Below are 45,614 nucleotides of genomic sequence, written 5' to 3'. Positions count from 1 at the left end.
CCCGCCAGTCGATCTTCCCGGCGGCGTCGGCCCGGGCGACCAGGGCCGCCTCGATGCGCTCCCACACCCCGTTCAGCTGCCAGGCGCGGTACAGGGCGCGCGCCCTCCACCAGGGCCCGTAGCGGGCCGGCACGTCGCGCCAGGGCGCCCCGACCCGGGTGCGCCACCGCACGGCGTCGATCATGGCGCGCAGCGGGCGGCGGCGGGGCCTGCCCCGCACCGGAGGGGCGGGCAGCAGGGGCTCGAGCAGCGCCCACCGGGCATCGGTCAGATCATGGCGGGCGGATGCGTCTATACTCGCCATCCGAGGCCTTCGCCGGTATCGCGATTCGATTTCACACCACCCGTGATACCCCGAGGGCCTCGCCCCGCCCGGCACGCCACGCCGCCCCCACCCGACTTACGCAACACACCCTAGAATTTTCCTAATGGGAAAGACTCACCGATGAACTCCTCCTACCACACCCTCAAACGCGAAGAGACGCATTGAGACCCTCTGGGTCGGTTTCCTCGTGCGCTTCGGTCACATCAGGGAGCACCACGCACTTGTAAGTGTATCGAGACAGGCGAACGCCATTCTTGTGGACCTCAATCCACGTGCCGATGCTCCAAGTGCAGACGAGTAATCTCCCGCGCCCCTAATCCAGAAGACAAAAGCTGCCCCGACCGCGACAATACGTCGGTTTGCGCGACAGGCTGATTTGGTCGTAAGGCGCTACGGACTCCCCCGCCATCGGGAGGATGCGGAGGCGCGGAATACCAACGATTCTCTTTCAGCGCTCCGGCTCGATCGGGGTCTTTGAAACAGATTCGGATATGCGGCGCCGCGGGCCCCTCGAAGGAGGAACCCGCGGCGCCTTCAAATTGACTTCACCGCGTCGGGGGCGCTCCCCCGCCGTCTCGCGGATCGGTCTCCGGCCGCCGGACGAGGCGGGCGCCCAGCGGCTCCAGCCGCACGGGATCGCTGCGCCCCCCCGTCGTCGTAGTCGATGCTCACCTCGACGGGCTCGTCGTGCTGGGAGAGCACGATGGTGTACTGGGCGCCGTCGGCCGTGCGCAGGGAGTCGACCATGACCAGGGGGTCGTCGACGTGCGCCGGGCGGGTGACCCCGGCCTCGACCGCCAGCGCGTCGTACAGGCGCCAGGTGTCCTCCGGGTTGACCCGTCCCCGGCGCGCCGCGAAGTACTCGACCGGATAGGTACACAGCACCGTCCGCCCCCGCCCGTGGCGGCACTCGACCAGCGCGGGCCGGCCCCGCCCGTCGCGGGCGATGACCCGCGTCCGCGACGGGTCGACCACCTCGATCGGCAGGCGGGCGCGGGCCTCCGCGTTCCCGGCGGCGGCGAAGGACAGCACCGCGCCGGCGGGCAGGTTCCCGAAGTCCTCCTCGAGGGTGAGTTCGACGACGTCCTCGTCCACCGGGTCGTTGAGCCCGTAGGTGAGCAGCTGGCGCACGCCGAACAGGCCCTCCAGGTCGTTCCACCAGGGGCCCCGCTGCGCGGACGTCTCGCCCGCGCAGTAGGAGGCGTACACCGTCGCGCCCGCACGGACGAGCTCCCCCAGTCTCCGCCAGGACGGGGCGGTCAGCTGCTTGGCCGACGGCAGGAGGTAGAGCCCGTAGCCGCCGGGCAGTCCCCCGCCGCCCCCGTAGGCGGGCTCGTGCACGACGCCGGGCGCAAGGTCGGCCTCGCGGGCCGCGACGTGGGCCTGCTCGGAGGCGTCGACGATGAGAACGCGCTCGGCGTCCTCGGTGAAGGGGTACCGGGCCGTGAGGTAGGAGGGCACGATGATCGCGGTATCGGTCCGGGCCCGCTCAATGCCGCCGAAGTCGATATCGCGCAGCTCCTCGGAGAAGATCTCCAGCTCCTTCAGAGGGGGCTTGGGGCGGCCCCGGTGGTCCGTGATCCCGAAGTGCAGCTCGAAGGGGTGGTGGGAGTAGGGCCGCTGGTCCTTGATATTGTCGTAGTCCGTGTTGTTCCACGCGATCCACCCCGTCGCGCCGGCGGCCAGCGTCGCGTGCAGCAGCTGCCGGTAATAGGTGGCACTGGCCTGCGGCGAGGCGAAATCGCTGGAGAGCCCGAACTCCTCCATAATGACCGGCCGATCCGCGACGGCGGCGAGCTCGCAGATGAAGGCCGCCTTGAGGTGCTGGCGGATCCTGTCGTGCTCCATCCGGTACACGTGCGGTCCCACGAAGTCGACGAGCGGCCCGTATTCGAGCGAGCAGAATCCGGAGTCGTGCCCGGTCGTCTCGACGCCCCACTGCCCGTCCCCCAGGCTCACCGGCTGGGTTCCTCCCCCGGCCCTGACGGCGTTGACCATGAGCAGCACCCAGGAATTGATGATCCGCTCGTCCCCCTCCCCGCCGTAGATCGGGATCTCATTGGAGATGAGCCATCCGATGACCGCCGGGTGGGAGTGGAAGCGGCGCGTGAGCTCGGTGATGTACCACGCCTGGCGTCCGACCATCCACACGTCCGAGTAGATATCGCGCCCCTGGCGCCAGGACGGGTCCCAGTTCTCCCCCGACATGTGCCCGACGATGAATGTGGGGATCGTGCCCATCCCGAACTCGTGGTGCGCGTCGAGGAAATCCGAGTACCACCGGCACGCCGTCTCGTCGAGCCTGTCCGGCTCGGGCATGAAATCCGGCCAGTAGAAGAATGAGCGCGTCATCGTCAGGCCGTGCTCGCGCAGGACCCGCAGTTCCTGCCGGACGATATCGCCGTCGTACCTGGACCACATTCGCGGGCCGCCCTCTCGCGACCAGAAATTGGCTCCGATCCAGGGCCGCCTCCCGCCTTCTCCGGCGAGCGTCCTCATGGGTCGTGGTTGCATGTGTCAGTCCTCTCCTCTTGTTATCTCTCTTCCGGATCCGAATCGCCGGATATTGTTAGACTACCGCCCGGGATCCGGCCCCGGGGCTACTTCACCGCGCCCGCCGTCAGCCCGGCCACGAAACTGCGCTGGAGCAGGAGGAAGACGATGGCGACGGCCACGACCCCGGGCCTGGCGGCGGCCGGGAGAATGACCCTGAAGAGGGCGCCCAGGGGCGTGGCACTCGGGGGGTCGTTCACCTACTCGCCGAGCAGGATGACGCCGTCGCCCCCGCCGGAACGATCAGGGTCGGTCCGCAGTGCGACGGCCCTACAGTTGAACCATGGCAGATCCCCGCGACTCGCGCGGTGCGCTCGTGCGCCGCGCCGTCATCGCGGACTCCCCCGCCATCCGGAGGATCCGCAACGCCGCCATCCGCGACTCCCTGGCGATCTGGACGGAGCGGGAGCAGGACCCCGACGAGGCCGTCGCCTGGCTGGAACCGCAGATCGCGCGCGGGACCGCGCTCGTCGCCGTCGAGAGGGATGACGGCGGCGAGCGGGACGGCGGGGACGGCGGCGAGCGCATGGTCGGCTTCGCCGTCGCGAGCCCTTGGCACCCCTACGAGGGATACGCCCGCACGGTCGAGGACTCCATCTACCTCTCCCCCACCGCCCGGGGACGGGGCCTCGGCACCAGACTCCTGACGGCGCTCGTCCGGGCGTGCCGGGCGGCGGGCGACCGCACCATGGTCGCCCAGATCGAATCCGGCCACGCCGCGTCCAGGCGCCTGCACGAGAAGGCGGGATTCGCCCTCGTGGGCACCATCCCGGCCGCCGGGCAGAAGCACGGCCGGATCCTCGACCTCACCCTCATGACCCGCCGACTCGACCGGCCATGAGCGCCGCCGCGCCCAGGGCGCACCGGGCCGGGCTCACCCCGCTCCCCCACTCCCCCGGGCATCCCGATGCCATGACCGCGGCGCCGGGCGCCCGGCCTTTAAGATGACGGCGTGTACGAACTCGTCGCCCCCGCCCTGAGCTACCGGGACTCCTTCCTCTCCGCCGTCGCCGAGGGCGGTGAGGGGATCCTCACCGGACGCTGGTGCGCGCGCGGGGACCAGCTCGCCTCCCCCGGCGTGCTCGAGGAGCTGATCGCCCAGCTCAACGCCGAGGAGCACGACCCGCCGCCCGGGTGGGTGCCCGCGCTGCACCGCTGGATCGTGGACGGCCCCGACTACCTCGGGCGGATCACCCTGCGCGCTGGCCTCACGCCTTGGCTGGAGGAGGCCGACGGCCAGATCGGCTACGCGGTGCGCCCCAGCGCGCGGGGGCGGGGCGTGGCCACCTGGGCGCTCGGCGCCATGCTCGGCGTCGCCGCCGGGCGCGGCATGGATCGCGTCCTGATCACCTGCGACGACGACAATTCCATCTCCGCCGCCGTCATCGAGCACCACGGCGGGGTCCTGGAGGACCGCCGTCGGCTTCCCGGCGGGCCGCTGCGCCGCCGCTACTGGATCGACCTGCGCCCGAGCGCCTGAGCGCGAAGAGCGCGTAGGGTCGTCGATGTGGCTGGAGTTGATGCGCGCACGGTCTCGGTGATCCTCTTCGACGGGTTCGAGCTGCTCGACGTTTTCGGACCCGTCGAGATGCTCCATCTGGTTCCGGGCGTCGCCATCGACTACGCGGGCCCCGCCGCGGGGCCAGTGACGAGCTCGCAGGGATGCCGGGTCGTGGCGGGGTGCGGATACGAGGATCTAGTCGAACCGGATATCGTCCTCGTACCCGGGGGCGGCGGCACGCGCAAGCTGGTCGACGACGTGCGGTTCCTCGGCCGGCTCGCGGAGATCGGGCGCCGGGCCCGCCTCGTCGTCTCCGTGTGCACCGGCTCGGCGCTGCTCGCGGCGGCCGGCCTGCTCGACGGCCGCCGGGCGACGAGCAACAAGCGTTCCTTCGCGTGGGCCAGCGGGTTCGGCTCCTCGGTGACGTGGGAGCCCCGGGCCCGATGGGTTCACGACGGCGACCGGTGGACCTCCTCGGGCGTGGCCGCGGGCATGGACATGACGGCGGCGCTCATCGGCGAGCTCTACGGCGCCGCGCGGATGCGCGCGATCGCGGAGCGGATCGAGTACGAGCCCCGCACCGACCCCGCCCGGGACCCCTTCGCCCGACTTCACGGTCCGCAGTGAGGCCGCCGGACGACGATACCGAAGCGCGTGCGCCACGGGCGCGTCGTCGGAGTAGAGGACGAGTTCGCGGCCGGCCCCCTCCTCGTCAAAAGGTGCATTTTGCCCTCGAAACGTGCGGTTAAAAGCGCCCGCTCGAGCGCGAAGTGCACGTCTCGGCGCCCGGGGGTGGGGCGGGGGCGGCCCGATCCGGGGGCGGGAGCGGGGTGATCGCCGCGGCCGCCGTCCGTGCAGGGGCCCGTGGGTGCGCCGTTTGTCCAAATCTGTTGCAAAGGCCCGGATCGCGCCGAAGCGCCGAAAGAGAATCGTTGATATTCCGCGCTTCTTCTCGCGGCCGATCCCGACCCGGGGCGCCTTTGCAACAGATTCGGACACGCCTCCGCCCCGGACTGTCCCAGGAGCCCCACCCGCACCACCCCGGACTCGCCCTCCCGCACCATCACAACGATCCCGACCGCTCCAAGGACCTTCCTGACGAGAAGGGCTCAAGAGACCTCTGCGGACCGCAGGAGGGCGCGCTCCTCCGCCGGGAGCAGCTCCCACCCCGCGGGCAGCCGGGCCGCCCGCGGATCGCGGGGGCGGGTGGAGCGGAAGAGCACGGTCTCGGCGTCGTAGAACTCCGTGGTGGGCCCGACCCGCTCCATGCCGATGCGAACCGCCACGCGCTGCGAGGCGAGGTTCTCCGAGTCCGCGACGGCGACGAGGCGCTCCACCCCCGCGCGGTGCACGGCGTCGAGGACGGCCCGCGCGGCCTCGGTGACATAGCCGTGCCCGCAGCGCTCGGCCACCTGCCGCCAGCCGATCTCCAGCACCGTCGCCTCTCCCCCGCCCGAGGGCGGAATCGGCTTGATCATAATGAGCCCGACGGCGGTCCCCGCCACCGCCCGCCCGTCGTCGCCAGCGCCGCGCAGCTCGATGAGGCTGAAGCCCTGAACGGGATGGTCCGCCAGGCTCATGAAGTACTCCATACCCCGGCGAGGAGGCGGCCCGGTCCCGGCGCGGAGCCCCGGGCCGGAGCTGGCTCGGAGGCGGGCCAAGACCGCGATCAGTCGCCCAGGGCGGTGCCCACGGCCCGCGCCGCCCGAATCCACTCGTGATCGCGGGGCACGTACTTGACCTTCCCGGCCACCTGCTTGAGGGGCACGAGCTCGGTGCCCTGGCCGCGGTCGCCGACCATGACGCCGAACTTGCCCTCAGCGATGGCCCGCGCCCCGGCCACGCCCAGGCGCGTGCCCAGCAGCCGGTCCGCCGCGTTGGGGGTGCCGCCGCGCTGGACGTAGCCCAGGATGGTCACGCGCGCCTCCAGCCCGGTGCGCTCCTCCAGCTGCTCGGCCAGGGTGAAGGTGTTGGCGCGGTGCGAGGCCTCCAGGCGCTTGACCCCGCGCTTGGCGGCGGCCTTGGCCTCCGGGGTCGAGGCGTCCTTGACCAGGGCCTCGGCGTGCTCGATCTCCTCGCGGTCGGCCTTGTTGAGCGCGCCCTCGGCGACGGCGACGACGGAGAAGGTCGACCCGCGGGAGCGGCGGCGCTCGATCCGCTCGGCGATGGCGTCGACGTCGTAGGGGATCTCCGGCAGGAGGATGACGTCGGCGCCCCCGGCGATGCCGGCCCCCAGGGCGAGCCAGCCGGCCCGGTGGCCCATGATCTCGGTGAGGATGATGCGGTGGTGGGAGTGCGCGGTGGAGTGGAGGCGGTCGACGGCCTCGGTGGCGATCTCCAGCGCCGTGGCGAAGCCGAAGGAGGTGTCGGTGCCGACGATGTCGTTGTCGATCGTCTTGGGCAGGTGCAGGACGTTGAGGCCAGCGTCCATGAGGCGCTTGGCGTTCTTGGCGGTGCCGCCCCCGCCCAGGCACACGAGCGCGTCGAGGCGGTCCTTCTCGTAGTTCTCGACGATGGTGGGGATCATGTCGCGGGCCTGGCCGTCGACGACCATGCGGTGGACCTTGTCGCGGCTCGTGCCCAGCATGGTGCCGCCGATGGTGAGGATGCCCGACAGCGAGGCGCCGTCGAGCTCGGTGAAGCGGTTCTCGGCCAGGCCCCGCATGCCGTCGCGGAAGCCGATGAGCTTCCAGCCGTGCTCCTGGATCGCCGCCTTCCCCAGGCCGCGGATGGCGGCGTTGAGTCCAGGGGCGTCCCCGCCCGCGGTCAGGATCCCGATGCGCTTGGTTGCCATGGCCCCAAGTATGCGCCGGATCGGGCGGTCCCGTCCCGCCGGCCGCCGCCCGGCCCGGTCCGCGGACGCCCGACGGCGCGCGGCCCGGTCCGCGGGCCGTGCCCGCCCGGGCCGCGTCGGCCCGCACCGACCGGCGTCGGCCCGCACCGACCGGCGTCGGCCCGCGGGCGCCCGACGACGTAGGATCCCTCCGCGGGCGGGGCGCGCCCGGGCGCGCGGGAAGTCCCGGGAAGAATCCGGCGCCGCCCGGCGTTGTCATTGTCCGCGGGCCACGGGCCCGCCGCGTCCGGGCGCGGACGCGCACGCACCACCAGCGAGAGAGGCACGAGCATGGCAGACCGCGCACTGCGGGGCATGACCATCGGCGCGAAGTCGATGGAGTCCGAGGACGGCGTGGAGTTCGCCGAGCGGCAGATGATCACCTACGAGTGCCCCCTGGCCCACGTGACGACGGTTCCGATGTCCACCGAGGCCGAGGTCCCCCAGACCTGGGAGTGCCCCGAGTGCGGCCAGGTCGCGGCTCTGCGCGGTGAGGAGGAGCCGGAGGACGACGAGCCGAAGAAGGCCCCCCGCACCCACTGGGACATGCTGCTGGAGCGCCGCAGCATCGACGAGCTCAAGGTCCTCCTCGATGAGCGGCTCAAGCTGCTGCGCTCCGGGGAGATCTACCGGCGGCGCTTCTGACCGGCCCGGCGCGCGGCGCGCTCGTCGCGCGCGTCCATGAGCCACTGCTCCCCGCGCTCGATGGCGCGCAGCAGCTGGCCGCCGCGCTTGCGCAGGCCCCACTTGGTCACCAGGCTCAGCTCCTCGCCGAAGATGCCCCCGGACAGCTTGGACTCCCCCGCCTCGCGCTCCAGGAAGGTGATGGGCATCTCGACGATCCGCCCGCCGATATCCGCCACGAGCTTGGTCATATTGACCTGGAAGCCGTAGCCCAGGGCCTCCACGGCCCCCAGGTCCAGGCGCCGCAGGATCGAGGCCCGGTAGACGCGGAAGCCGGCGGTGGCGTCCCTGACGCGCATGCCGAGCATGGCGTTGATGTAGAGGTTGCCGGCCCGCGAGAGCAGGACGCGCTTGGCGTCCCAGCCCTCGGTGGCCCCTCCCGACACCCAGCGCGAGCCGATGACCAGGTCGGGCTCGTCGGCCATCTGCGCGCGCTGGACGAGCAGGGCCAGGTCCTCGGCCCGGTGGGAGCCGTCGGCGTCCATCTCGACGATGAGCTCGTAGCCGCTGGCCAGCGCCCAGGAGAAGCCCGCCAGGTAGGCCGGGCCCAGCCCGTTCTTCTCCTTGCGGTGCAGGACGTGGATGCGCTCGTCCTCGCCGGCGCGCGAGTCGGCCAGCGCGCCGGTGCCGTCCGGCGAGGAGTCGTCCACGACGAGGATGTTCGCCTCGGGCACGGCGGCGCGGACTCGGTCGAGGGCGCCGGGCAGCGACTCGATCTCGTTGTAGGTGGGTATGACGACGAGGACCTTCACTGCTCTCTCTCCGGGTGGTCGGATACGTTTCACCGACGGCGCGACTGCAGCGCTCGGCCCAGGCGTCGTCGTGCGTCCACCAGGATACCCACGACGGCCAGCGCGGCGGCGCCGACCTGCGCGGCCCGGGCGGGCCAGTCCCCCAGGCGGTCGGCCACGGTCAGCGAGGTCCGCAGTCCGACGTCGGCCACGAGGCTCGCCTGCGTGTAGGGGCGGGTCTGCTGCTCGACGACGCCCCGCGGGCTGATGACGGCGGTGATGCCGACCGTGGAGGCCTGGACCACGCTCCGGCCGTGGATCACGGCCTGCACCCGCCCCTGGGCCAGCTGCTGGGCGGCCTCGGAGGAGTGCAGGAAGCTGGCGTTGTTCGTGGGGATGACGATGAGCTCGCCGCCCTGGACGACGCCCTCGCGCAGGACGTCGTCGTAGGCGACCTCGAAGCAGATCCCCATGGCCAGGGTGATGTCGCGGCCCTGGGCGGCGGCGCGCACCGTGAGGGTCTGCGGCCCGGTCCCCGGCGCCATGTCGGTGCCGATGCGGTCGACCTGGCCGGAGAAGCGCCGCACCAGGTCGCGCAGCGGGATGTACTCGGCGAAGGGCACGGGCCGGTGCTTGCGGTAGTAGTCCCCCGCGCCGCTCCCGGGCGTCCACACGACCATGTCGTTGTAGCGCACGTCTCCCTCGTAGGCGACCGCGCCGACCAGGACGGGGGCGCCCGCGGCCCGGGCCGCCCCCTCGACGAGCGCGGCGGTGCGCGGATGGTCGCGGGGGTCCAGGTCGGCGGCGTTCTCGGGCCAGACGACGACGTCGAGGGAGCCGGGGCCCACCCGCGCCGCGAGCTGCTCGGTGGCCTCGGCGTGGTTGCCGGTCACCTCCAGGGCGCGATCGAAGGCGTCCTCGAAGTCCTCGGCGACATTGCCCTGGACGGCCGCCACGCGCACGGCGCCGTCCTGCGGGGCGGACTCGACGGGCAGGACCAGGGGGCTGAGCAGCAGGGTGCCCGCGGCGGCGGCCGCGGCCAGGCCCGGCACGAGGGCCCGACGGCGCGCCTGGGCGACGAACTCGGCCAGGCAGCCGCCGCTCAGGGCGACCAGGAGGCCCACGCCGATCGACCCGCCGTAGGCGGCGAAGGGCAGGACCGGGGAGTCGGCCATGGCGAAGGCGAGGCGGCCGAAGGGGAAGCCGCCCCACGGCCAGCTCGAGCGCAGCTCCTCCGCCCCGCACCACAGCAGGGCGAAGGCCGTCACCCGCCACAGGGCCGCCCGGGGGCCCTCCTCGACGGCGGGCAGCCGGGAGACCAGCGCCCAGCCCGCCCCCAGAGCCGCCAGGTAGAGGGACTCGACCGCGGTCAGGGCCGCCCAGCCCACCGCATTGCCCATGGCCACGGCCGCGAAGTGGAGCAGGGGGGTGAACAGGCCCAGGCCGAAGACGAGGCCGAGCCCGGCGCCCGCCCACATCCCGCGTCCGGCGACGAGCAGGTTCAGGGCGGCCAGGGATATCGGCGCGGTCCACCACAGGCCCAGGGGCGGGAAGGCGGCGGCGAGGATCAGCCCGGCGCCGAGCGCCATGGCCAGGGACTCGAGCGGTCCGCCCCGCGGGCGGGGCGGGGTCCGCTCCTCCTCCCGCTCCCGCGGGGCCCGTGCCGCTGCACTCCTCGCCTCCGAAGAGCGGATCGTCCGGTCCGCCTTCCGCGGGGACTTCCTCGCCGAGTCCGCTGCGCTCTTCACCCCCGGCGCCCGGTCCGCCTTCCGCGAGGGCTGCGCCCGGCGGGCCGATCCGCTCCGCGGGCGGGACGAAGCGGCCCCGCGGCCCTTGGTCGGGCGCCGCGGGGCCGAGGATGCGCTCGGGCGTGCGGTCACGCGCAAAAGCATAGGCGCCCGGCAGGGCCCATCCTGCCGCGCACCGCCCCGCCGCGCGACCGCTTCTCCCCCGGTCCGTCCATGCAGGCGGCCATCCGCTCCCGCGCGGCCGCCGCCCCGCTTCTCCCCCGATGCGTCACGCGCCGGTCGCGGGCCGCCGCACCCGCGCCGCCAGCGCGGCCAGGGCCGCGAGCACCGACCCGACCAGAAGGCCGAGGACGAGGGCGGCGCCGGTGCCCAGCAGCCATGACAGGACCGGGTTGCCGCTCAGATCGGCCGCGCGGGCGATGATGTGGTGGGGCCCGGTCAGTCCGAGCTCTGCGAGGCTGTGGGCGAGGATCTGACCGCCGACCCACAGCATCGCGACCGTTCCGAGAACCCCGAGGATCTTGAACACGACGGGCGCGGCGCGCACAATGGCCCGCCCCGCCCACCGCCCCGCCGGGATGCGCGAGCGCCGCGCCAGGTGGATTCCGGCGTCGTCGAGCTTGATGAGCGCCCCGACCAGGCCGTAGACGGCGAAGGTGATGAGGAGGGCGATGAGGACCAGCACGACGACGCGCCGCAGCGAGGACTCGCCCTGAACCTGCGCCAGCGCCAGGAGCATGATCTCGGTGGACAGGACCATGTCGGTGGTCACCGCCCGGCGCACGACGGCGTCCTCGTCCTTGGGCTGGTCCTCGTCGTCGGCGTGCTCCGGGCCGAGCGCCCCTCCCAGGACCTTCTCCCCGCCCTCGAAGCACAGGTACATCCCGCCCGCGACGAGGGCGACCGGCAGGACGGCCGGCGCCAGCCAGCTGAGCAGCAGGCCGACGGGCAGGATGACGAGCAGCTTGTTGCGCAGGGACCCGAGCGCGATCCTCCTGATGATCGGCAGCTCCCGGTCGGGGGTGATGCCGGTGACGTACTGCGGGGTGGCGGCGACGTCGTCGACGGCGGCCGCCGAGACCTTCGCGGTGGTCTTGACCGCCATTGAGGCGGTGTCGTCGAGGGTGGACAGCGTCAGCTTGGCGAGTGTGGCGATGTCGTCCAGGAGGGCGAAGAAACCGGACATGGGACTCCTTGTCGGAGGATCTGCCTCGATGCCGATGGGGAATGAGCGCAGCGGCATCCCGGTCGGGGAGCGTACCATCCGCCGACCGGCGTCCGGGGAAGAAGCGCGCCCCGCCCCTGGGGGAGTCGCTTCGGTGATGTCACCTGGGCTCGCATTGTGCGAGGTGGGATGGCGAGAATCGAGCGCAGGCGAATTCCGTCGCGCTGAGCTCGCACGGTGCGAGGCGGGGTGGATTGTGTTGCGCTGGGCTCGCATTACGCAAGCCGGGCCCGGCCGTCCGGGTCCTGACCGCCCTGGCCGGATTCCGCGAGATCGTCACTTAACCCGCGAGCACGTCTGCTAGAGGTACGTGCTCGCGGGTTACCCGACGTGCTCACGGGTTAAGTGACGTGCTCGCGGGTTACCCGGCGATCTCGCAGGTCGGGTGATGTCCTCGCAGCCCGGGCGGCGCCCCCGGCGCGGCGCGGGCGAGGGGCGCGGCGGTTAGCGCCGGTGAGGCCGCCGGTGCGAAGGTCCGGCGCGGCGCGGGCGAGGGGTGCGGTGGGGCGCGCAGGAGGCCCGGATCTTACGGGCGCAGAGCCTTTCTCACCGGAAACGACAGCCCGCGGGCCCGGACCGGGGCGCGGTGGCGCCCCTCACACGCCGGACCAGGCGACGACGCCGCGGGAGACGTCGAGGGAGGCGTCGGCGGCCGCAGCCGACAGGGCCGTCACGCGCTCGCGCAACTCCCGGGGCGCCTGCGGCTCAGGCACGAGACTGGCCAGTTGGGCCAGGACGTCGAGCAGCTGCTTGGCCCAGCGCACGAAGTCGCCCGCCGTCAGATCGGAGTCCTCCAGCACCCGGGACAGGCCAGCGCCGCGGGCCCAGGCCTCCACCGGTCCCGCCAGGGCGGGCTCGGCCCCGGCGGAGGGCTCCAGGTGGGCGAGGGCCTCCAGGTCGTTGATCCGCCGGGCGACGCCGTGCTCGGCGCGCAGGCACCGCCCCAGCCCGGAGTCGGGCGCGACCGGCAGGGACAGGCTCTGGGCGCTCAGCCTGGGCTCGTAGACGCAGGCCGAGACGGCTCCGGCCAGTTCGGCCGGACCCAGCCCGTCCCAGACGCCCTCGCGCAGGCACTGGGCGATGAGCAGGTCCCGCTCGGCGTAGACGCGGGCGAGGATCCGCCCGGCGCCGGTGACCCGCAGCTCCCGCTCGGGGTGGCCCCGGTCCACGGGCTCGAGGTAGCCCAGTTCGACGAGCACCCGGCACACGGCGTCGAAGAGCCGGGCGATGGTGCCGGTGCGCGATTCGATGCGGGCCTGGAGCCGATCCGCCTCGGCGACGGCCTTGATCCAGGCCCGCCCCACGCGGGCGTGCTCCTCCCGGTCCGGGCAGGCGTGGCAGGGGTGGGAGCGCATCTCGTGGCGCAGGACGTCGATCCGCTCGGCCGCCGGAAGGTCCTCGACCTCCGCGGGCCCGCCGGCCCCGTCCCCGGCCGACGTCGGGCGTCCGCCGCCCGCCGAGCCCGCGCCCGCGGCGCCGGCCCCCGACCGGCCCCGGCGGCGGCGTCGGCGCGCCCCGGACTCGTCCAGGGCCCCCGAGCGCACGGCCTCCACGAGGCGCCCGACGAGCCGGTCGCGCTCTCGCGGCCTGCGCGCGTCCATGGTCCGGGAGACAGGCAGGGAGCCCACCCGCGTCACGCCGTCGGGCGCGGTGTCCGGGGTGAGGACGGCGATCCGCGAGTCCTCCCCCAGGACGGTCAGGGACGGCGCCCCGGTGCGGTCGGCCCCGGCCTCCAGGACGACCCCGTGCCTGTGCCTGCGGCCCTTGCGGTAGATGACGACGTCGCCGCGGGTCAGGGACTCCATCTCGCGGTTCAGGCTCGCCCGGCGCGCCCCGCGGTTGTCGCGGGCCAGCTCCGACTGGGCCTCGGCGATGCTCCGGCGCAGCGCGGCGTACTCGCGGAAGTCCCCCAGGTGGCAGTGCATGCGCTCCTCCAGCTCGGCCAGGCCCCGCCGCTTGGCGCGGGCCCGGGCGGCGAGCTCGACGACGCCCCGATCGGCCTGGAACTGGGCGAATGACGACTCCAGGACCTCCCGGGCGCGCGAGCGCGTGGAGCGCCCCAGGAGGTTGACCGCCATGTTGTAGGTGGGGCGGAAGGCGGACACCAGCGGGTAGGTGCGGCGCGAGGCCAGGGAGGAGACGAAGTCCGGCTCCAGGTCGTCGGAGGCCAGGACGACGGCGTGGCCCTCGACGTCGATGCCGCGCCGCCCGGCCCGGCCCGTCAGCTGCGTGTACTCCCCGGGGGTGAGGGTGACGTGGGCCGAGCCGTTCCACTTGCGCACCGACTCCAGCACCACCGTCCGGGCGGGCATATTGATGCCCAGCGCCAGGGTCTCGGTGGCGTAGACGACCTTGACCAGGCCGGCGCTGAAGAGCTCCTCGACGGTCTCCTTGAAGACGGGCAGCAGTCCGGCGTGGTGCGCGGCGACCCCGCGCTCCAGGGCGTGGGCCCAGGCGTGGAAGCCCAGGACGCCCAGGTCGGCCCGGGGGATGTCGGCGGTGCGGCGTTCGACGACCTCGCGGATGCGCAGCGCCTCGTCCTCGGTGGTCAGGTCCACTCCCCCGGCCACCGCCTGGGTCACCGCCTGCTCGCACCCGGCGCGGGAGAAGACGAAGACGATGGCGGGCAGGAATCCGGCCCGCTCCAGGGCCTGGATGACCGCCAGCCGCGAGGGCGGGCGCAGCCGGGCCGTGCGCGCGCCGCCCTCGCCGCGGCGCGGGGCGCGCCCCGCCCGGGAGGCGCCGCGCCTCCACGGCTGGGGCGCCCCGCCCCGACCCGACGCCGCCCGGTTCCCCGACGCCGCCCGGTTCGACTTGGGGGCCCCGGACTCCCCCGCGGCGGCGCGCCTGGCCGCGCGGATCGCCTTGAGCAGGTCGGGGTTGAGCGGCGGCTGGGCCGCGAGCCGGGCCTCGTCGTCGGAGTCCTCGACGGCCACCGGCACGGAGTACAGATCCAGCAGGCGCCTGCCGACCATCATGTGCTGGGTCAGGGGCACCGGCCGGTGCTCGGAGACGACGACGGCGGTGCGCCCGCGCACCTGCCCCAGCCAGTCGCCGAACTCCTCCGCGTTGGACACGGTCGCGGACAGGGAGACCACCCGCACCTCGGGGGCGAGGTGGATGATGACCTCCTCCCACACGGGCCCGCGGAAGCGGTCGGCCAGGTAGTGGACCTCGTCCATGACCACGTAGCCGAGCCGGTCCAGGTCGCGCGAGCCGGAGTAGAGCATATTGCGCAGGACCTCGGTGGTCATGACCACGACGTCGGCGCGCGGGTTGACGGAGGCGTCGCCGGTGAGCAGCCCCACCGACTCGGCGCCGTGGCGCGCGACCAGGTCCAGGTACTTCTGATTGCTCAGCGCCTTGATGGGGGTGGTGTAGAAGGTCTTGAGCCCGCCGGCCAGCCCCAGGTGGACGGCGAACTCGCCCACGACGGTCTTGCCGGCGCCGGTGGGCGCCGCCACGAGGACGCCCTGGCCGTCCTCCAGGGCCCGGCAGGCGCGCACCTGGAAGTCGTCGAAGGGGAAGTCGTAGCCGGCCGCGAAGCGCGCCAGCTCGCTGCGGGATTCGGCCTGGCGACGGCGGGCCTCGGCGTAGCGCTGTGCCGGTGAGCTCATGGGCCCACCCTACGTGGCCCGCTCGGCCGGGCACAGCATGCGCACGGCCCCGGGCACGGCCTCCAGGCGCAGGGGCAGGTCGGCGATCGCCTCGCCGTCGGCCATGGGGTGGGGCGGGATCCGGCACCCGGGGGCAGCCTCCAGGGCCTCGACGGTGAGGGCGCGGCTGCGCTCGCAGTGGACCCCCGGGTGCCCCAGGTGCGCCCCGCGGCGCAGCCGCGCCAGGTGCGCGAGCAGCCCCAGGCGCCCGACCGGGTCGAGGCGGATGATCTCCAGGAGCCCGTCGGCCGGGTCGGCCCGCGGGGCGATGTCGAGCCCGCCCCCGATGTAGCGGGTGTTGGCCGCGACCAGCAGCAGCGCCTCCCCCTCCCAGGCGCCCGCGTCCGTCACGATGCGGTACCCGTAGGGGGTCATGTCCCGCATCTCCAGGGGGATGGCGCACAGGTAGCGGCTCTCGCCCCGGGGCCGGCGCATGGCGTTGGCGCGCACGTTGACGGCGGCGTCGAGGCCGAAGCCGGCCACGGCGAAGGACCACTCGTGGGCGTCGGCGACGGGCGCGCCGTCGGGCCGCGCCGCGTGGATCGCGTCGAGGTCGCGCACCCGGCCCCGCCCGCGCAGCGCGTCGTCGATGACCTGCGCGCAGGCGCCGACGTCGCCGCCGGGCAGGCCCAGGTGGCGGGCGATGTCATTGCCGGTGCCCACGGCGATGAGGCCCAGCGGCACGCCGGTGCGCGCCACGACGTCCAGGCCCAGGTGGACCATGCCGTCGCCGCCCACGACGACGAGCGCGTCCAGCCCCCGGGCGTCCTCCAGCAGGCCGGTGGCGCACGCGCGGGCCTCCTCGTAGTGGGCGCCCTCGACGAGCAGGACGTCGTGGCCTGCGCCCAGCAGGGCGCGGCGGGAGGCCTCGGCCGCGCCGTTGTGGCGGCCGCGCCCGGAGTTGGGATTGGCGACAAGACCGATGCGCATGGGAATGGGTGCGGGGATGGGCGGTCGGCGGGGAGGCCTCAGGCGCCTCAGGAGGATGCGGAGGCGCCGGAGGAGGGCCCCGAGGAGGCGGCCCCTGCGGATCCGGAGGCCCCGGCACCGGAGGATGTGGAGGCCCCGGCCCCGATCTGCCCGGCGGGCGCGGACGCCGGCAGGGCGGAGGTCACTGCGGCGCCGTCACCGGCCAGGGCGGCGTCGAGCTCGGCGTCGCGCTTGGCCCGCCGCCTGGCGACGGCCTTGTCGTGGTGCATGGAGATCCAGCACGCCCCGAAGTACAGGCCGCAGATGGGGATGGCCATGAGGATCATGGACCACGGGTCGGGCAGCGGGTTGGCGATGGCCATGAAGGTGAAGATGGCCAGCACCGCCCAGCGCCAGCCGGCGAGCATGGTCCGCCCCTTCACCAGGCCCAGCCGGTTGAGGGCCACGAGCAGCTCGGGCAGCAGGAACGCCACGCCGAAGACGAGGATGATCCTCATGACGAAGGAGAAGTACGAGGAGTACTGCAGGTACCCGGCGGCGTCGGTCGGCATGAACCCGACCAGGATCGACACCGCGTGGGGCAGGATGAGCACGCCCAGGGCGACCCCGGCCGCGAACAGGAGCAGGCCCGCCACGCCGAAGACCCACGTGTACCTCTTCTCCTTGCGGGTCATGCCCGGGCCGACGTAGGCCCAGAACTCGTACATCCACAGCGGCGAGGTCAGAATGACGCCCAGCCACAGCGACACCCGGATCTTCAGGTCGAAGGAGGACAGGACGGTGTCGAAGTTGATGGTGACGTCATGGCCGTTCCTGCGCGCCACGGTGATCGGATACATAATGAGCTTGAATACGCGGTCGTACAGGAGGTAGCCGACGACGGAGCCGACGACGACGCCGATGGCGGAGATGAAGAGCCGGTTGCGCGCCTCCCGGAGGTGGTCCCCGATCGACATGACCGCCTCGGGATTGTCCTTGCGCCTGGCCTTCGAGACCCTCGGCAGCTTGACCATGCCGGTTCCTCCCCCGCGGGCTCAGGCCCGGGGCGCGGCGTCGTCGGTGGACTGCGGCGCCTGCTGCGGAGCGGCCTCGGCGGACTGCGGCGCGGCCTGCCCGGGCTGAGTGGGCTGGGTGTAGTAGGTGCCCTCCTGGGGCTGCTGGATCTGGGCGGGCGGCTTCTGCTGGGCGCCGGCGCCATCCTCCTCGCGCAGCTCCTTGACCTCCTTCTTGAACACCTTGAGCGACTGCCCCAGGTTGGCGGCGATATCGGGGAGCTTGTTGGCGCCGAAGAGGAGGATGAGCAGAACGAGGATAACGATCCAGTGCCAGGGCTTGAAAGCTCCCATGGTGATGTCCTTCCGTGTAGAGGCATCAAGCCCGGTGCGGCCCGATGAACGTGGACGAGTCTAGCGTCCCGCCAACACCGCCCCGTCAATGCCCTTGTGATGTTCCACCGTTGGCGTACCGCTCCAGCGCACCGCGGGCCCGGGCGGCGGCCGCGGCGGCCAGCGACCGCGGTTCGACGCCGCGCAGGTGGCGCCCCGCCGACAGGACGAGCCCCACGAGCCAGCGCTCATCGCGCCCGACCACCCTCACGCGCAGGGAGCCGTCGGCCAGCCGGACGACCTCCTCGCAGGGGATCTGCTCGGCCAGCCAGCGCCCGCCCGGCTCCAGGTGGAGCACGGCCGTCTCGCCGTGGGCGATGCGGCCCGGGCGGCCCGCGGCCGCGGAGCTCGGGCGCGGGTGGGGGTCGGCCGCGCGCCCCGCGGGCTCGGCGCTGACGATCCGGTCCAGGCGGAAGGTCCGCTCGCCGCGCGCCGTGCAGCACCAGGCGAGCAGGGACAGGTGCGAGCCGTCGCTGACCAGCTCCAGGGGGTCGACGTCGCGCTCGGTGCGCTCGTCGGTCGCCGAGACGTAGACCAAGCGGAGGCGCTCGCGGCGGGCCGTCGCGCGCCTGACCGCGGCCAGGACGGCCCCGGCCCCTCCCGCGGGGACGGGCCCCGCCGTCGGGACGCGATCCGCCGCCGGCCCGGCCCCGTCCCCCTCCGCGGGGACGGGTCGGCCGGGGGCGTCCGCGGTCGCGGCCGCGTCGCGCCGGTGCGCGCCGTTCGGCAGCCCGTCCCCTCCCGTGGGAGCGTCCGGCGGCGGCGCGGAGTCGGATCGTTCGTATCCCAGGAGCGCGCTCACCGCCGACTCGGCGCGCCGCAGGGGCGAGGCCGCCTCGGCGTCGGCGTCGAGCAGGCCGATGAGCACGCGCAGCGCCAGCAGCAGGGAGACGGCCTCCTCGCGGCTCAGGCGGATGGGCCGGTCCAGGCCGAGGGGCCGGGTCAGGCGCAGGCGGCGGGACTCGAAGTCGTCGGCGTCGAAGTCGACCAGGGCGTCCGGCAGGCCCCCGGGCAGGCCGGAGACCCACAGGGTGTACACATCCCTCTCGATCGTGCGCGCGCCGACCCCGAAGTGGGCGGCGGCCTCGTCGAAGGAGGCGCCGGGGTGCTCGGCGACCCAGGCGGGCAGGGCCAGGAGCCGCACGAGGCGGTCGACGGAGGAGGGCCGTCCCATCAGCGCCCACCTCCGTTCAAAGCCGCACCGTTCGGAGCGGCCTCGCCCAGTGCGGCGCCGTTCGGCGGGGCGCCATCCGGTGCGGCGTCATCCGGAGCGGCGTCATCCGGAGCGGCGTTATCCGGAGCCGCACCGCCCGAGGCGGCCCCGCCCGGAGTCGCGGTCTCGTCCGAAGCCGCAGTCTTGTCCGGTTCGGCGCCGTCCAGGGCCGCGGCTCCGCGCAGGTGCGCCAGGACCTCCTCGCGCAGTTGAGCGGGCTCCAGGACGACGACCGCGTCCCCCAGCGCCGCCAGCGCGCCGGCGAAGGAGAAGGGGTCGGCGTAGGGCACGGCGATGACGTCCATGCCGGGCTCGGGGCGGTGCGCCGTCGGCTCCTCCGCCGTCTCCAGGGCCCGCAGACGCAGCTCCAGGGCGCGCCCGGCGGCCACGGCGAGGACGGCGACGAGGGGCGGCGGGTTCTCCGGCTCCGGCGCCTCGAAGGCCCCGGGGTCCCCGATGACCTCGATCTCGCCGTGGACCCGCGCCAGACGGAAGGTGCGCGACTCCCCCGCCCGCGTGTCCAGGCCGTCGAGGTACCAGGCCCCCTCGCTCAGGCGCAGGGCGTGGGGCTCGACCACCCGCCGGCGCAGCGAGCCCGAACTCGCCGAGGCGTAATCGAAGGCGACCACGCGCCGTTCATCGACGGCGGCCGCCAGTCGCGCGGGCACCTCCTGACCGGCCAGGTCCACGCTGAGGTCGGGCGCCGCCCCGGTCTCGGAGCCCGGCGAGACCGCCCGGAGCTTGGTCAGGGCCCGGCGCGCGGCGACCGGCAGGCTGCCGTCGCGCCACGCGGAGGCGGCCAGGTCGAGGGCGGCGGTCTGCGCCGCGTCCAGGCGCAGGGGCGCCAGGGCGTAGTCCTCCTCCTCGATGCGGTAGCGGCACTGGTCGCCCGTGCCCGAGGCCCGCAGGGGCACGCCGATCTGCCGCAGGATGTCCTTGTCGCGCTCGAACATGCGCCGGGCGCTGCCGCCGCCGGCCGGGTTGTAGCCGGAGACCCGCTTGATGATCTCGGCGGCCGTCAGACCCTCGGCGGTGTTGCGCAGAGCCAGGAGCAGATTGATCTCCCGCTCCTCGGCGGGAATCGCGGGGGTGGTCACCCGGTCAGCCTAATGGACCGTCGCCGCCAATCCTTCGGGTTTGGGGGTTCGGGCGAAGGCGGCACTGCCGGGCGGCTTCCCTGTTGAGGGAGCCGAGGCGCCGACGCGTTGTCCGGGGCGCCGGCAGACAGGGCGCGCAGGGTCCCGGGTCGGCGCCGCGGTCCGCGCGGTCGTCGGGTAACCGCCGAGATCGTCACTCGACCCGCGAGCACGTACCTCTAGCAGACGTACTCGCGGGTCGAGTGACGATCTCGCGCGTCGGGGCGCGTCTACGGGCGACCCGCGCCGCGCGGGCGGGGCCGGGGCGCGCCCGCGCGGGCCCGGGCGGCGTCCCCGCGGACCGCGCGGTCGTCGGGGCGCCCGCCGTGGTCGCCGTCCGGCCCATGGCCACCCCTCCCGGAGCCCGCGGCGGCGCCGGTTGTCCAAATCTGTTGCAAAGGCCCCGATCGAGCCGAAACGCCGGAAGAGGATCGTTGATATTCCGCGCTTCTCCCCACCGCCGATCCGGTCGCGGGGCGCCTTTGCAACAGATTTGGACGTGGAGAATGTAAGTGCCTGTCCGGCGGGGGCGTGTGACCCGGAATTTGACTGGCGGCCCCGGGGGTCTGCCCTGGTCGCGGTCCTGTCCGCGTCCCGGCCGGCCGGCGACCCACCGGCGCCGGTCGGGGCCCTGCATGACCTGATACGAGCTCGGGGGAGCCCCGTCAACGTCCTGATCCGCTGGGCCCCGACCGGCGCGCCCACCACGAGGAAGGCGCATCATCATGATGACAGACACCGCCGGGACGCGCACCCGGGACCGATCCGACGACGAGCCCTGGGTCGTCGCGGGGGTCGACACCCACAAGGACACCCACCACGTCGCGGTCCTGAACGCGGCGACCGGCGCAGGGCTGGGCGACATGCGGGTCCCGGCGACCCCGGCGGGCTACGACCAGCCCCGCGACTTCGTCCGCTCCCACGGGCGCATTCGGATGATCGGCATCGAGGGCACCGGCTCCTGGGGGGCGGGCCTGGCCCGCGCCCCGGGGGGCCGCCGGCGCGCCGACCCCAGGGGTCATCCGCCCCCGGGCGCCCCCCCGGCGCCGCCGCCGGCGAGCCCCGAACCCGATCAGAGCCTGAGCCGCCGCCGGCAGAGCACCGGCCCGGGGCCGACGCCCTGCCCGTGGCCAAGACCGGCACCGGCCCCTGCGAACAGATCCGGGTGCTCCTGGCCCGGCGCCGCAGCGCGATGAAGGCCCGCGTCGCCGCCCACCGGCAGATCACCGCCCTGCCGGCCACCGCCCCCGACGCCGTGCGCACCCGCCCCGCACCGCCTCAGCGGCGAGGGGGCTCATCGACGCCCTGGCCCGCACGCGCCCCGCCCCGGCCACCCACCGCCCCCGCATCGGCGACCGCGCGAGCGCTGCGCCGCCCGGGTCCGCCGCCACCGGATCCTGACCGACGAGATCGCCGACATCGACACCGAGCTGCGCGCACTGACCGCCCGCGCCGCCCCGACGATGCTCGCCACCAAGGGCTACGGCGTCATCACCACCGCCACCCTGCTCGCCGGCGCCGGCGACAACCCCGGCCGAATCCGCACCGAGGCCTCCTTCGCCGCCCTGTGCGGCGCCGCCCCGATCCCCGCCAGCTCCGGGAAGACCAACCGCCACCGACTCAACCGCGGCGGCGACCGACAGGCCAACTGGGCGCTGCACCAGATCGCCCTGGTCCGCCTGTCCAGCGACCCGCGCACCAAGGCCTACGCCGCCCGCCTCACCGCCACGGGCAAGAACTGCAAAGAGATACTGCGCTGCCTCAAACGCGCCATCGCCCGCGAAGCATGGCACCTGCTGACCCACCCCCAACCCGCACCCCGCACCGACGACCTGCGCCGACTGCGCCACGAACGAGGACTCACCCTCACCCAAGCCGCCCACCACCTGAACACCCACCCGGCCCGGATCAGCGAACTCGAACGCGGCACACGCCCCGACACCACCCTCACCGCAGCATACCGCCAATGGCTCAACACCCAACAACCACAGACCCACACCGCTTGACACCAATAGGAGCATCAAACCCCCGCCCGAGGCCGTCCCAAGAGCCCCACCCGCACCACCGCGACCCACTGAACCCGTGCAGCAGGCGGCAGCGATCCCGCCGGTGCACTGCCGCCGCCATCAGTCCGGGGCTGCAGGGCACAGAGGCCCGGAAAGTACATCCTCACTCGTCACTGCATTCCCATTATTATCAACAGCATCGCCATCGACGGACTGTCGCCCTCTATTGTCACGGTCCGGTCGCGTGAAAAGGTGGCTCCCGCGTACTTTTAAGGGCCTTCCGTGTCGTAGCGCGCACCGAGAATGGCGCCATTGCGCCATTTTGCGATCCACGACTCTCAGAGCGGGGCGTTAAAAGTATGCGGGAGCCACCTTTTCGCGCCGCCGGGAGGCGTCCGCGAGCGCCTCGTGGACGCCTCCCGGCCGGGCGCCCGCCGTGTTCCCCTGCTTGCCGACGGCTCCGGCGCGAGTCCGGCGACGAGGACGGGTCAGCGGGGCGCCGGTGTCACGGCGGATCGCAGCTCCGGTGACCCGTCGACTGCCGGAAGCCGTCCGGGCCGCCGGTAGTGCGGCCCGTAGGCTGGGGTCATGATGTGGCGCGATGGCGAGGTCCTGGTCCTGCGGCGGTCCTGGGGGGAGCCCGGGCGCCGGTGCCTGGAGCTGGATGTTGAGATCACCGCGGCGCCTGATGGGGCGCGCGGGCTGGTGCCGGGGCGCGTCTGCCGCGCCGTGGCCTATGAGCAGCTGTGCGGGGAGCCGCGGCCCGGCGAGCGGGTGCGCCTGGAGGTCTCGGCCCTCGATCGGGGCCTGGGCACCGGCGGTCACGCCATGGTGGCGGCCCGTCTTGACGTCCTGCCCGCCGATCCGCCCGCCGACGGTCACCTGGTCAAGGCCCGCTACATGCCCGACCAGGTCATGGTCGCCGGCGCCGACGAGCAGGGCGCGGCGCATCACGACGTCCTGTCGCGGCCGATCGGAGAACTCGCGTTGGACGGGGCGCCGGTCGTGGTCGCCGATCTGCACTCCAGCCTTCCGGCGATCGTGGCCGGCGCCCGCGCGGGGGCCGGTGGGGGGCGGCCGGCGCGCATCGTCTATGTCATGACCGACGGCGGCGCCCTGCCCCTGGCCTATTCGCGCGTGGTCGCCGCCCTGCGCCGGGCGGGTTGGATCGTCGGGACTGTCACGGCGGGGCAGGCCTGGGGCGGTGACCTGGAGGCCGTCAGCGTTCATAACGCGCTCCTGGCCGCCCGTCACGTTCTGGGCGCTGAGATCGTCGTCGTCATCCAGGGTCCGGGCAATCTGGGCACGGACACCCCCTGGGGGTTCTCCGGCGTCGCCTGCGGGGATGCCGTCAACGCCGTCGCCGCCCTGGGCGGGCGGCCCATCGCCTGTCTGCGCATTTCGCAGGCCGATGCCCGCGAGCGCCATCGCGGAGTCTCGCACCATTCGTTGACCGCTTACGGGCGGGTGGCGCTGGCGGGGGCGGATGTGGTGGTGCCGCGGCTGGGCGGTGAGTTGGGGCGGCGGGTCGATGCGCAGGTCCGGTGGTTGTGCGAGCCGCGGGCGGTGGGGGTGCGGCATCGTCGGGTGGATGCGGGTGTGGAGGGTCTGAGGGGGGTTCTGGCGGGGGCCGAGCGGGCCATCGGCGTGCGTTTGTCGACGATGGGGCGGGGTCTGGAGGAGGATGAGGCGGCTTTCGTGGCGGCGGCGGCGGCCGGGCGGCATGCGGCGGCGGTGCTGGCGGGGTCGGCGGCCGGGTGCTGAGTCGGTGGTGCGCCGGGGTTGGTGCGCCGGGCGGGAGGCGGGGCGGATCCTGCCGGTCGCGCGGGCGGCGCGCCGGGGGTCGCGTCATGCATTAGCCTGCGGGCATGAAGACCTTCGAGGGCCTGTTCGCCGAGCTCGAGCGCAAGGCCTCCGCCCGTCCGGCCGGCTCCGCCACCGTGGAGGAGCTGGATCGGGGCGTCCACTTCATCGGCAAGAAGCTGGTGGAGGAGGCCGCCGAGTCGTGGATGGCCTGTGAGCACGAGTCCGATGAGGCCGCCTGCGTCGAGCTCAGTCAGCTGCTCTACCACGTGCAGGTCATGATGATCGCCAAGGGCTACACCCTGGCCGACGTCTACGAGCATCTGTGAGGCCGTCGGCCCGCCCCGCTCGGGCGGCGGGCGGGGCGGGGGCGTCGACGGCGGTCGGGGCCGCATTCCGCCGCTCCGCGCTCCCGTCGGCCCGGCGCCCCCGTGAGTCCTGTGAGTCATCCGTCGTCGTCATGTGAAGGAGTGCGTCGTGCTGCGCATCGCCGTGCCCAATAAGGGCTCCTTGTCCGAGCCCGCCGTCACCCTGCTCGCCGAGGCCGGGTACCGCACCCGGCGCACCGGGCGCGAGCTGGTCCTGGTCGACGAGGCGGGCGGTGTGGAGCTGTTCTTCCTGCGTCCGCGCGATATCGCCGTCTATGTGGGGCAGGGCACTGTTCACGCCGGTATCACGGGTCGGGATCTGCTGCTGGACTCGGGGGTCGATGCGGTGGAGCATCTGGCGCTGGGCTTCGCCCGTTCCACCTTCCGCTTCGCCGCGCCCGCGGGGACGGCCGTCACGCTGGCGGATGTGGAGGGCAGGCGCGTGGCCACCTCCTACGACGTGCTGGTGGGCGATTACCTGGCGCGGCGGGGCGTGAGTGCGCGGATCGTCCACCTCGACGGCGCGGTGGAGTCCTCGGTGCAGTTGGGCGTGGCCGATCTCATCGCCGACGTCGTGGAGACGGGCACGACGCTGCGGGCGGCCGGTCTGGAGGTGTTCGGCGAGCCGATCCTGGTCAGTGAGGCGGTGCTCGTCACCACCGAGCGGTTGCGCGACGAGCCGGCCCTGGCGGTTCTGGTGCGCCGTCTGGAGGGGGTGCTGCGGGCCCGGTCCTACGTGCTCGTCGATTACGACGTGCCGATGAACGATCTGCATCTGGCGACGGCGATCACGCCGGGCATCGAGTCGCCGACGGTCTCCCCGCTGCAGAATCCGGACTGGGTGGCGGTGCGGGCGATGGTGCCGCGTAAGGACGTCAATCGGGTGATGGACGAGTTGTACGCGGTGGGTGCGCGGGCGATCCTGGTCTCCTCGCTGCTGGCCTGCCGGCTCTAGCGCGCCGGGCCCGTCAGGCCGGCGGCGGGGCGGGCGCAGGGACGAGATCGTCGTCGTCGGCCAGGGCGATTCCGTAGTAGGCGGCCAGGGTCTCCTCCTCCTCGGGGCTCAGCCCCTCCTGGGCGGCGGGCCGCGGCGCCGCCCTCAGGCGCGCCCGGGGGTGGGGCACGCGCAGTGCGCCGGCCTTCAGGCTCGCCCCCACCAGGGGCACGAGGATCGGGCGGGGGCGCAGCGCTCCGGCGACCACGCGCACCCAGGTGGGCCGGCCGCTGATGTTGTCCAGGAGGATCTGGGCGACCTCGCCGACTCTGGCGCCGTCTTCGTCGACGACGACGGCGTCGAGGAGCTGTTCGAGTCGCTGCTGACTGGGCTGAGTGGTCATGGGTCCCCCTTCCGGGCCGGTTCGCCGTGCGGCGCGACTCGGGCATCCTATCGGCCGGCCCCGCCGCGGCGGCGGGACTCGCGGGGCGGGCGGGTCAGGCGTCGAGCAGGGGGGTGCACACGACGTCGACGGCGGGGGCCGTGGGGCCGAGCAGGCGGTGGGCCCCCAGGAAGTCGAGCATCGGGGCCACGCGGTCGGCCGAGACGGATCCGACGACGGTGTCGGGGGCGGGGCGCACGAGCGCTCCGGTGGCCACGGCGACCTCGCGGGCGCGGGCGGCCTCCTGCGGGTCGACCAGGTCGGTGACGTAGGTGCGGGTGGTCTCCACGGCGGCGTCGGGGTCGTCGACGAAGCGCGTCATGCCCTTGGCGCTGGCGCTCACCGCCGCGGCGAGGTCGTCGCGGCGGGCGGCCAGGACCCGGGCGGTGGTCACCAGGGAGGCGCCGATGAGGGGGACTTCGGCGGCGACGTCGAGGGTGCGCACCGCCATGCCGTTCTGGGCGATCTGGACGGCGTCGTTGTTGGAGAAGCCGACGATGGCGTCGACCTTGCCGCCCACGAGGGCGGCCTGCTGGGTGAAGCCGATCTCCTGGATGGTGACGTCGGACTCGGTCAGGCCGGCCGTCTCCAGGGCGAGCTGGAGGGCGTACCAGGTCTCGCCGGTGCGGCCGGGCACGCCGACGGTGCGGCCGGCGAGCTGGTTCAGGGCGGTGATCGGCGAGTCCTGGGGCACGATGAGGCAGGCGGGGTAGCGCTGGTAGTAGCCGCCGATGATGACCAGGTCCGAGCCGTTGGAGGCGGCGACGGCGGCCTCGTCGCCGCCGGCCACGACCAGGTGCTCCGTGCCGGCCAGGAGGGCCTCGAACTGGCCCTCCTGGGCGCCGTGGTGGCGCAGCTGGGTGCCGTCGGCGTAGACGGACATGTAGAAGGGGGCGAATTGGACGTTGGGGGTGTAGGTCATGCCGATGGTGAGGGGCCCGGCCGCGCCGGAGGCCGTGGACAGGGATCTGGAGGCGGTTCCGCTCGAGCAGGCGCCGAGCAGGGCGGCGGCGCCGGCGGTCGCGGCGGCGGCCAGGGCGCGGCGGCGGGGCAGGCGCGGGGTCGCGGGGCTCATGGGGTTGTTCATGGCGGGGCTTCCTTTCCGGTTGCGGGTGCGGAGGGGCGGGGGCGCCCCCGGGTGCGGGGGTCGGGGCGGGCGGTCAGGTGGCGCGGCGCCCGCGCATGGCGTCGACGACGCGACTGCGGCGCTCGAGCTCGTGCAGGCACCAGTGGATGGTGGTGGCCATGGCGCACAGCAGGACGATGGTGGAGAACAGGCCGGAGGTGTCGATGGTGTCGCGCTGGTGGGACAGCACCATGCCCAGTCCGGTCCCGCCCATGGTCATCTCGCCGACGACGGCGCCGGTGACCGACAGGGTGAAGCCCGTGCGCAGTCCGGCCAGGATCGCCGGCAGGGCCATGGGCAGCTCCATGTGCACGATCATGGAGGCCCCGTGGGCGCCGTCGAGCCTGGCGGCGTCCAGGATGTCGGCGTCCAGGCCGCGCAGGCCCAGCAGGACGGTGACGGTGATGGGGAAGAAGACCATGAAGGCGCACAGGACGACCACCGGGGCCGTGCCGTAGCCGATCCACAGGACCAGCAGGGGGGCGACGGCGATGGCGGGCACCGCCTGGGAGGCGGCGACGTAGGGCAGGACGGTGCGGGAGAACAGGCGCCAGCGGAACAGGGCCCAGGCCAGGGGCAGGGCGAGCGCCGCGGCCGTCAGGCAGCCCAGCAGGGCCTCGCGCAGCGTGACCCAGGCGTAGGAGGCCAGGCCCGCGCGGGTCAGGCCCAGCCACAGGCGCCGGGCCACGTCCACGGGCCCGGGCAGGAACACGGCGGGGATCCGGCCCGAGCGGGCCGCGGCCCACCAGGCGGCCAGGAGGGCCAGGCCGAGCACGGCGGCCGGCGCTCCGGCGCGCCGGCGCGCGCGGCCGGCGCCCATCGGGCTGCTCACGTCATCACTTCCCCGGGCGCATGCCCCGGGGCGCTCGCCCCGGGCGCGTCCGGGGCGAGGGTCGGGTGCGAACCCGCGGGCGCGCCGGCACCGGCGGCGCCCGGCCCACGACCGTGGGACGGCGCCGCGGCGGGGCGCGCCCCGTGCCTCCTCCCATCCGGACTTTGACCGTCGGCGCCGGAATTCCACCGGCTCGGCCGCTCGCGCCCCCCGGCGGGGGGCTCTCACGGGTCGCGGGCTGTCACCGCCGGTTCGGAATTGCACCGACCCCGGAGCACGTTGCTGGGGCCGACCCTAGAGCACGGCGGCGGGGCGGGACAAGTCCTCGGGGCGCCCGCGCCCGGCGCGGCGCTCACGGGCGGGCGGCGTCGGCCGCGGCGTCGAATTCGTCGGCCACCCTCCCGTCGGGGCGGCCGGTTCGCGACACGGCCCAGGCGACGGCGAGGTTGCCCAGGAAGCCGGGGACGATCTCGTACAGGTCGAACAGGCCCCCGGGGCCGCCGTCGAGGTTGCCCCACACCATGACCAGGGCGGCGCCCACGATCATGCCGGCGAAGGCCCCCGCGGCGGTCAGCCGCCTCCAGTACAGGCACAGCAGGACCGTGGGCCCGAAGCCCGCCCCGAATCCCGCCCAGGCGAAGGCGACCAGGTCCAGGATGGTCCCGCCCCGGTTCCAGGCCAGGAGCGCGGCGATCACGGCGACGGCGAACACGGCCATGCGCGAGTACAGGACCAGGCGGCCCCCGGTGACCCGCCGGCGGGTGATCGCCCCGTAGAGGTCCTCGATGAGGGCCGAGGAGGTCACCAGCAGCTGGGAGGAGATGGTGGACATGATGGCGGCGAGGATGGCGGCGAGCATGAACCCGGCGACCAGGGGGTGGAAGAGCAGCTGGCCCAGGGCGATGAACACGGTCTCGGGGTCGGCCAGGGCGGCCGGGTCGCGCCGGTAGACGGCCGCGCCCACGACCGCGGTCAGGCCCGCCCCGATCACGGCCAGGAGCATCCAGCCGATGCCGATGCGCCTGCCCGCCCTGGCCTCGCCGGGGGTGCGGATCGCCATGAAGCGGACGATGATGTGCGGCTGGCCGAAGTAGCCCAGCCCCCAGGCGAGGGCGGAGACGACGGCCAGGACCGGCGTGGTCGGCCCCCACAGCGCCCAGTAGTGGGGGTCGACGGCGGACACGGAGTCGATCAGGGCGCCGGGGCCGCCGGCGCGGATGATCCCGACGACGGGCACGACCACCAGGGCGGCCAGCATCATCAGGCCCTGGACGAAGTCGGTGTAGGACACGGCCAGGAATCCGCCGATGAGGGTGTAGACCACCGTGATCGCGGCGACCAGCACCATGCCCAGGCGGTAGTCCATGCCGAAGGAGCCCTCGAAGAACGCGCCGCCGGCGACCATGCCGGAGGAGACGTAGAAGGTGAAGTAGACCAGGATGATCACCCCGGAGGCCCAGCGCAGCAGGTGACGGGTGTCGTGCAGGCGGTTGCCCAGGAAGCTGGGGATGGTGATGGCGTTGCCGGCGACCTCCGTGTAGGCGCGCAGCCGCGGGGCCACGAACCGCCAGTTGAGCCAGGCGCCGATCGTCAGGCCGACGGCGATCCACGCCTCCACCAGGCCGTGGGCGTACAGGGCGCCGGGCAGGCCCATGAGCAGCCAGCCGGACATGTCCGAGGCCCCGGCGGACAGGGCGGCCACCCAGGGGTTGAGGCCGCGGTCGGCGAGCATGTAGTCGTCGAGGTCGTTGTTGCGCCCGTAGGCCCAGCCGCCGATGGCCAGCATGCCCACGAAGTACACGATCATGGCGATCGCCTGATAGGTGGTCTCATCCATGGGGTCGTCCTGTCCGTGAGGGATCGGGGGTCGCGGGCCGCCGTGAATAACGACGGCCCCGCGTGCATGTGTTTGCACCGAATCGAATAGTAACCGGAGTGCTGTCGCGCCCGGGCCGCTCAACGCGGATGGGATCGAGATGGTAGCCTGCTCCCATGAAGGTGACGATCGATTCGGGCGGGCGGCTCCTCCTTCCCAAGAGCCTGCGGGATTCGACGGGGCTCCTTCCGGGCACGCAGGTGGACGTCTCGGTCTACGGCGGAGGGGTGCAGTTGACGCCGGGCGGTCGCACCGCCCGACTGGAGCGGGATGCGGACGGGCGTCTTGTGGCCGTATCGGACACCGTCGTCACCGACGACGTGCTGTTCGCGCTCATCGACGCCGGGCGCAGATGATGGCTCCGCCCAGGTTCGCGGTGGATACGAGCGTGGCCGTCCCCCTGCTCGTCGCCTCCCACGCGGCCCATGAGGCCGTGCGCGACTGGGCGCGGGGACGGCGACTGCACCTCAGCGGTCATGCGCTGCCCGAGACCTACGCGGTGCTGACCCGGCTTCCCGGCGACGCGCGCATGAGCTGCGCGGATGCGACCGCGCTCATAGACGATCGTTTCTTCGGGACGCTGACGCTTCCGGCGGATGCGGCCGCCGATGTGCACCGTCATCTGGCCCGCCTCGGCATCGCGGGCGGCGCCGTCTACGACGGACTGGTGGCCCTGGCCGCACGTGAGAACGACGCCGTGCTCGTCACCAGAGACGCGCGCGCCAGGGCGACGTACGAGGCGGTCGGCACGAGTGTCGAGATCCTGAGAACGACCCGGGCCTGAGCGGCGCGAAAAGGGCCCCTGGCCGTGCATCCGCGGGGCTCGGGGAGCGGCGCGCTACCCGGCCAGGGCCAGGACGATCGCGACCGCCCAGTCGCCGTCGTGGCTCAGGGACGCCGACCAGCGGGACGCCTGCCCCGCCCCGGCCCCCAGGGAGCGCTCGACGGCGTCGAGCACCCGGCCGCCCAGTCGCAGGCCGGGGCGGCCCCAGCGGTCGGTGAGGACCTCGATCTCCCGCCAGTCCACCGCCTCGGGGGCCAGGACCGGGGCGACGGCCCGCCCGGCGGCGGCGTTGGCCGCGGCGGACCAGGCCTTGACGAGGGCCTCCTTGGCGGCCCAGCGCGCCGCCAGGTGCTCGGCCGGGCGGGAGCCGCACTGGCGGGCGCGGCGGGCGGCCTCGCGCCGCTCGCGGGGGGTGAAGGCCCTCTGGGCGAAGACCGATCCGGCCACGGCGAGCTGGTCCGCCAGGCCGGGGACGTGGACGAGGTCCAGGCCCGCGCCCAGCACCCGGCCCCCGGCGTCGGGCACCGGCGGCAGGCGCGGGGCGGCGCGCCCGCCGCCCGCTCCGGCGGAGCCCTGCGGGCGCGGGGCCGGCGGCCCGGTCACGACCGGACCCGCCGCCGGGCGCCGGTGCTCACCGGTCCCCGCGCGCGATCACGCGCACGTCCGCCAGATGACCCCGCGCGGCGAGCTTGGCATCGCACGTCACCAGCGGCGCCCGGAGGGCCTCGGCGAGGGCGATGTAGGAGGCGTCGTAGCTGGTGAGCTGGAACCTTAAGGACCAGACGCGATTGGCGAGGAGACCGGCCTCATGGCGCTCGATGGACAATGCGAAGTAGGAGCGCAGCGCGGAGTCGGCGAGGCCAGCCGGAAGCTTGCGCGACAGCTCCAGCCCGCGCAGAACGGAGAGCACCTCCAGATCGAGCAGGTGGGGCGCATGGATATCGTCGTCCAGGGCATCGAGGAGAGCGGGGTGGACGCGATCCGCGACAAGCGCCTCGATCATCGCCGAGGCGTCGACGACGATCACCGTCTGCTCCGGTGGAGCTCGTCGAGGATGTCCTCGCGGGTCGCGCCCCGAGAACGGTCCAGAGCGCGCAGCCGCGCAACGATGTCCGCGTTCGTGGGGCGGGCGACGACGCGGGAGAGCTCCTCGACGACGTAGGCGGACATCGACATCCCTCGCGCGGCGGCACGCTCCTTGAGGGCGTCCACCACGTCCTCGGGAACATCCCGGGCGTAGAGCACTGGCATGCCACAATGCTAGCAGAACGCTAGCGGCAGGTGAAGGGGCGGCCCCACGACGCCCGCGGAACGATCCGAGGTCCGGAACGGATCCCGCCGCAGACAGACGATGCGATTGGCGATCACGCCCCCGAAGGCGCGCCCGCCCCCGCCGCGGACCCGGGGGTTCGCGGCGGGGGCGGGCGGGATAGGGTCCGGGCTCCCCCGGGCCCTCCCGGGGCTCTCAGGCCCCCCGGGACTCGCCGGGCTCGCCGGCGTGGTAGACGCCGTCGGCGCCCAGGCGGGCGTCGGGGTCCAGGAGCATGGCGGCCTCGACCTCGTGGGGGTCGCGGCCCGCCGCCCGCTCGCCCAGGCGACGGCCCTCGACGGGCTCGAACAGGGGGGCGCGCCCGATCATGCCGGCGCGGCGGCGGCGCGTGCCCTCGGCCAGGCGGCGGTTGGCCCGCTCCAGCCACTCGTCCACCGCCCCCTGGCCGCCCGAGCGGCGCAGGGCCGACTCGAAGGCGCCGGGGTGGACAACGGCGATGAGCCCGGAGACGTGCCCGAAGCCCAGCGAGGTGAGCAGGCCGGCGCGCACCGGCCCGCCGTCGCGGCCCGTCAGGCGGATGGGGGTGCGCGGCCACACCCAGAAGGCGTCCTCGGCCAGCGGGGCGTCGACCACGTCGAGGCTGGCGTTGCCCGGCGCCACCCCGGTGGCCAGGATCTCGGTCAGGCCCGCCACCTGGAACAGCGCCGCCCCGCCCTTGGCGTGGCCGGTGATCGACTTCTGCGACACGGCCACCAGCGGGTTGCCCTCGGTGCGCCCCAGGGCGCGCGCCAGACGGGTGTGCAGCTCGGACTCGTTGGGGTCGTTGGCGCCCGTGGAGGTGTCGTGCTTGGAGACCACGGCGATGTCGTCGGCCCGCACGCCCAGGGCCGCCAGGGCCCGGGCCAGGCGCGAGGAGCGCCCGCCGCGCCCCGCCCCCAGGGCCCCCAGGCCCGGGGCCGGGATGGAGGTGTGGGCGCCGTCGGCGTAGGAGGACACGAAGCCCAGCACCCCGGCCACCGGCAGGCCCAGGCGGGCGGCCACGGAGGCGCGCGCCAGGATGACGGTGCCCCCGCCCTCGGCCTCCACGAAGCCGCCGCGGCGCCGGTCGTTGGCCCGCGAGAAGTGGCGGGCGGAGATGCCCTGGGCGTACATGGCCCCCGCCTCGGCGGTGGCGTTCATGTTGCCGAAGCCCACGACGGACTCCACGGAGATGTCGTCGATGGCGCCGGCCACGACCACGTCGGCCCGGCCCAGGGCGATCTTGTCCCAGCCCTCCTCGATGGACACCGCGGCGGTGGCGCAGGCGCTGACCGGCTGGACCATGGCGCCGTAGCCGCCGATGTAGGACTGCATGACGTGGGCGGCCACCACGTTGGGCAGGGACTCCTGGAGGATGTCGCCGGCGCGCTCCTCGTCCAGGAAGCGGCCCACGAACATCTTGCGCATGGACTCCATGCCGCCGAAGCCGGTGCCCTGGGTGCAGGCCACGTCGCCGGGGTGGACGGCGCGCAGCAGCTCGGCCGGGGAGAAGCCGGCCGACAGGAAGGCGTCGACGGCGGTGACCAGGTTCCAGGCGGCGATGGTGTCCATGCCCTCGGCCATGGAGGCCGGGATGCCCCAGCGCAGCGGGTCGAAGTCGACCGGCAGCTGGCCGCCGACGGTGCGCGACAGGGCGGCGCGGCGCGGCACGCGGGCCAGCGACCCGGCCAGGCGCGTGACCGTCCACTCCCCCGACTCGGCGTCGGGGGCGATGCGCGTGTGCTCGGGGTCGGAGTCGCGGATCGTCAGGGCGGCGGCCTCGTCGGGGACCGTCAGGACGATGTCGCGGTCGAGGTAGACGGCGACCTCCTCGTCGGCGACCGGGGCGATGAGGCCGTCGTCGACGAACTCGCGGATGCCACAGCGGGCCACGACCTCGTCGCGGTAGCGCCCGTAGACCTCGGACTCGTCGACGAACTCGCCCTCGGCGTCGTACCAGCCGGCCCTCGGGGAGTCCTGCCAGGTCAGCAGGCCCATGCCCCAGGCCAGCTCCAGGACGCCGGCGGCGGTCAGCTCGACGTCGTCGCCCCCGCTCATGCCCAGCTCGGCCTCGCGGCGGGTGCGGCCCGACCCCCAGGTGGAGACCTCGCCGGTGGAGACGATGACGACCATGTCCTCCAGGTCGGCCTCCACCTCGCCCCAGTGGGGGGCGGTGGGCTGGACGGGCGCGCTCGGGGTCGGCAGGGCCGCCACGGCGGCCGGCTCGGGCTCCCGCCCGTCCGCCTCGGCGCCGGCGCGGGCGGCGGCCCGGCGCAGGGCCACCAGGTCGACGTCGTCGCCCAGGCCGCCGGTCAGGTCGGCCGTGACGGGGGCGGCGGCCGCCTCGGCGCGCACGGGCGCCGCGCACAGGCCCACCAGCTCCCCGGCGATCTCGTCGGTGGACCAGGTGCGCACCCCGGCGGCCTCGACGGCCTCCACCAGCGGGTCGTTGCCGCCCATGAGGCCGGTGCCGCGCACCCACCCGATGCGCGGGTGGACCAGGGTGACCCGGCGGGCCCACACCGGCTCGGAGGACCAGCGGTTGACCACGGCGTCCAGGGCGGACTTGACCTCCCCGTAGGCGCCGTCGCCGCCGAAGGCGCCGCGGTTGGGCGAGCCGGGCAGGACCACATGCAGGCGGTGGTCGACGTGGGTGTCCGTGCCGATGGCGCTCAGGGCCGCGATGGTGCGCTCCACGCTCCACAGCAGCAGGCGGGCCTGGCGCTCGGCCCCCGGCCCGGCGTCCGCCAGGGTGCCGGCCACCCGCGGGGCGGCGAAGGGGAACAGCACGGTGGGCACCAGGGCCTCCTTGACGAGCCTGGTGGCCCCCCCGGAGGTGACGGTGCGGTCCGTGCCGATCCACTGGGCCAGGGCGTCGACGTCGCGGTAGGAGGCCAGGTTCGCCGGCACCATCCACAGGCGGGCGCCGGCGGAGGCGTGCTCGCGGTAGACGCGCTTGGCGAAGTCGAGGCGCTCGTGGGTCAGGCGCGAGCTGGTGGCCACCACGGTGGCCCCGCCCGCCAGCAGCCGCCCGACGACGGCCGCGGCGATGGAGTGCGGGGCGAAGCCGGTGACCACGGCCACGTCGTCGGCCCACAGCGTCTGGGCCGACCCGGCGACCGGGGCGGACCTGGCGGCGGCGGCGATGGCCCGGGCCAGCTCGGCCCGCTCCCCGGCGTCGGCCAGCGGCGAGGAGGCCAGGGCGCCGGCCCACCAGGCGGCCTGGTCGGCCACGGCCCGCCCCAGGCCCGTGAAGCGCTCGGGGGCCAGCAGGTCGCGGGCGGCGTCCAGGTCGGTCTGACCGTTGCCCAGGCGGGCCAGGTCCTCGCGGGCCGTGGCCCAGCGGTCGTCGATGAGCACGGCCCGCTCGGCCTGGAAGACCGGGGTCGCGAACTTCAGCCACCCCGTCCCCAGCTCGGCGTCGACGGCCTCCACCAGGGCGCGGGTCGCCGCGGCCTCGTCGGCCGCCGCGGCGTCGTAGGACTCCGGCTCGTCCAGGCCCAGGGCGGCCAGGACGTGGCGGGCCGTGGTGGCCAGCACGCCCTGCTGCCCGGTGACGGAGGCGGCGAAGGCGTCCAGGGCGGCCGAGTCGACGACGGCGCCGCCCGCCCCTCCCCCGGCGCTGGGCTTGGACACGGACACCCCGTGGGCGGCGGCGACCGCCTGGACGGCCCGGTCGATGAGGGCGTCGACGTCGCCCGCCGAGCCCAGGGGCGCGCTGGAGCCCAACGAGGCCAGGTCCCCCCCGCGCACGGAGGCGCCCTCGCGGGTGCCCAGGAGCAGGGCGGCGGTCACGTGGGAGACCCAGCCCCCGCCCAGGCCCCACACGGAGCCCACGCGCTCGGCGATGCGCCCGGCGCGCACCCCCGAGGGGCCCAGGATGCGGCCCAGGCCCGTGCGGATGGCGTCGGTGAGGACGGGCCCGAAGGCCTTGTAGCCCGGAGCGCCCTTGGCGACGGTGGCCGCCAGGGCGGTCATGTCGGCGTCGGCGGCCCCGTCGATGCTGGCCAGCTGCAGTTCGGTGCCCATGTCCATGAGCAGCTGGTTGCGCCTGGAGGACACCCCGTTGGTCAGGGTCTCGGTGGTGTCGGTGGCCCCGATCTGGTCGGGCAGGATGCGGGCGGAGTGGGCCAGCAGGACCGTCAGGGCGTCGGTGGCCCCGAAGGGCAGGTCCTCCACGGGCCCCGCCGCCGGGGCGGCCGGAGCGGGGGCGGCCGGAGCGGCCTCGGCGGGGGGCTCGGCCTGAGCCGGAGCCGCGGCCGGGGCGGCGTCCGCGGCCGGGGCGGGAGCGGGCGCCGGGGCGGCCGGCAGCTCGAAGTCCTCCCCGCCCGGCTCGACGGCCGGGTCGGTGTCCGTGGCCAGGACGCGCGCCTCGTCGCGGCGGGCGTTGTGCACCGTGACGTGGCGCCCGGCGTGGCGGGGCAGCATGAGCGTGCGGGCGGCCAGGTTCGCCAGCGTCGGGGAGGCGGCCAGGCCCACCTCGACCAGGTGCTCCACGCCCAGCCCGCCCTCGTCGGGCGAGGAGAACAGGACGTCCTGCGTCTCGATCCAGCGCACCGGGGAGGCGAACTGCCAGGCCAGCAGCTCCACCAGCAGCGCGCGGGCCAGCTCGCGGGGCCGCTCGGCGGCCGCCGGCCAGTCCTCCAGCAGCTCGCGCACCGGCTCGGAGGGCACCACGTCGGCGATGGCCCGCGCGAAGTCCCGGGTCAGCTCGAAGGGCCGGGCCACCAGGTTGGGCACGTAGCGCCCCACCAGGCGCTCGTAGTCCAGGTCGTGGGGGATCAGGGCCAGCAGGCGCTCGCGGAACTCGGGCACGCCCGGGCGCAGCACCCGGGAGTGGAAGGGCACGTCGATGCCGGGCACGTACATGAACGGGTTCTTGCCGCCGCGCTCGGCGGCCCGGGCGCGCGAGTCGGCGGCCAGGGCCTCCAGGCCCTTGATGGTGCCGGCCACCGCGTACTGCACGCCCGCCAGGTTGAAGTTGACGATCTGGAGGAACTCGCCGCTGGCCTCGGCCACGGAGGCGACGTAGTCCTCGACCTGCTCGGCCCCGATGCCCGCCTGGTTGGGGCGCAGCGCCCCCATGCGGTAGTTCGAGGCGCCGTCGGCGTCGCGCTCGACCAGGGTGTGCATGGTCGAGCCGCGCTGGAAGACGATGGAGATGGTGGTCTCCACCGGCATGACGCGCCCGTAGGCGGACAGGGCCGTGTACTCGCCCAGGGAGTGGCCGGCGAAGGCGGCGTCCTCCACCAGGGCGCCGGCCTCGGCCAGGCGGGCGGTGGTGGCCATGGCCACGGTCGCCAGGGCCACCTGGGTGAACTGGGTGAGGTTGAGCAGGCCGTCGGGGTGGCGGTAGGTCACGCCCCGGGCCGTCATCTCGGTGGGGTTGTCGCGCACCAGGTTGATGACGGAGAAGCCCAGCTCGGCGCGGGTGTGGGCGTCGGCCCGCTCCCACACCTCGCGCGCCGCCCGCGACGAGTTCATCTCGTCCAGGCCCATGCCCCGGGCCTGGATGCCCTGGCCGGGGTAGACGTAGGCGGTGGGCTCGGGGACGGTCACGGCGCTGCCGCGCGAGACGACCTCGTCGCCGATGCGGCAGGTGACCTCCAGGACGAGGCCGCCCCCGCGCACCAGGCCGGTGCGCTCGACGCTGATCTCCACGGTGTCGGACAGCTCGACGGTGCCCAGCATGACGTAGGTCCAGCCGGCCAGGACGTGGCGGGCGCCGTCGGGGTCGGTGGCCGCGGCCGCCTGCTGGGCGGTGGCCGACAGCCACATGCCGTGCACCAGCGGGGCGTCCATGCCGGCGACGCGGGCGGCGTTGTAGGAGGTGTGGATGGGGTTGAAGTCCCCGGTGACCCGGGCGAAGGCCGTCATGTCCGACGGCGCCGTCACCCTCACCCGGCGCAGCAGGCGGCGGGCGGCGGGGGCGGTGGCCCGCCCCGTGCCCCCGGCCGGCTCCGGGGCGGAGGGCACGGCGGTGCCCGAGGCCCGCCCGCGGATGGCGAAGCGCTCGCGCATGAGGGCCACCAGGGAGCCGTCGGCGGCGTCGGTCAGCTCCAGGCGCACGTCGACCACGCGCCCCGCGCTGGACTCCTCCAGGCCGGCGACCCAGCCGTCGACCTGGATGACGAAGTCGTCCCCGGCCCGCGCCGCCAGCTCGGCCAGCGGGCGGCGCAGGTCGACGGTGTGGTCCAGGTGGACGGCCCCCAGCAGCCCCTCGATGAGCGGCATGCCGTCCTCGACGACGCTGCCCAGGGCGGCGTAGACCACCGGCCAGCAGGGGCCGAGCAGGGCGTCGGGCGCCAGCGGGGCCGCCGACAGGTCGGCGGGCAGGGCGTCGGCGGTCACGGCGCCGTGGTCGTGGCCCAGGGTGGCGGCCAGGGTGAAGCGGGCGTGGACGGTGCCGAAGGGGCGGGCCGAGGGCCGGCCCAGGGCGTCGGTCGCCCCGGGCTCGGCGGGGCGCACCTCGGGCAGGCGCTCGACGAGGTCGCCGGTGACGGACACGGCCCCCACGCCCGCGGTGGCGCGCAGCAGGTCGTTCATGGTCTCGCTGATGCGCCCGGGGTCGACCAGCGGGGCGGCCCCGTCCCAGGCGCGGGCCAGGCGCAGCGGCACCACGAGGCGGCGCACGGCGTGGATCGCCTCCCCGCCGGGCGTGGAGTCCCAGTGGGTGTCCAGGCGGATGTCCAGGTCGTAGGCGTCCTCGGCCACGTCGGGGCGGGCCACGACGGCGTAGGCGCCCTCGGGCAGGACCCGGGCGGGGTTGACGGTCAGGTGGCCGTTCCACAGCACGTGCGGGGCGGCGCGCACCAGCCCGGTGGCGTCGGCGACCGGCGCGGCCCCGGGGCGGATGGCGCCCAGGCGCCCGGCCGCCGCCCGCTCGGGGGTGCCGGCGGCCTGGAGGGCCTCGACGGCGGCCGTCTCGAAGCGGCCCAGCAGGTGGCCCACCGGCTCGTTGATGGTGGTGATGCCGGCCACGGCCACCGGGCCGGGGATGATGCGCACCTGGTCGGCGCTGTAGCGCGGGTCCTGGGACTGCCACAGGGAGTCGGTGCCCCACCAGCGCAGGATGTCGGCGTCGACGACGGGCACGAAGGGCACCGGCTTGGGGTGCTTGCGGCACAGGTCGACGAACCAGGCGGCGTCGGCCGGCTCCACCCGGGTGGAGGCCGCCCGCGGGTAGCGCTCGGCCAGGGCCGCCAGGGCGGCGTCGGAGTCGATGACGGCGTCGGCGTCGGCGAACAGCGTGGGGACCATCCCGTGGTCGGCCTCGCTCAGGCGGGCCTCGACGCGGTGCAGCAGGTCCAGGAAGCGGTCGTACCAGCTCTCGTCGGCCCAGTCCCCGGCGCCGGCACTGCGCCCCTCGTGCGGGGCGACGCACAGGTCGGCGAAGCGGGTGGCCCACTCGAGGTAGGTCATCTCCTCGACGTCGCCGAAGTAGGGCTTGGCGGTCTTGGCCAGGGCCGCGATCATCTCGTCGCGGCGCGCGGCCATGGCCTCCTCGTTGCCGGCGAGCTCCTGGATCAGGCGCGAGGCCCGGGCGGAGGAGTTGTCGATCTCGTACAGGTCGGCCCTCAGGTGCGACAGGCCCGAGGTCATGCCGCCGGCCGAGGCGCCCGAGGCGATCCAGCCGCCCTCGGTGCCGGGGGTGTCGGCCGTGATGCCGGGGGTGTCGACGAGCAGCTGCTTGACGTCGTCGTTGGTCTTGGCCTCCAGGGCGGTCATGGCGGCGGTGCCGACCATGACGCCGTCCACCGGGGCGGCGGCGGTGCCGTGGGCCAGCGCCCAGCGGCCCGTGAGGTAGTCGGCGGCCCGGGAGGGGGTGCCGATGCCCCCGCCCACGCACACCACCACGTTCTCCTGGCTGCGGATGGCGTCGTAGGTGGCCAGGAGCATGGTGTCCAGGTCCTCCCACGAGTGGTGCCCGCCGGCGTGGCCGTCCTCGATCTGCATGAGGACCGGGGTGTCGGGCACCGCCGCGGCGATGGCCAGGACCTGGCGGATCTGGTCGACGGTGCCGGGCTTGAAGGCGACGTAGGGGAAGCCCTCGGCGCGCAGGCGCCCGAGCAGCTCGGTGGCCTCCTCCAGCTCGGGGACGCCGGCGGAGATGGTGATGCCGTCGATGGGCGCGCCGCCGGCGCGGGCCTTGGACAGCAGGCGCTGGGTGCCCAGGTGCAGGTTCCACAGGTAGCGGTCCATGAACATGGCGTTGAAGGCGGCCGTGCGGCCCGGCTCCAGGCGCCGCTGCAGGCCCTCCAGGTTGTCCGCCAGGACCTTGGCGGTGGTCTGGCCGCCGCCGGCCAGCTCGGACCAGTACCCGGCGTTGGCGGCCGCGGCCACGATCTCCGGGTCGACGGTGGTGGGGGTCATGCCTGCCAGCATCACCGCGGAGCGGCCGGTCAGGCGCGTGAAGGCCGTGTCCAGGGTCAGGCGCCCGTCGGGCAGGCGGGTCAGGCCCGGGGCGAAGCGGGAGCGGTCCACCGCGGGCCTGGGGCCGGCCCCCGGCCGGTCCAGGTCGTCCACGGCGGCGGCGGTGCCGGCGGGCACCACGCTCACGCCGGTGCCGGCCACGACCGCCTCGGTCAGGCGGGTCAGGACCGTGCCCGGCCCCAGGTCCAGCACCAGCCGGGGGCGCGAATCGGCCTCCAGGGCCCGGTGCACCAGCTCCGGCCAGTCGACGGGGTCGATGAGGACGGCGGCGGCCAGGTCGCGGGCCAGGGCCTCGTCCAGCCCGGCCGCGCGCGCCCAGGCGACGACGTCGGCCACCGCCCCGTCCAGCAGGTGGGTGTGGAAGGGCACCGAGGTGGTCAGGTACTCGGTGACCGGCGCCAGGACGGCGCCGCCGCGGCGGCGCTCCTTGCGGGCCCGGGCGCTGCGGGCGGCCGCCGACTCCAGGGCCGTGACCACGCGCTCGAGGTCGGCGGGGCGGCCGGACAGGGTGTGGGCCTGACGGCCGTTGGTCACGCCCAGGCAGATGCGCCCGGCGCCGGGCACGCCCTCCAGGACGGCGTCGAGCACCTCGCGGGTGACCCCGCGCACCGAGAGCATGGGCGTGGCCCGCCCCGCCGGGCCCAGGTCGAGGCGGCGGGTCGTGCGGGCGGCGGCGGCCCCGATGAGGCGGGCCAGGGCGTGGACCTCGGCCACGGCCCGCCGGCCCTCCTCGCCGGGGCGGGCCATGGCCTCCAGGAGGGCCACGCCGAGCACCCCCTGGGAGTGGCCGATGACGCCCGCCGGCGGCGTGGCGCGCACGTCCACGCCGGCGCCGGCCAGGGCCGCCACGACCGCGTGCTGGGCCAGGAGGATCCCCGGCACGGACACGTCCGCCGAGTCGGCGGAGGCGGGCGCCGGCGCGGGGGCGATGGGCGCGGCGCCCTCGTCCAGCAGCCGCAGCCCGCGCGGGGTGACGGTCAGCAGGTCGGTGGCCACGGGCGCGAGCAGGTCGGCGACGGCCCGGTCCACGGCCACCAGCTCGCCGGCCAGGTCGCCGTCGAGCCCGACCAGGCCCTCCAGGGCGGCCCTCCAGGGGGTCGCCTGCCCGCCGAAGGCGAGGACGTAGGGCTCGCCGGCGCTCAGGCGCTCGGCGACGGTGCGGGCCTGGGCCCCGGCGGCGGGGGCGGTGGACTTGGTGCTCATGCGATCCTCGGTCGTGGTGGACGGACTGGTGGTGGAAGAGGCGGCGCCGGACGGCGCCGGCGGGGCGTGGTGGTCTGTCATCGGCTCACTGTCACTGGGGAACTCGGGGGCGGATCTGGCAGGGGCTCACAGGGGGATGTTGTCGTGCTTCTTGGCCGGCACGTGGCGGGCGTCGCGCTTGTCCGCCAGGGCGGCCAGCGAGTCGACGATGACCGAGCGGGTGGCCTCCGGGGCGATGACCGCGTCGATCTCCCCGATCGCCACCGCCTTGTCCGGGTTGATGACGGAGTCGGCGTACTGGGCCACCAGGCGCTCGTGCTCGGCGGCGGCCGCCTCCTCCCCCCGCTCCTCGCGCACCCGGGCCAGGTCGCGGCGGTGGATGATGCCCACCGCCCCCTGCGCCCCGAGCACGGCGATCTCCGCGCCCGGCCAGCAGAAGTTCAGGTCCGCGCCGATGGCCTTGGACCCCATGACGATGTAGGCCCCGCCGTAGGCCTTGCGCAGGATGACCGTCACCAGGGGGACGGTCGCGGTGGCGTAGGCGTTGATGACCTTGGCGCCGCGGCGGATGATGCCCGCGTGCTCCTGCTCCGCGCCGGGCCGGTAGCCGGGCACGTCCACGAAGGTGACCACCGGCAGCCCGAAGGCGTCGCAGAAGCGCACGAAGCGCGCCAGCTTCTCCGAGGCGTTGACGTCCAGGGTGCCCGCGTCGGCCAGCGGCTGGTTCGCCGCGATGCCCACCGGGCGCCCCTCGAAGCAGGCGAAGCCGATGACCACGTTGGGGGCGAAGACCTCCTGGACCTGCACCAGCTCGCCGTGGTCGACCACGGCCGCCACCACCTCGGCCACGTCGTAGGCCTGGCGGGAGGAGGCCGGCACCAGGGAGCCCACCGACGCCGCGGCGGCCGCGTCGGCGGCCCGGGCCGCGTCGTCGTAGTCGTAGCGGGGCGCCTCCTGGTCCGCCGAGGAGGGCAGGTAGGCCAGCAGCGTGCGCACCTGCTCCAGGGCGTCGGACTCGTCCTGGGCCACATAGTGCACCACCCCCGACACCCGCCCGTGGATCCGGGCCCCGCCCAGCTCCTCGGCGCTGATCTGCTCGCCGGTGACGGCGCGCACGACGTCGGGGCCGGTGACGAACATGTGGGAGGCCTCGCGGGTGGCGATGACGAAGTCCGTCAGGGCCGGGCTGTAGACCGCCCCGCCCGCGCACGGGCCCAGGATGACGCTGATCTGGGGCACCAGGCCGGAGGCGGCGCAGGTGCGGTTGAAGATCCGCCCGTACTGGCGCAGCGCCCCCACGCCCTCCTGGATCTTGGCGCCCCCGGAGTCGATGAGCCCGATGACGGGGATGCGCAGGCGCAGGGCGTCGTCGAGCAGGCGGACGATCTTGTCGCCCTCGATGGCGCCCAGGGCGCCGCCGGACACGGAGAAGTCCTGGGAGTAGACGGCCACCTGGCGCCCGCCGATCTGCCCGAACCCGGTCACGACGCCGGAGGGGCGCGCCCCCTCCCCCGCGCCGGAGCCGGTGTAGCGGCCGATCTCCAGGAAGCTGTCGGCGTCGAGCAGCTCGGCGATGCGCTCGCGGGCCGTGCTCTTGCCCTTGGGGTGCTGGCGCCTGGCGGCGGCCTCCTCCGCCTGGGCGTCGACGCGGGCGATGCGCTCGCGGAAGGCGCGGGTGGCGGCGGAGTCGGCCATGGTGGCCGACTCGGGCCGGGCGCCGGCCGGGCCGGGCGCGGGTGCGGGGGCGGTGGTCATATCAGTCCTCCTGCTCGGATCGGGCCGGCCTCATGCGCACGAGGACCTCGCCGGCGGCGACCGTGCGCCCCGCGCTGACGGGGATGTCGGCGACGGTGGCGTCGGCGGGCGCGTGGACGTAGTTCTCCATCTTCATCGACTCCAGGACGACCAGCAGGTCGCCCTCGCTCACCCGCCGGCCGGGCTCGACGCAGATGCGGGTGACGATCGCCTGCATGGGCGCGGCGATGACGGAGGGGTCGCCCGCCGCGGCCTCGGCGGCGCGCGGGCCCCGCCCCGCCGGGCCGCGCCCGCGCAGCGGCTGGGCCGCGCCCCGGCCGGTCGCGGCGGCGAACCCGGCGCCCAGGCGCGGGCCGCGCCCGCCCAGGATGCCGTCGGGGACGGTCAGGCGCACGCGGCGCCCGTTGAGCTCGATGACGTAGCTGGAGCGGGTGCGCGGGTTGTCCGGGGCCGGGGCGGGCGCGGGCCCGGCGGCGTCGGGATCGGCCAGGGCCGGCAGGACCTCGGTCTCGATCCAGCGCGTGGTCACGCCCAGGCCGCCGCGCGGGTCGGCGGCGGTGAACTCCTCGCGGCCCAGGACGTGCTCGTGCAGGGCCGTGCACACGGTCACGCCCTCGACGACCGTCTCGTGCAGGGCCCGGCGGGCCCGGCGCAGCGCCTGGTCGCGGTCGGAGCCGGTGACGACGATCTTGGCGAGCATGGGGTCGAACACGGGGGTGACGACGTCGCCCTCGACGACGCCGGACTCGATGCGCACGCCCGGCCCGGCGGGCCAGCGCAGGCGGGTGATGGCGCCGGTGGAGGGGGCCAGGGAGCGGGCGGGATCCTCGCAGGTGATGCGCAGCTCGACGCTGTGGCCGCGGGGGGCGGGGATCTCGCCCAGGCGCCCGCCCACGGCGATGCGCAGCTGGATCTCGACCAGGTCGACGCCGGTGACCTCCTCGCTCACGCAGTGCTCGACCTGCAGGCGGGGGTTGACCTCCAGGAACCACAGGTCGCCGTCGGGGGTCAGGAGGAACTCGCAGGTGGCCACGCCCACGTAGTCGACGGCCTCCAGGAGGCGGCGGGAGGCCCCGGTCAGACGGGCGTCCAGGCCCTCGGGCAGGTAGGGGGCCGGCGCCTCCTCCAGGAGCTTCTGGTTGCGCCGCTGCAGGGTGCAGTCGCGGGTGGACACCACGGCGAAGGCGCCGTGGCGGTCGCGGGCGCACTGGGTCTCGATGTGCCGGGCGGCCGTGACGAACTTCTCCAGGATGAGGGCGCCGCCCCCGGCCGCCGCCGCCTCGAAGGCGGGGGTGGAGCGGACCTCCTCCTCGGAGGCGAGCACCGTGATGCCGCGCCCGCCCCCGCCGTCGGTGCGCTTGAGGGCCACGGGGTAGCCGTGGGCGGAGGCGAAGTCGATGACGGCGTCGGGGCCGGTCACCGAGTCGGTGATGCCGGGGACGGGGGCGACGCCGGCCCGCTCGGCGGTGGCGCGCGCGCTCATCTTGTCCCCCAGCGCCTCCATGGCCTCCGGCGAGGGGCCCACCCAGGTGATGTCGGCGTCCATGACGGCCCGGGCGAAGTCGGCGCGCTCGGACAGGAAGCCGTAGCCGGGGTGGATGGCGTCGGCGCCGGTGCGCCGCGCGAGGTCGAGGATCGCCGCGGCGTCGGTGTAGGACGACCCCTCGGACAGGGCGTGGGCCTCGTCGGCGAGCTCGGCGGCCGGGCTGAGCAGGTCCTCGGGGGTGTAGGGCAGGATGGAGGTGCCGCCCAGGTCGCGCACGGTGCGCACGACGCGCAGGGCGATCTCCCCCCTGTTGGCGATGAGGACGCGGTTCGCGCTCCGAGTGGTCACCGGTGTGCTCCTAAGGTCTGGTGGGGGCGGCGCCGGCGCCCTGCGCACCGGCCCTCCGCCCGGCCGTTCCCCGTCTTCTACAAGACTCCACTGGGTGGTCCGGCCGAGAACCAACACTACGGGGCGATGCACCCCGGACCCAATTGTGGAATCCTCACAAAGTGCGGGGGTCGTGTTGTGTCCGCGCGCGCCCGCCCGCCGGGGCGGCGGGTGCGCGTGCGCCCCGCGTCCCCGCGGCCCGCCCGAGTCCCCGCCCGCACCGGCGGCGCCCTCGGCCGGGTCCGGATGTGACTAGCCTCACCGGTGGGTCGCCGCCAGCGGGTCCCTCGACGCCGAGGGCCCCGCGGGAATCGCCGTCGCAATGGGAGACGCGCCCCGCCCCTTCCCCTCTACTACGCCCCTTTCCCTTTACTGCGTCTCTTCACCCTCTGCTGTACGAGAAAATGGAGCGTAGCGGAGGGCGAAAGGGCGTAGCAGAGGGGAAGGGGCGTAGTAGACGGAAGGTTATTCAGTGGGCTCATGGTGGCGCTCTCCCGTTCGGACCACTTGCGTTGGTCAAGTCTCTTGGTGTGGTGTTCTTCCGGTCAGGTGGTGATGGCGGGCAGGGCGGCGCGGCCGCCGGTGCTGTTGTCGGCCTGGAGCATGTCGGTCAGGTGTCGCAGTGAGGTCTGGGAGAGGTAGCGGCGTTCGCCGTACTGCCACTCCTCGTGCTGCTCCAACAGGACGGAGCCGATCAGGCGGGTGACGGACTCGCTGTCGGGGAAGACCTGGACCACATCGGCGCGGCGCTTGATCTCGCGGTTGAGGCGCTCGATGGGGTTGTTGGACCAGATCTTGGTCCAGTGCTCGCGGGGGAAGGCCGCGAAGGCCGTCAGGTCGGGCTGGGCGTCGATCAGCATCTGGGCGATCTCGGGGAACGGGTCCCTCAAGGCGTCGATGACGTGCTTGTACTGGGCCATGACCGCCTCCCTGCTGGTCTGGGCGAAGATCGTGGAGACCAGGGCGTTGAC

Annotated in this window: 35 protein-coding genes, 1 pseudogene and 1 riboswitch; of the genes and pseudogenes, 11 read left to right on the top strand and 25 right to left on the bottom strand. The window is 74.5% G+C overall.

Annotated elements, in window-relative coordinates; translation table 11 throughout:
- The 3 genes from G446_RS0109235 to G446_RS19985 form a co-directional block, all read right to left on the bottom strand.
- On the bottom strand, positions 1 to 304 hold a 304-nt coding region (locus G446_RS0109235; protein ID WP_026409934.1), incomplete at its 3' end, for a transposase.
- Between the two features lie 555 nt (positions 305 to 859).
- Complete coding sequence (locus G446_RS17095; protein WP_211228282.1) at positions 860 to 2,746, bottom strand: glycoside hydrolase 5 family protein; 1,887 nt, start codon at positions 2,744 to 2,746, stop codon at positions 860 to 862.
- 179 nt (positions 2,747 to 2,925) lie between these two features.
- Positions 2,926 to 3,078, bottom strand: a complete 153-nt coding sequence (locus G446_RS19985; protein WP_156916600.1) for a hypothetical protein — start codon at positions 3,076 to 3,078, stop codon at positions 2,926 to 2,928.
- An 83-nt stretch (positions 3,079 to 3,161) separates the two neighbouring features.
- Here G446_RS19985 and G446_RS0109220 point away from each other — a divergent pair, with 83 nt between their 5' ends.
- From G446_RS0109220 to G446_RS0109210, 3 genes are all read left to right on the top strand, one after another.
- Positions 3,162 to 3,719, top strand: coding sequence for a GNAT family N-acetyltransferase (locus G446_RS0109220; RefSeq protein WP_026409933.1), 558 nt, complete (start codon positions 3,162 to 3,164; stop codon positions 3,717 to 3,719).
- 111 nt (positions 3,720 to 3,830) lie between these two features.
- Positions 3,831 to 4,358 carry a GNAT family N-acetyltransferase gene (locus tag G446_RS0109215; RefSeq protein WP_026409932.1) on the top strand — a complete coding sequence of 176 codons (528 nt, stop codon included), beginning with the start codon at positions 3,831 to 3,833 and terminating at the stop codon, positions 4,356 to 4,358.
- Positions 4,359 to 4,385: 27 nt separating this feature from the next.
- Positions 4,386 to 5,006 (top strand): DJ-1/PfpI family protein, encoded by a 621-nt coding sequence (locus G446_RS0109210; RefSeq protein WP_026409931.1) that lies wholly within the window; start codon positions 4,386 to 4,388, stop codon positions 5,004 to 5,006.
- Positions 5,007 to 5,488: 482 nt separating this feature from the next.
- On the opposite strand, the gene G446_RS18810 is transcribed toward G446_RS0109210, so the two are convergent.
- Both G446_RS18810 and G446_RS0109200 read right to left on the bottom strand, forming a co-directional pair.
- Positions 5,489 to 5,959: a GNAT family N-acetyltransferase gene (locus tag G446_RS18810; RefSeq protein ID WP_169721280.1), complete on the bottom strand. Its 471-nt coding sequence runs from the start codon at positions 5,957 to 5,959 to the stop codon at positions 5,489 to 5,491.
- 89 nt (positions 5,960 to 6,048) lie between these two features.
- On the bottom strand, positions 6,049 to 7,173 hold the full coding sequence (locus tag G446_RS0109200) for a 6-phosphofructokinase (protein ID WP_026409930.1): 1,125 nt from the start codon (positions 7,171 to 7,173) through the stop codon (positions 6,049 to 6,051).
- 330 nt (positions 7,174 to 7,503) lie between these two features.
- On the opposite strand from G446_RS0109200, the gene G446_RS0109195 reads away from it, so the two are divergent.
- Positions 7,504 to 7,857: an RNA polymerase-binding protein RbpA gene (locus G446_RS0109195; RefSeq protein ID WP_026409929.1), complete on the top strand. Its 354-nt coding sequence runs from the start codon at positions 7,504 to 7,506 to the stop codon at positions 7,855 to 7,857.
- Here the strand turns inward: G446_RS0109195 and G446_RS0109190 are convergent.
- From G446_RS0109190 to G446_RS17075, 9 genes and pseudogenes are all read right to left on the bottom strand, one after another.
- On the bottom strand, positions 7,839 to 8,648 hold the full coding sequence (locus G446_RS0109190; protein WP_026409928.1) for a polyprenol monophosphomannose synthase: 810 nt from the start codon (positions 8,646 to 8,648) through the stop codon (positions 7,839 to 7,841). The genes G446_RS0109195 and G446_RS0109190 overlap by 19 nt on opposite strands.
- Positions 8,649 to 8,677: 29 nt before the next feature.
- Positions 8,678 to 10,216 carry an apolipoprotein N-acyltransferase gene (gene lnt / locus G446_RS0109185; RefSeq protein ID WP_026409927.1) on the bottom strand — a complete coding sequence of 513 codons (1,539 nt, stop codon included), beginning with the start codon at positions 10,214 to 10,216 and terminating at the stop codon, positions 8,678 to 8,680.
- Between the two features lie 427 nt (positions 10,217 to 10,643).
- Positions 10,644 to 11,561 carry a DUF808 family protein gene (locus tag G446_RS0109180; protein WP_026409926.1) on the bottom strand — a complete coding sequence of 306 codons (918 nt, stop codon included), beginning with the start codon at positions 11,559 to 11,561 and terminating at the stop codon, positions 10,644 to 10,646.
- A 635-nt stretch (positions 11,562 to 12,196) separates the two neighbouring features.
- Positions 12,197 to 15,217, bottom strand: coding sequence for a DEAD/DEAH box helicase (locus G446_RS0109175; protein ID WP_026409925.1), 3,021 nt, complete (start codon positions 15,215 to 15,217; stop codon positions 12,197 to 12,199).
- Between the two features lie 9 nt (positions 15,218 to 15,226).
- Positions 15,227 to 16,186 carry a diacylglycerol/lipid kinase family protein gene (locus G446_RS0109170; RefSeq protein WP_026409924.1) on the bottom strand — a complete coding sequence of 320 codons (960 nt, stop codon included), beginning with the start codon at positions 16,184 to 16,186 and terminating at the stop codon, positions 15,227 to 15,229.
- A gap of 200 nt (positions 16,187 to 16,386) precedes the next feature.
- Positions 16,387 to 17,199 (bottom strand): annotated as a pseudogene (tatC, locus tag G446_RS17085) (twin-arginine translocase subunit TatC); the annotation flags it as partial.
- Between the two features lie 21 nt (positions 17,200 to 17,220).
- Positions 17,221 to 17,532 carry a Sec-independent protein translocase subunit TatA gene (tatA, locus tag G446_RS17080; protein WP_051285875.1) on the bottom strand — a complete coding sequence of 104 codons (312 nt, stop codon included), beginning with the start codon at positions 17,530 to 17,532 and terminating at the stop codon, positions 17,221 to 17,223.
- 85 nt (positions 17,533 to 17,617) lie between these two features.
- Entirely contained in the window at positions 17,618 to 18,745 is a 1,128-nt protein-coding gene (locus G446_RS0109155; protein ID WP_026409923.1) for a helix-turn-helix transcriptional regulator, read from the bottom strand.
- On the bottom strand, positions 18,745 to 19,881 hold the full coding sequence (locus tag G446_RS17075; RefSeq protein ID WP_342664153.1) for a helix-turn-helix transcriptional regulator: 1,137 nt from the start codon (positions 19,879 to 19,881) through the stop codon (positions 18,745 to 18,747). The genes G446_RS0109155 and G446_RS17075 overlap by 1 nt, the downstream gene beginning before the upstream one ends.
- A 764-nt stretch (positions 19,882 to 20,645) precedes the next feature.
- On the opposite strand from G446_RS17075, the gene G446_RS0109140 reads away from it, so the two are divergent.
- The 5 genes from G446_RS0109140 (at position 20,646) to hisG (ending at position 25,052) form a co-directional block, all read left to right on the top strand.
- On the top strand, positions 20,646 to 21,116 hold the full coding sequence (locus G446_RS0109140) for a hypothetical protein (RefSeq protein ID WP_026409922.1): 471 nt from the start codon (positions 20,646 to 20,648) through the stop codon (positions 21,114 to 21,116).
- A 267-nt stretch (positions 21,117 to 21,383) separates the two neighbouring features.
- Entirely contained in the window at positions 21,384 to 21,926 is a 543-nt protein-coding gene (locus tag G446_RS17070; RefSeq protein ID WP_051285874.1) for an IS110 family transposase, read from the top strand.
- Between the two features lie 588 nt (positions 21,927 to 22,514).
- Positions 22,515 to 23,690, top strand: coding sequence for a DUF3866 family protein (locus G446_RS0109130; RefSeq protein ID WP_026409921.1), 1,176 nt, complete (start codon positions 22,515 to 22,517; stop codon positions 23,688 to 23,690).
- A gap of 104 nt (positions 23,691 to 23,794) precedes the next feature.
- Positions 23,795 to 24,058, top strand: a complete 264-nt coding sequence (locus tag G446_RS0109125) for a phosphoribosyl-ATP diphosphatase (protein WP_026409920.1) — start codon at positions 23,795 to 23,797, stop codon at positions 24,056 to 24,058.
- Positions 24,059 to 24,206: 148 nt separating this feature from the next.
- Positions 24,207 to 25,052 carry an ATP phosphoribosyltransferase gene (gene hisG / locus G446_RS0109120; protein ID WP_026409919.1) on the top strand — a complete coding sequence of 282 codons (846 nt, stop codon included), beginning with the start codon at positions 24,207 to 24,209 and terminating at the stop codon, positions 25,050 to 25,052.
- Positions 25,053 to 25,065: 13 nt separating this feature from the next.
- On the opposite strand, the gene G446_RS17065 is transcribed toward hisG, so the two are convergent.
- The 4 genes from G446_RS17065 to putP all read right to left on the bottom strand — a co-directional run bounded on the left by G446_RS17065 (position 25,066) and on the right by putP (position 29,268).
- Positions 25,066 to 25,434: a PRC-barrel domain-containing protein gene (locus tag G446_RS17065; RefSeq protein WP_051285873.1), complete on the bottom strand. Its 369-nt coding sequence runs from the start codon at positions 25,432 to 25,434 to the stop codon at positions 25,066 to 25,068.
- 94 nt (positions 25,435 to 25,528) lie between these two features.
- Positions 25,529 to 26,560, bottom strand: coding sequence for an ABC transporter substrate-binding protein (locus G446_RS17060; RefSeq protein WP_211228281.1), 1,032 nt, complete (start codon positions 26,558 to 26,560; stop codon positions 25,529 to 25,531).
- A gap of 73 nt (positions 26,561 to 26,633) precedes the next feature.
- A complete protein-coding gene (locus G446_RS0109105; RefSeq protein ID WP_026409918.1) occupies positions 26,634 to 27,419 on the bottom strand; it encodes an ABC transporter permease in 786 nt (261 codons plus the stop codon).
- A gap of 152 nt (positions 27,420 to 27,571) precedes the next feature.
- Positions 27,572 to 27,712, bottom strand: a riboswitch (FMN riboswitch).
- 71 nt (positions 27,713 to 27,783) lie between these two features.
- A complete protein-coding gene (gene putP, locus G446_RS0109100) occupies positions 27,784 to 29,268 on the bottom strand; it encodes a sodium/proline symporter PutP (RefSeq protein WP_026409917.1) in 1,485 nt (494 codons plus the stop codon).
- Between the two features lie 155 nt (positions 29,269 to 29,423).
- Between putP and G446_RS0109095 the strand changes: the two genes are divergently transcribed.
- The gene (locus G446_RS0109095) at positions 29,424 to 29,663 is read left to right on the top strand and encodes an AbrB/MazE/SpoVT family DNA-binding domain-containing protein (protein WP_026409916.1); all 240 of its coding nucleotides are present in this window, start codon (positions 29,424 to 29,426) and stop codon (positions 29,661 to 29,663) included.
- Between the two features lie 32 nt (positions 29,664 to 29,695).
- Complete coding sequence (locus G446_RS0109090; RefSeq protein ID WP_211228280.1) at positions 29,696 to 30,091, top strand: PIN domain-containing protein; 396 nt, start codon at positions 29,696 to 29,698, stop codon at positions 30,089 to 30,091.
- 54 nt (positions 30,092 to 30,145) lie between these two features.
- Here the strand turns inward: G446_RS0109090 and G446_RS0109085 are convergent, their stop codons facing one another.
- The 7 genes from G446_RS0109085 to G446_RS17055 all read right to left on the bottom strand — a co-directional run.
- Entirely contained in the window at positions 30,146 to 30,694 is a 549-nt protein-coding gene (locus G446_RS0109085; protein WP_084779125.1) for a holo-ACP synthase, read from the bottom strand.
- A 28-nt stretch (positions 30,695 to 30,722) separates the two neighbouring features.
- Positions 30,723 to 31,118, bottom strand: coding sequence for a type II toxin-antitoxin system VapC family toxin (locus G446_RS0109080; protein ID WP_026409913.1), 396 nt, complete (start codon positions 31,116 to 31,118; stop codon positions 30,723 to 30,725).
- Positions 31,115 to 31,342, bottom strand: a complete 228-nt coding sequence (locus tag G446_RS0109075) for a FitA-like ribbon-helix-helix domain-containing protein (protein ID WP_026409912.1) — start codon at positions 31,340 to 31,342, stop codon at positions 31,115 to 31,117. The genes G446_RS0109080 and G446_RS0109075 overlap by 4 nt, the downstream gene beginning before the upstream one ends.
- A 214-nt stretch (positions 31,343 to 31,556) precedes the next feature.
- Positions 31,557 to 41,015 (bottom strand): type I polyketide synthase, encoded by a 9,459-nt coding sequence (locus G446_RS0109070; protein WP_084779124.1) that lies wholly within the window; start codon positions 41,013 to 41,015, stop codon positions 31,557 to 31,559.
- Between the two features lie 126 nt (positions 41,016 to 41,141).
- On the bottom strand, positions 41,142 to 42,770 hold the full coding sequence (locus G446_RS0109065) for an acyl-CoA carboxylase subunit beta (protein WP_026409910.1): 1,629 nt from the start codon (positions 42,768 to 42,770) through the stop codon (positions 41,142 to 41,144).
- Between the two features lies 1 nt (position 42,771).
- Complete coding sequence (locus G446_RS0109060) at positions 42,772 to 44,604, bottom strand: acetyl/propionyl/methylcrotonyl-CoA carboxylase subunit alpha (protein ID WP_026409909.1); 1,833 nt, start codon at positions 44,602 to 44,604, stop codon at positions 42,772 to 42,774.
- Between the two features lie 584 nt (positions 44,605 to 45,188).
- On the bottom strand, positions 45,189 to 45,614 hold a 426-nt coding region (locus G446_RS17055), incomplete at its 5' end, for an IS256 family transposase (RefSeq protein WP_034469905.1).

Origin of the sequence: Actinomyces dentalis DSM 19115 (assembly GCF_000429225.1) — a bacterium.
Lineage (GTDB): Bacteria > Actinomycetota > Actinomycetes > Actinomycetales > Actinomycetaceae > Actinomyces > Actinomyces dentalis.
The sequence above is the reverse complement of the archived record's forward strand: the minus strand, read 5'-3'. Positions and strand labels throughout refer to the sequence as shown.

Bases quoted from the DNA above. Each gene is read 5' to 3' on its own strand.
- G446_RS17095 (WP_211228282.1), bottom strand. From the start codon at position 2,746: ATGTGGTCCAGGTACGACGGCGATATCGTCCGGCAGGAACTGCGGGTC.
- G446_RS0109220 (WP_026409933.1), top strand. From the start codon at position 3,162: ATGGCAGATCCCCGCGACTCGCGCGGTGCGCTCGTGCGCCGCGCCGTC.
- G446_RS18810 (WP_169721280.1), bottom strand. From the start codon at position 5,959: ATGAGCCTGGCGGACCATCCCGTTCAGGGCTTCAGCCTCATCGAGCTG.
- G446_RS0109200 (WP_026409930.1), bottom strand. From the start codon at position 7,173: ATGGCAACCAAGCGCATCGGGATCCTGACCGCGGGCGGGGACGCCCCT.
- G446_RS0109195 (WP_026409929.1), top strand. From the start codon at position 7,504: ATGGCAGACCGCGCACTGCGGGGCATGACCATCGGCGCGAAGTCGATG.
- lnt (WP_026409927.1), bottom strand. From the start codon at position 10,216: ATGGCGCTCGGCGCCGGGCTGATCCTCGCCGCCGCCTTCCCGCCCCTG.
- G446_RS0109180 (WP_026409926.1), bottom strand. From the start codon at position 11,561: ATGTCCGGTTTCTTCGCCCTCCTGGACGACATCGCCACACTCGCCAAG.
- G446_RS0109175 (WP_026409925.1), bottom strand. From the start codon at position 15,217: ATGAGCTCACCGGCACAGCGCTACGCCGAGGCCCGCCGTCGCCAGGCC.
- G446_RS0109170 (WP_026409924.1), bottom strand. From the start codon at position 16,186: ATGCGCATCGGTCTTGTCGCCAATCCCAACTCCGGGCGCGGCCGCCAC.
- tatA (WP_051285875.1), bottom strand. From the start codon at position 17,532: ATGGGAGCTTTCAAGCCCTGGCACTGGATCGTTATCCTCGTTCTGCTC.
- G446_RS0109155 (WP_026409923.1), bottom strand. From the start codon at position 18,745: ATGGGACGGCCCTCCTCCGTCGACCGCCTCGTGCGGCTCCTGGCCCTG.
- G446_RS0109140 (WP_026409922.1), top strand. From the start codon at position 20,646: ATGATGACAGACACCGCCGGGACGCGCACCCGGGACCGATCCGACGAC.
- G446_RS17070 (WP_051285874.1), top strand. From the start codon at position 21,384: ATGCTCGCCACCAAGGGCTACGGCGTCATCACCACCGCCACCCTGCTC.
- G446_RS0109130 (WP_026409921.1), top strand. From the start codon at position 22,515: ATGATGTGGCGCGATGGCGAGGTCCTGGTCCTGCGGCGGTCCTGGGGG.
- G446_RS0109125 (WP_026409920.1), top strand. From the start codon at position 23,795: ATGAAGACCTTCGAGGGCCTGTTCGCCGAGCTCGAGCGCAAGGCCTCC.
- G446_RS17065 (WP_051285873.1), bottom strand. From the start codon at position 25,434: ATGACCACTCAGCCCAGTCAGCAGCGACTCGAACAGCTCCTCGACGCC.
- G446_RS17060 (WP_211228281.1), bottom strand. From the start codon at position 26,560: ATGAACAACCCCATGAGCCCCGCGACCCCGCGCCTGCCCCGCCGCCGC.
- G446_RS0109105 (WP_026409918.1), bottom strand. From the start codon at position 27,419: ATGGGCGCCGGCCGCGCGCGCCGGCGCGCCGGAGCGCCGGCCGCCGTG.
- putP (WP_026409917.1), bottom strand. From the start codon at position 29,268: ATGGATGAGACCACCTATCAGGCGATCGCCATGATCGTGTACTTCGTG.
- G446_RS0109095 (WP_026409916.1), top strand. From the start codon at position 29,424: ATGAAGGTGACGATCGATTCGGGCGGGCGGCTCCTCCTTCCCAAGAGC.
- G446_RS0109075 (WP_026409912.1), bottom strand. From the start codon at position 31,342: ATGCCAGTGCTCTACGCCCGGGATGTTCCCGAGGACGTGGTGGACGCC.
- G446_RS0109070 (WP_084779124.1), bottom strand. From the start codon at position 41,015: ATGAGCACCAAGTCCACCGCCCCCGCCGCCGGGGCCCAGGCCCGCACC.
- G446_RS0109065 (WP_026409910.1), bottom strand. From the start codon at position 42,770: ATGACCACCGCCCCCGCACCCGCGCCCGGCCCGGCCGGCGCCCGGCCC.